52 protein-coding genes, 1 tRNA gene and 1 pseudogene are annotated in these 54,681 nt (G+C 63.0%); 29 read left to right on the plus strand and 25 right to left on the minus strand.

Going from position 1 to position 54,681, the window contains the following annotated elements:
* Positions 1-74: 74 nt before the first annotated feature.
* Entirely contained in the window at positions 75-1,835 is a 1,761-nt protein-coding gene (locus ACQR1W_RS01570) for a phosphatase PAP2 family protein (protein WP_434849173.1), read from the minus strand.
* A 367-nt stretch (positions 1,836-2,202) separates the two neighbouring features.
* Here ACQR1W_RS01570 and ACQR1W_RS01575 point away from each other — a divergent pair, with 367 nt between their 5' ends.
* Positions 2,203-2,457: a PilZ domain-containing protein gene (locus ACQR1W_RS01575; RefSeq protein ID WP_434849702.1), complete on the plus strand. Its 255-nt coding sequence runs from the start codon at positions 2,203-2,205 to the stop codon at positions 2,455-2,457.
* 50 nt (positions 2,458-2,507) lie between these two features.
* Positions 2,508-2,771: a porin gene (locus ACQR1W_RS01580; RefSeq protein WP_434849174.1), complete on the plus strand. Its 264-nt coding sequence runs from the start codon at positions 2,508-2,510 to the stop codon at positions 2,769-2,771.
* Positions 2,772-2,797: 26 nt separating this feature from the next.
* Here ACQR1W_RS01580 and ACQR1W_RS01585 read toward each other — a convergent pair whose 3' ends face one another.
* Positions 2,798-3,439, minus strand: a complete 642-nt coding sequence (locus ACQR1W_RS01585) for a glutathione S-transferase family protein (protein WP_434849175.1) — start codon at positions 3,437-3,439, stop codon at positions 2,798-2,800.
* A gap of 283 nt (positions 3,440-3,722) precedes the next feature.
* On the minus strand, positions 3,723-4,175 hold the full coding sequence (locus tag ACQR1W_RS01590) for a VOC family protein (RefSeq protein WP_008968352.1): 453 nt from the start codon (positions 4,173-4,175) through the stop codon (positions 3,723-3,725).
* A gap of 689 nt (positions 4,176-4,864) precedes the next feature.
* Here ACQR1W_RS01590 and ACQR1W_RS01595 point away from each other — a divergent pair.
* Together ACQR1W_RS01595 and ACQR1W_RS01600 are read left to right on the plus strand one after the other, a co-directional pair.
* Complete coding sequence (locus ACQR1W_RS01595; RefSeq protein WP_008968350.1) at positions 4,865-5,167, plus strand: HU family DNA-binding protein; 303 nt, start codon at positions 4,865-4,867, stop codon at positions 5,165-5,167.
* A gap of 1,008 nt (positions 5,168-6,175) precedes the next feature.
* On the plus strand, positions 6,176-6,469 hold the full coding sequence (locus ACQR1W_RS01600; RefSeq protein WP_434849176.1) for a hypothetical protein: 294 nt from the start codon (positions 6,176-6,178) through the stop codon (positions 6,467-6,469).
* Positions 6,470-6,531: 62 nt separating this feature from the next.
* Here ACQR1W_RS01600 and ACQR1W_RS01605 read toward each other — a convergent pair whose 3' ends face one another.
* Positions 6,532-6,693, minus strand: coding sequence for a hypothetical protein (locus tag ACQR1W_RS01605; RefSeq protein ID WP_175361094.1), 162 nt, complete (start codon positions 6,691-6,693; stop codon positions 6,532-6,534).
* Positions 6,694-7,073: 380 nt separating this feature from the next.
* On the opposite strand from ACQR1W_RS01605, the gene ACQR1W_RS01610 reads away from it, so the two are divergent.
* From ACQR1W_RS01610 to ACQR1W_RS01620, 3 genes are all read left to right on the plus strand, one after another.
* Positions 7,074-7,835 carry an SIR2 family NAD-dependent protein deacylase gene (locus tag ACQR1W_RS01610; protein WP_434849177.1) on the plus strand — a complete coding sequence of 254 codons (762 nt, stop codon included), beginning with the start codon at positions 7,074-7,076 and terminating at the stop codon, positions 7,833-7,835.
* A gap of 200 nt (positions 7,836-8,035) precedes the next feature.
* Positions 8,036-8,689, plus strand: a complete 654-nt coding sequence (locus tag ACQR1W_RS01615) for a cold-shock protein (protein ID WP_008968347.1) — start codon at positions 8,036-8,038, stop codon at positions 8,687-8,689.
* A 154-nt stretch (positions 8,690-8,843) separates the two neighbouring features.
* Positions 8,844-8,920, plus strand: a tRNA-Pro gene (locus ACQR1W_RS01620).
* Positions 8,921-9,345: 425 nt separating this feature from the next.
* Here ACQR1W_RS01620 and ACQR1W_RS01625 read toward each other — a convergent pair.
* The 3 genes from ACQR1W_RS01625 to ACQR1W_RS01635 form a co-directional block, all read right to left on the minus strand.
* Entirely contained in the window at positions 9,346-9,750 is a 405-nt protein-coding gene (locus tag ACQR1W_RS01625; protein WP_434849178.1) for a translational machinery protein, read from the minus strand.
* 118 nt (positions 9,751-9,868) lie between these two features.
* Entirely contained in the window at positions 9,869-11,389 is a 1,521-nt protein-coding gene (locus ACQR1W_RS01630; RefSeq protein ID WP_434849179.1) for a SagB/ThcOx family dehydrogenase, read from the minus strand.
* A gap of 7 nt (positions 11,390-11,396) precedes the next feature.
* On the minus strand, positions 11,397-13,667 hold the full coding sequence (locus ACQR1W_RS01635; RefSeq protein ID WP_434849180.1) for a TOMM precursor leader peptide-binding protein: 2,271 nt from the start codon (positions 13,665-13,667) through the stop codon (positions 11,397-11,399).
* A gap of 392 nt (positions 13,668-14,059) precedes the next feature.
* On the opposite strand from ACQR1W_RS01635, the gene ACQR1W_RS01640 reads away from it, so the two are divergent.
* Positions 14,060-14,557 carry a hypothetical protein gene (locus ACQR1W_RS01640; protein WP_434849181.1) on the plus strand — a complete coding sequence of 166 codons (498 nt, stop codon included), beginning with the start codon at positions 14,060-14,062 and terminating at the stop codon, positions 14,555-14,557.
* Positions 14,554-15,456 carry a VOC family protein gene (locus ACQR1W_RS01645; protein ID WP_434849182.1) on the plus strand — a complete coding sequence of 301 codons (903 nt, stop codon included), beginning with the start codon at positions 14,554-14,556 and terminating at the stop codon, positions 15,454-15,456. Before ACQR1W_RS01640 ends, ACQR1W_RS01645 begins: the two co-directional genes overlap by 4 nt.
* A gap of 15 nt (positions 15,457-15,471) precedes the next feature.
* Here ACQR1W_RS01645 and ACQR1W_RS01650 read toward each other — a convergent pair whose 3' ends face one another.
* Positions 15,472-16,617 carry an OpgC domain-containing protein gene (locus tag ACQR1W_RS01650; protein ID WP_434849183.1) on the minus strand — a complete coding sequence of 382 codons (1,146 nt, stop codon included), beginning with the start codon at positions 16,615-16,617 and terminating at the stop codon, positions 15,472-15,474.
* A gap of 223 nt (positions 16,618-16,840) precedes the next feature.
* Between ACQR1W_RS01650 and ACQR1W_RS01655 the strand changes: the two genes are divergently transcribed.
* The gene (locus ACQR1W_RS01655; RefSeq protein WP_008968485.1) at positions 16,841-17,146 is read left to right on the plus strand and encodes an ETC complex I subunit; all 306 of its coding nucleotides are present in this window, start codon (positions 16,841-16,843) and stop codon (positions 17,144-17,146) included.
* 59 nt (positions 17,147-17,205) lie between these two features.
* Here ACQR1W_RS01655 and ACQR1W_RS01660 read toward each other — a convergent pair whose 3' ends face one another.
* Both ACQR1W_RS01660 and ACQR1W_RS01665 read right to left on the minus strand, forming a co-directional pair.
* Positions 17,206-17,691 carry an Lrp/AsnC family transcriptional regulator gene (locus ACQR1W_RS01660; protein WP_434849184.1) on the minus strand — a complete coding sequence of 162 codons (486 nt, stop codon included), beginning with the start codon at positions 17,689-17,691 and terminating at the stop codon, positions 17,206-17,208.
* Positions 17,692-17,698: 7 nt separating this feature from the next.
* Entirely contained in the window at positions 17,699-18,343 is a 645-nt protein-coding gene (locus ACQR1W_RS01665) for a TetR/AcrR family transcriptional regulator (protein ID WP_434849185.1), read from the minus strand.
* A 352-nt stretch (positions 18,344-18,695) separates the two neighbouring features.
* Between ACQR1W_RS01665 and ACQR1W_RS01670 the strand changes: the two genes are divergently transcribed.
* Genes ACQR1W_RS01670 through ACQR1W_RS01680 form a run of 3 tightly spaced genes read left to right on the plus strand, consistent with a single transcriptional unit; the run spans position 18,696 to position 23,241 of the window.
* The gene (locus ACQR1W_RS01670) at positions 18,696-20,303 is read left to right on the plus strand and encodes a carboxyl transferase domain-containing protein (RefSeq protein WP_434849186.1); all 1,608 of its coding nucleotides are present in this window, start codon (positions 18,696-18,698) and stop codon (positions 20,301-20,303) included.
* Positions 20,304-20,305: 2 nt separating this feature from the next.
* Positions 20,306-22,312, plus strand: coding sequence for an acetyl/propionyl/methylcrotonyl-CoA carboxylase subunit alpha (locus tag ACQR1W_RS01675; protein WP_434849187.1), 2,007 nt, complete (start codon positions 20,306-20,308; stop codon positions 22,310-22,312).
* Positions 22,313-22,326: 14 nt separating this feature from the next.
* Positions 22,327-23,241, plus strand: coding sequence for a hydroxymethylglutaryl-CoA lyase (locus tag ACQR1W_RS01680; protein ID WP_434849188.1), 915 nt, complete (start codon positions 22,327-22,329; stop codon positions 23,239-23,241).
* A 46-nt stretch (positions 23,242-23,287) separates the two neighbouring features.
* Here the strand turns inward: ACQR1W_RS01680 and ACQR1W_RS01685 are convergent, their stop codons facing one another.
* Genes ACQR1W_RS01685 through ACQR1W_RS01695 form a run of 3 tightly spaced genes read right to left on the minus strand, consistent with a single transcriptional unit; the run spans position 23,288 to position 26,210 of the window.
* On the minus strand, positions 23,288-24,646 hold the full coding sequence (locus ACQR1W_RS01685; protein ID WP_434849189.1) for a TRAP transporter large permease: 1,359 nt from the start codon (positions 24,644-24,646) through the stop codon (positions 23,288-23,290).
* Entirely contained in the window at positions 24,643-25,191 is a 549-nt protein-coding gene (locus ACQR1W_RS01690) for a TRAP transporter small permease (RefSeq protein ID WP_434849190.1), read from the minus strand. Before ACQR1W_RS01690 ends, ACQR1W_RS01685 begins: the two co-directional genes overlap by 4 nt.
* Positions 25,188-26,210, minus strand: coding sequence for a TRAP transporter substrate-binding protein (locus ACQR1W_RS01695; RefSeq protein WP_434849191.1), 1,023 nt, complete (start codon positions 26,208-26,210; stop codon positions 25,188-25,190). Before ACQR1W_RS01695 ends, ACQR1W_RS01690 begins: the two co-directional genes overlap by 4 nt.
* Positions 26,211-26,563: 353 nt before the next feature.
* Here ACQR1W_RS01695 and ACQR1W_RS01700 point away from each other — a divergent pair, with 353 nt between their 5' ends.
* The gene (locus tag ACQR1W_RS01700) at positions 26,564-26,797 is read left to right on the plus strand and encodes a pentapeptide MXKDX repeat protein (RefSeq protein WP_434849192.1); all 234 of its coding nucleotides are present in this window, start codon (positions 26,564-26,566) and stop codon (positions 26,795-26,797) included.
* Between the two features lie 268 nt (positions 26,798-27,065).
* Here the strand turns inward: ACQR1W_RS01700 and ACQR1W_RS01705 are convergent, their stop codons facing one another.
* Entirely contained in the window at positions 27,066-27,419 is a 354-nt protein-coding gene (locus ACQR1W_RS01705; RefSeq protein ID WP_008970236.1) for a DUF6481 family protein, read from the minus strand.
* Between the two features lie 309 nt (positions 27,420-27,728).
* Here ACQR1W_RS01705 and ACQR1W_RS01710 point away from each other — a divergent pair, with 309 nt between their 5' ends.
* The 3 genes from ACQR1W_RS01710 (at position 27,729) to ACQR1W_RS01720 (ending at position 29,187) form a co-directional block, all read left to right on the plus strand.
* On the plus strand, positions 27,729-27,959 hold the full coding sequence (locus ACQR1W_RS01710; RefSeq protein ID WP_434849193.1) for a hypothetical protein: 231 nt from the start codon (positions 27,729-27,731) through the stop codon (positions 27,957-27,959).
* A complete protein-coding gene (locus ACQR1W_RS01715) occupies positions 27,937-28,161 on the plus strand; it encodes a DUF2273 domain-containing protein (protein ID WP_008970238.1) in 225 nt (74 codons plus the stop codon). Before ACQR1W_RS01710 ends, ACQR1W_RS01715 begins: the two co-directional genes overlap by 23 nt.
* A gap of 252 nt (positions 28,162-28,413) precedes the next feature.
* Positions 28,414-29,187: a hypothetical protein gene (locus ACQR1W_RS01720; RefSeq protein ID WP_434849194.1), complete on the plus strand. Its 774-nt coding sequence runs from the start codon at positions 28,414-28,416 to the stop codon at positions 29,185-29,187.
* 489 nt (positions 29,188-29,676) lie between these two features.
* Here the strand turns inward: ACQR1W_RS01720 and ACQR1W_RS01725 are convergent, their stop codons facing one another.
* Entirely contained in the window at positions 29,677-29,973 is a 297-nt protein-coding gene (locus ACQR1W_RS01725) for a hypothetical protein (protein ID WP_008971212.1), read from the minus strand.
* Between the two features lie 229 nt (positions 29,974-30,202).
* On the opposite strand from ACQR1W_RS01725, the gene ACQR1W_RS01730 reads away from it, so the two are divergent.
* Positions 30,203-30,763, plus strand: a complete 561-nt coding sequence (locus ACQR1W_RS01730; protein ID WP_434849195.1) for a type 1 glutamine amidotransferase domain-containing protein — start codon at positions 30,203-30,205, stop codon at positions 30,761-30,763.
* Positions 30,764-31,184: 421 nt separating this feature from the next.
* The gene (locus ACQR1W_RS01735; protein ID WP_434849196.1) at positions 31,185-33,476 is read left to right on the plus strand and encodes an FdhF/YdeP family oxidoreductase; all 2,292 of its coding nucleotides are present in this window, start codon (positions 31,185-31,187) and stop codon (positions 33,474-33,476) included.
* Here ACQR1W_RS01735 and ACQR1W_RS01740 read toward each other — a convergent pair.
* The 3 genes and pseudogenes from ACQR1W_RS01740 to ACQR1W_RS01750 all read right to left on the minus strand — a co-directional run bounded on the left by ACQR1W_RS01740 (position 33,473) and on the right by ACQR1W_RS01750 (position 42,326).
* The gene (locus ACQR1W_RS01740; protein ID WP_434849703.1) at positions 33,473-34,966 is read right to left on the minus strand and encodes an HWE histidine kinase domain-containing protein; all 1,494 of its coding nucleotides are present in this window, start codon (positions 34,964-34,966) and stop codon (positions 33,473-33,475) included. The genes ACQR1W_RS01735 and ACQR1W_RS01740 overlap by 4 nt on opposite strands.
* A 13-nt stretch (positions 34,967-34,979) precedes the next feature.
* Positions 34,980-41,180, minus strand: a pseudogene (locus ACQR1W_RS01745) (HAMP domain-containing protein); the annotation flags it as partial.
* A gap of 657 nt (positions 41,181-41,837) precedes the next feature.
* Positions 41,838-42,326 (minus strand): DUF4142 domain-containing protein, encoded by a 489-nt coding sequence (locus tag ACQR1W_RS01750; RefSeq protein ID WP_434849197.1) that lies wholly within the window; start codon positions 42,324-42,326, stop codon positions 41,838-41,840.
* Between the two features lie 139 nt (positions 42,327-42,465).
* On the opposite strand from ACQR1W_RS01750, the gene ACQR1W_RS01755 reads away from it, so the two are divergent.
* Both ACQR1W_RS01755 and ACQR1W_RS01760 read left to right on the plus strand, forming a co-directional pair.
* Entirely contained in the window at positions 42,466-42,660 is a 195-nt protein-coding gene (locus ACQR1W_RS01755; protein WP_434849198.1) for a hypothetical protein, read from the plus strand.
* A 50-nt stretch (positions 42,661-42,710) separates the two neighbouring features.
* Positions 42,711-42,842, plus strand: a complete 132-nt coding sequence (locus tag ACQR1W_RS01760) for a hypothetical protein (protein ID WP_277996477.1) — start codon at positions 42,711-42,713, stop codon at positions 42,840-42,842.
* A 16-nt stretch (positions 42,843-42,858) separates the two neighbouring features.
* Here ACQR1W_RS01760 and ACQR1W_RS01765 read toward each other — a convergent pair whose 3' ends face one another.
* Positions 42,859-43,872: an SDR family oxidoreductase gene (locus tag ACQR1W_RS01765; RefSeq protein WP_434849199.1), complete on the minus strand. Its 1,014-nt coding sequence runs from the start codon at positions 43,870-43,872 to the stop codon at positions 42,859-42,861.
* A gap of 201 nt (positions 43,873-44,073) precedes the next feature.
* Here ACQR1W_RS01765 and ACQR1W_RS01770 point away from each other — a divergent pair, with 201 nt between their 5' ends.
* From ACQR1W_RS01770 to ACQR1W_RS01785, 4 genes are all read left to right on the plus strand, one after another.
* A complete protein-coding gene (locus ACQR1W_RS01770) occupies positions 44,074-44,262 on the plus strand; it encodes a hypothetical protein (RefSeq protein WP_434849200.1) in 189 nt (62 codons plus the stop codon).
* A 117-nt stretch (positions 44,263-44,379) separates the two neighbouring features.
* Positions 44,380-44,742, plus strand: coding sequence for a PRC-barrel domain-containing protein (locus ACQR1W_RS01775; RefSeq protein ID WP_434849704.1), 363 nt, complete (start codon positions 44,380-44,382; stop codon positions 44,740-44,742).
* A gap of 176 nt (positions 44,743-44,918) precedes the next feature.
* Positions 44,919-46,100, plus strand: coding sequence for an HlyD family secretion protein (locus tag ACQR1W_RS01780; protein ID WP_434849201.1), 1,182 nt, complete (start codon positions 44,919-44,921; stop codon positions 46,098-46,100).
* Positions 46,097-47,704, plus strand: coding sequence for a DHA2 family efflux MFS transporter permease subunit (locus ACQR1W_RS01785; RefSeq protein ID WP_434849202.1), 1,608 nt, complete (start codon positions 46,097-46,099; stop codon positions 47,702-47,704). The genes ACQR1W_RS01780 and ACQR1W_RS01785 overlap by 4 nt, the downstream gene beginning before the upstream one ends.
* Positions 47,705-47,720: 16 nt before the next feature.
* On the opposite strand, the gene ACQR1W_RS01790 is transcribed toward ACQR1W_RS01785, so the two are convergent.
* The 3 genes from ACQR1W_RS01790 to ACQR1W_RS01800 form a co-directional block, all read right to left on the minus strand.
* Positions 47,721-47,984, minus strand: coding sequence for a hypothetical protein (locus ACQR1W_RS01790; protein WP_434849203.1), 264 nt, complete (start codon positions 47,982-47,984; stop codon positions 47,721-47,723).
* 217 nt (positions 47,985-48,201) lie between these two features.
* Positions 48,202-48,354 carry a hypothetical protein gene (locus tag ACQR1W_RS01795; RefSeq protein ID WP_434849204.1) on the minus strand — a complete coding sequence of 51 codons (153 nt, stop codon included), beginning with the start codon at positions 48,352-48,354 and terminating at the stop codon, positions 48,202-48,204.
* Between the two features lie 636 nt (positions 48,355-48,990).
* Complete coding sequence (locus ACQR1W_RS01800) at positions 48,991-49,179, minus strand: hypothetical protein (protein WP_434849205.1); 189 nt, start codon at positions 49,177-49,179, stop codon at positions 48,991-48,993.
* 864 nt (positions 49,180-50,043) lie between these two features.
* On the opposite strand from ACQR1W_RS01800, the gene ACQR1W_RS01805 reads away from it, so the two are divergent.
* On the plus strand, positions 50,044-50,541 hold the full coding sequence (locus tag ACQR1W_RS01805) for a DoxX family protein (protein ID WP_434849206.1): 498 nt from the start codon (positions 50,044-50,046) through the stop codon (positions 50,539-50,541).
* A gap of 177 nt (positions 50,542-50,718) precedes the next feature.
* Here the strand turns inward: ACQR1W_RS01805 and ACQR1W_RS01810 are convergent, their stop codons facing one another.
* Positions 50,719-51,096 (minus strand): hypothetical protein, encoded by a 378-nt coding sequence (locus tag ACQR1W_RS01810; protein WP_434849207.1) that lies wholly within the window; start codon positions 51,094-51,096, stop codon positions 50,719-50,721.
* A gap of 246 nt (positions 51,097-51,342) precedes the next feature.
* Here ACQR1W_RS01810 and ACQR1W_RS01815 point away from each other — a divergent pair, with 246 nt between their 5' ends.
* The 3 genes from ACQR1W_RS01815 (at position 51,343) to ACQR1W_RS01825 (ending at position 52,806) form a co-directional block, all read left to right on the plus strand.
* Entirely contained in the window at positions 51,343-51,813 is a 471-nt protein-coding gene (locus ACQR1W_RS01815) for a hypothetical protein (RefSeq protein WP_434849208.1), read from the plus strand.
* Between the two features lie 338 nt (positions 51,814-52,151).
* Entirely contained in the window at positions 52,152-52,502 is a 351-nt protein-coding gene (locus ACQR1W_RS01820) for a VOC family protein (RefSeq protein WP_434849209.1), read from the plus strand.
* A gap of 145 nt (positions 52,503-52,647) precedes the next feature.
* Positions 52,648-52,806, plus strand: coding sequence for a hypothetical protein (locus ACQR1W_RS01825; RefSeq protein ID WP_008973403.1), 159 nt, complete (start codon positions 52,648-52,650; stop codon positions 52,804-52,806).
* Positions 52,807-53,479: 673 nt separating this feature from the next.
* On the opposite strand, the gene ACQR1W_RS01830 is transcribed toward ACQR1W_RS01825, so the two are convergent.
* The gene (locus ACQR1W_RS01830; protein WP_434849210.1) at positions 53,480-53,908 is read right to left on the minus strand and encodes a VOC family protein; all 429 of its coding nucleotides are present in this window, start codon (positions 53,906-53,908) and stop codon (positions 53,480-53,482) included.
* 314 nt (positions 53,909-54,222) lie between these two features.
* Positions 54,223-54,516 (minus strand): helix-turn-helix domain-containing protein, encoded by a 294-nt coding sequence (locus ACQR1W_RS01835; RefSeq protein ID WP_434849211.1) that lies wholly within the window; start codon positions 54,514-54,516, stop codon positions 54,223-54,225.
* Between the last annotated feature and the right edge of the window lie 165 nt (positions 54,517-54,681).

Consider the following 54,681-nt stretch of genomic DNA (forward strand, 5'->3'; position numbering starts at 1 on the left):
CGTGCGCAAATGATGGGATAGGTCGACGGCAATAAGCAGGGGCGCACGCGTCTCCCGCGCGCCCCCGCTCGTGGTCACTGCGGCATCGTCTCGAATGACGGCAGGGTCGCGGCTTTGACGGCGCGGAAGAACGAGTCGTAGCCGTGGACGGCGGCATAGAGATTGAGGCGGCCCCAGCCGTCCCAGGTGTTACCATCGAGCAGCGCGTAGCCCGCCGGCAGCGCGGTGTCGCGCAGGAGCTCGGTGCGCTGCTGCTCCGTCATATAGGGAAAACGCGTGAGCAGCAGCACCTGGGCCTGCACCGGCACGACCTTGGGCGTTCGCATATGGCTCGCGAGCGCAAGCCCGTAGGTCATGCGGTAGGTGTAGCCCCGGGCGTCGTCGGGATCGAGATTGTAGTCGAACATTTTCCAGGCCCGATCGCGCTCGTGATCGGCTCTGGACTCAGTCTTGTCGAGGCACTTCTCGACGCTGCTGGTGCCGCAAGACTGCGCCAGATATTTCTGGGTCTGGGTGTAGGCCTGATAGACCGCGTAGGCAGCGGCATTGGCAGGATTGGTCCAATCGACCCGGTTGCCGTTTGCATCGTAGAGCGCGTTGTAGATGTTGGTCGCGATGATCGCGGTCGCCTCGATGCGGCCGCCGATCACGTCGAGCGGCGAGTGCATGCCGGCGAGGATGCGGTTGTTGCCGAGATCGGCCGCGCGCACCAACAGGCTCTCATATTGCTGTGGTACCAGGAAAGCGAGGCCGAGCGCCTGGTTATAGGCGAGGTTGGTGTGGCCGCTGATATAGGCGCCGTCGCCATAGGGATTGGTGCCGTTGGCGATCTGCCAGAGCAGAGTGGGAACGTTCACATCGGCCGAGAGCCGGAACGGCCGCGGCGCCGTGCCGACGCCAGGGGCATAATCGCCGGCATTGAACGTGGTCGGCGTGAGATTGCCGGAAGCGTCATAGGAGCCGACGTTGGGCACTGTAATCGGCTTGCCGCTATTGGCGCTCACCATGGCCTGGGTAACGGTGAAGCCGCGCACCCAGTTGACGGTGGTGCCGTAGGCGCGCGGAACGGCGAAATTGCTGAAATAGGTCGGCACGACGAATTGCGCGGTGTCGGCGGTGGTGAGGCCGGCCTTGTTGCTCGCCGCATTGTAGTTGCCGTAGCGCGCATCGAGCGGGCTGATCACACCTGACGTGATGGAGCTCGGATTGGTCACCGGAACGGTCGAGCCCATGTAGCGCTCGAACGTGCGCTTCGGCGGTTCGGTCGAGGCGTTGTTGCGGATGGTGTTGTTGAGGAAGTTCGCAGCCGCCGCCAGCGGTGTCGCGCTGCCGTCACCGAAAGTCGCAAAGCCGATGGTGGCACCGTTGAGGTAGTTGATACCTTGCGCGGTCGGCGCGTAATCCTGCAGCGAGGTGATCACGTAAGAGGTTGGGGTCAGCTTTGCCGGCGCCGTGCCGGTCGTGGACGAGCCGATCCCCGTCATGAAATAGGAGGTGAGAGCGCCGAGCCCGTTGAGCACACTGTAGGGCTGCGCCGTGCGGTCATCGTGGATGGCGGCAAGGGTCTGCGCCGGGGTTCGATTCCGCGTCATCCTGATCACGGTCTCGATGTTCTGATCCATGACGCCCGGGCCATGGGCGAGTCGGGGATCGTACTGCGTCAGATTGGCGTAGGAATCGAGCAGGTTCACGATCGTCGAGCCGACCGACGCGGTCGAGCTGTTGGTGAAATTGACCGGCGGCGTGGTTGGAATGCTGCCGGCCTGCGCGGCGAACGGGATGAGCACAGCACCGAGCGCTGCATATTTCCAAAACTTCAACGACGCGGACGACATTCAAAAACCTCAGGATCTTCGATTGCTGAGCCAAGCCGGCTCATTTTGTTGCGCGCAGCCTTGCGCTGATCTGAGATGCGAAGGCCGTCCGGACCTTCCTATCCGTCGATTTTAACCGTTTGGTAACGAACCGCTTCTTGGCAGGGGAAACGCGCCCCTGTCGTCGGAATGCACATGCGGATTGCATTGAAGGGCGCTGTGAAGGGCCAGGTGCGTGAATCTTCTATTGGCTGCTTTCCGCGCCAAGGCTGCAGCCGGCTCAAGGCTGGCTTAACGACCTTTCCTGAGTGATATCAACTCGATCTTAGGAGCTCCTGCGATAGGGATCGCGCGAAGGAGATCGATGCGAATGCCTGCTCCCAAGAGAATGCCTGCTCCCAAGAAACGTGAAGCGCGGAAATCGATGAAGCAGCCGGCGTGGGTCACGCTGGATGGCGGCTTCGCCGTGCGCCACTGCCTCGTGCAGAACATCTCGAGCGCCGGCGCCAAGATTACGCTCGATGACGCGGTTGCGTTGCCTGCCACGATCCGGCTGGCATTCGCGCGCGATGCGCGCACCGGTCGGCTTTGCCAGGTGGTGTGGCGGCGCGGAACCTCGGCCGGGGTCAAGTTCATCGGCTGAGCGTCAGGAGTGGCTGGCGAATAGCCGCCGATGCGACTAAGACGTCGCGCATGTCTAAGCTGTTCTTCCTCGGCGCGGTGCTCTGCCTGTCATGGGCGACGGCGGCACTTGCGCAGTCGCCCGGGCCATCTCTGCTCAGGCCCGACAATCCGACAGCGAACACGACCATTGCAAAGCCGGCTCCACGCACCCGCACGACGGCCAATCCGTGTGCCGCCTATGGCCCAAGCTTCGCGCGTGTTCCGGGAACCGATACCTGCGTGAAGGTCGGAGGTGCCGTGAGCGTCGAGGCGGGGAGTTCACTCCGCCGCTGATGATCGCGACTGCGGCGTGACGCACTCTACGAAAGTGGCGGTGCGACGTAGCGGATGAAGGCCGGCCTGCCGGCGAGGGTCTGGTACCAGCGCGCCAGGTGCGGCAGGTCGGGCTTCTCGACGCCCTCGACGCCAAACCAGCGCCGCGCGAAGGTGCCGAGCGCGATATCGGCAAGCGTGAAGGTCTCGGCCTCGATGTAGTGCCGGTTCGCGAGATGCGCATCGAGGATCCGCCATAGCGCTCCGGCTTCGTCTGCGCATGTCTGCAAGGCGACCATGTCGCGCGCTTCGGGTGGCGTGCGGATCAAACCCCAGAACAGGGGCCGCTCGATCGGCTGCACCGTCGAGAGCGTCCAGTCGAGCCAGCGCTCGACGCCGGCGCGCTGCCGCGGCTCCTTGGGGTAGATCGGCGTCTCAGAGCCATAGGCCAGGCAAAGGTAGCGCATGATCGCATTTGATTCCCACAATACGAAATCGCCGTCGACCAAGGTGGGAATCCGCCCGTTCGGGTTCATCGCGAGATAGTTGGTCTCACCGTTGCGGCCGAACTGCATGCCGGCATCAATGCGGTCATAACCCACGCCGAGCTCGGCTGCGCACCACAGCACCTTCTGCACGTTCACCGAATTAGGGCGGCCCCAGATCGTCAGCCGGTTTGCGTTTGACACGTGGCTCTCCTGCTCCAGCGTTGTTCGCGCGTTGAATAGCCGTTGCGTGCTGCACATGCAAAAAGCCCCGCCGGCGGGGCGGGGCTTTTCGCGGCACGTATCGATATCGGGATCAGTGGCCGAAGAAGAGCCACAACAGAATGATCACCGGAATCGGCACGCCCAACAGCCACAACAGAAGTCCTCGGCCCATGTCCGCCTCCTCGCATTCCTCTCCATTCAATCGGAGGGACAACGCAGTGGCGGCGGTGATGTTCCGGCTTCAAGGAGGTTCTCGGGCGAACTACCAGTGGCCGGTGTTCGGCATCGACAGCCACGGCTCCTGCGGCGGCTTCGGCTCGCCCTTCTGCAACAGCTCGATTGAATGCAGGTCCGGCGAGCGGACGAACGCCATGTTACCGTCGCGGGGCGGACGGTTGATGGTGATACCGAGCTTCATCAGCTGCTGGCAGGTGGCGTAGATGTCGTCGACCTCGTAGGCGAGGTGGCCGAAGAAGCGGTCCTCGCCATAGGTCTCTTCATCCCAATTGTAAGTGAGCTCGACCAGCGGCGCACCGCGCGTCGGCGGCAGGCTCTTCAGCAGATGTTCATCTTCCGGCGCGCACAGGAAGACCAGCGTGAAGCGGCCCTTGTCGTTCTCGATCCGCCGGACCTCCTTCAGCCCGAGCGCATCGGAATAGAATTTGAGCGCGACATCGAGATTGCGCACGCGCAGCATGGTGTGGAGATAGCGCATTGTTCTTGTCTCCTTGGACGAAAGCTGGTGCTCGACGGGGACTGTCGGCCGCGCCGTCCATAGCAGCAAAAGGTAATGTCAGGCAGTGGGTCCGACTGAGCTTTAAATGGGCTCGCGCGGATTTGTTCATCTGTCCCGCGTCAGATCTGGCCGTGATGCCGGACGTTCGCGTGCAGCTGCAACACGGCCGGACGAATCTCCTTACGGGCTAGAAGTACCGGCTGGAAGCCGCCGTCGCGAGCTTGGACGGGGCCGGATCTCGCGCCGCCGCGGCACGCGTCCATGTGTCGCAAAGGCCTATTTTGGCAGTGATTCGCGCATCAGCCGTGGTGCCGGCAGCGTCCGTTCCAGGTCATTTCGCCGCAATTGCGTGAGGAAAGTGTCGCTGAAATCACGCGCAACAGCCGAAAATGCCTTAAAACATAGGGAAAAATGAAACTCGGGGTGCCATATGTGAGCATCCATCCTTGACTTCTGCGCGCGCCGTTGGAATTTTGGCGACGCTGTGGGTGCTTCGGGGCCCTTAAAAACCAGGAGATTCCCGAAAGAACGCGGGGTCATACCACCAGACGACTGAAAGTCCCGGCTGCGCAATGCAGCCAGAAAGCCCCGACCGATCCGCGCTGAAATGCGTGCGAGAGCCGCGCAGTCGTCTAAATCTTTCGTCGGTACCACTCAAAGGAGATACGATGGCTACCCAACTTTCCAAGTCGCAGTTGATCGAGAAGATTGCGACCACGACTGAGCTGTCCAAGCGCGACGTCAAGAACGTCATGGAGACGCTCACCGATGTCGGCCACAAGGAGCTGAAGAAGACCGGAGTGTTCCTGGTCCCCGGCTTTGCGAAGTTCGTGGTGATCAAGAAGCCCGCCACGAAGGCGCGGAAGGGCACCAATCCCTTCACCGGCGAGGAGATGATGTTCAAGGCCAAGCCGGCGCGCAAGATCGTGCGGGCGCGCCCCGTCAAGGCTGCCAAGGACGCGGTGGCCTGAGATCGACGGTTCGGCGCCAACATTCGCATTCCATTGGCGAATGTTGGCGTCACGGGCCGCCAGCGATCTTGCTGATGCGAGCGGAGCTTCTGATTTGGCCTTCGCATCTCGATCTTCCGGCAGGAAGGTCGCAAACGCCAAATCCGCTCCGTGAGAGGCCTCCTGAAAAGGGGGCCTTTTACTTTTGCCGGGTCTTAGTGAACGCGCGCCGGCTTGCTGCTGTGTTCGGACGGATCGGGGAAATTAGAATGGATCAATGTCGCGATCCGTCACGGCGCATCGAGCACGCCAAGCGGCGCTGCAGGTGGCGAAAACGACAGCAGCGCCACAACGGCGGAATATGCTCGCCGCGTGACGCTGCCTCGAAGACTGGGCCCTGAAATCCCCAGCATCCGTAAGTCCCCATGCCCGGCAAAAGGTTCAAAGGAATTTCGCCAAGCGGGAGAGCGGGAGCACCCGCGACCTTCGTGCCATGTTGGCTGACGTGGCTTCCAAAGGAGCCGAGTCGCGCCGGAACATCGGGGGAGATCGAGGTTCGGCCTGGCCCGGATTGGGGATAAGCTATGGTATTTTGCGCAGCAAGCTCCGGGTCGGACGGGAGATTCGGGTCATCGGGCGGCTGTGGATTTGCTGCGGACAAGTCGGTGGACAGCCTGGGGAGCGAAGCACGGTGAACAACCGCGCGGTCAGCGCGCTCAGACGGGTTGCACGCGGCGCGTCGAAGGTCCGCCGATCATCCTTCGTCCCGGCGAACTTCCTCTGAGGCGCCATCGGCGCGCTGCGGCCAATGCCGGGAGGCGATCACGACGAAGCCTCCATAGCCGATGATATTCAACACCAGTTCCAACCATGACGGCATCTGCTGCACCTCGCCGTCAACTAGAACGATTGAACAGCCGACTCGTTCCGTGGTGGTGGATCACGTCGTTCCCGCAACATCGTGTTGTTCCCGCAACCAAAACCAGGCCGTTCGCGTTGATCGCGCGTGTTCAACTGGAGGACATGTGCATGAGAAAAACACTGGCAGCAAAAACAGTGGCAGTCTTGGCGACCGTCGGCGCCGTGGCCGCGACCCCGCTTGCCACATCGGCACCGGCTGAAGCCCATGGCATCGGGCCGGGCTTGGCATTCGGTCTTGCGGCCGGCGCGCTGACAGCCGGCGCGATCGCAGCATCGCATCCATACTATTATGGGCCGGACTATGGCTACTACTATGGTCCGCGCTACGCTTATGGCCCCGGTCCATACGCCTATTACGGCGGCCCCTACTACTACCGCCATCACTATTGGCGCCGCTGGTGACGGCAAGGCCCGGAAGCGCAGCTTCCGGGCCTTCTGCATTTCGGGCTGGCTGCGGCCCCGCGCTATTCTGCGCGCTCGTTCTTTCCGGCTTTCGCCCAGGTCACGGTCGCATATTGCTCACGCTCACGGGCGAATCGCTCCTGCGTCGCCTTGAACCTGGCGACCCGCGCCGTGATCTCCTCGCGCTCCCGCACAAGGCGCTCGTGCTTTTCATTTTTTGTCATGGGTCATCTCCAAATCCGCGAATCGCATGCGCGGATGAGCGGTCGTGATTGGGGCACGAGTGCGGACACGGTCCGCGCACTGAAATGTTGCTCACTGATTTCGCCCACCGGGATGGGCGCGGGTGCGAGCGGCGGAAATGCACAGATTTCACACCGAGCTCGCCACCGGATTTCGGCTTCGAGAACTGGCCGCGCCGTTGATGATGGAAAGGGCAGGGTCGATTCTTGTGAGGCTCGTCACTTCTCGCGAGCAATGACGGCTCAGGGCCCCGTCCCCGAAGCTGCATGACAGGGCTCCGCAGACGGCGGTCGGCAGGAAGGCTGCAACGCGTGGGGCCGTGCTATGATTGTTATGGCCTTTGTCGTTTGGAATGCCGTCCATGATTGCAACGGATCTCCAGAGCGGTGTCGCCGTACTCGGCGATATGATCGCGGCTGCCAGCGTTATCGTGCCCTTTACCGGGGCGGGAATCTCGACGGAATGTGGCATTCCAGACTTCCGCTCGCCGGGCGGGCTATGGACCCACAACCGGCCGATTCCGTTCGATGAGTTCGTGATGAGCCAGGATGCCCGTGACGAGGCCTGGCGGCGCCGCTTCGCCATGGAGGCGGTGTTCGCGCACGCCAAGCCAGGGCGCGGCCACCGCGCGCTTGCCTCGCTCTACCGCGCCGGCAAGATTCCCGCGGTCATCACCCAGAACATCGACAATCTGCACCAGGCCTCCGGCTTCGCAGCCGATCACGTTGTCGAGCTGCACGGCAATACAACCTATGCGCGATGCATCGGATGTCGGCAAGAATATGACCTGGCCTGGGTCAAACAGCATTTCGAGGCCGGAAAGGCCGCGCCGGATTGTCCAGCCTGTGGCGATCCGGTGAAGACGGCGACCGTCTCGTTCGGCGAAGCGATGCCGGAGGAGGCGATGCAGCGCGCCACCGAGCTTGCGCAGCATTGCGATCTGTTGCTCGCGATCGGCTCCTCGCTCGTGGTGTGGCCCGCTGCCGGCTTTCCGTTAATGGCCAAGAACGCAGGTGCGAAGCTTGTGATCATCAATCGGGAACCTACCGAACAAGACGACGTTGCCGATCTCGTCATTCGTCACGACATCGGAGAAACCCTGTCACCCTTCGTCCGCAACTGAACCGAAACTGATTCGCGCCTGCGCAAGGCTGTTCATAGGTTCTAACCACTCCGATTTTTATCTATGCGCGAGGCAAGGGAATGTTATCTTTTGATTCGAGAGATTCGCGTGAATCATCGTGAGTAGTGGTGATAAGCGCGCGTCATGGGGGGCGCCGTTGCAGGGGTGGCGGCTCACAATCATATGTGAGGTCCGGGGTTATGGGGTCGGACGGATTTGAGTCCAAGAAGCTCGGGGTACCGGTGCCTGGTGGATCAGCACCAAGCCGGCTCGGGGGAGAGTTTCCAGGCGGTACCACACGCGATTCGGCGATTGATGCGTTGTCAGGTCTCGGCGAGAATCTTGTCGAAATTAGCGGCGTGATCAAATGGTTCGACGCGTCGAAGGGATACGGGTTCATCGTTCCCGACAATGGATGGCCGGACGTGCTGTTGCACGTCACGGTGCTAAGGCGCGACGGCTATCAGACGGCGTATGAGGGAGCTCGGCTGGTCTGTGAGTGTGTGCAGCGCGCCAAGGGCTACCAGGCCTTCCGCATCGTCTCGATGGACGAGTCGACCGCGATCCATCCAGCGCAAATGCTGCCACCGCGGACGCATGTCACGGTCACGCCGACCAGCGGGCTGGAGCGTGCGCAGGTGAAATGGTTCAACCGGTTGCGCGGTTTCGGCTTCGTCACGTGCGGCGAAGGTACCCCGGACATCTTCGTTCATATGGAAACGCTGCGCCGCTTCGGGATGACCGAGTTGCGTCCCGGTCAGTATGTGCTCGTCCGCTATGGGCCCGGCTCCAAGGGGATGATGGCGGCGGAGATCCATCCGGAGACGGGATCGCCCGCGCTGTCCTCCCACTGATCCTGCCTGAATGGTGCGAGATGACGCAGTTGTGAACTGCGCGTTCCGTCTCCTTCAGGTTGAGCCGCAGCCGGCGGCCCCTGCCGAACCCGCCGGTCCGTATCGCCTTGCTGCGGACGCCGGGAGCGTGTAGGACGTCGGGCCATCAAGGCATCGGGGTATAGCGCAGCCTGGTAGCGCGGCAGTTTTGGGTACTGCAGGTCGTTGGTTCGAATCCAGCTGCCCCGACCACCCCCATTTGAAATCACCGCGCGCGGACGCAGGCACCGAGATGATCTGGTCGCCGCGGCTACTGCGCTGTCTCGGAACTTTAACACTCGCGCTTGGCGGCGATGACCATCATCTGCACGCAATGCGCGCATGATCCTCACGCGCGATGGCGCTTCCGGTCGTGGGCAGTTGCGATCCGCAAATGGTGCGGGGCTGTCTGAAATAAAAATTCGGATGCTCCCGGAGCGGCAAACTCGAGAGCATCCGAAGTGGAGCGGCTGAATCCGGGGAAGGAACATCCGCCGTGGTTACCTTCGCTTGAATCGAAATCCGGCGTCTTTGCGCTAGATCAACCGCGTTACGCGCGATCGTCGCACCTGACGCCAAGCATCGGACATCAAGCAAAAGGGCGGCAGCAGAACATGCTGCGGAAAGGGTGACAGCTGTCAGCCAGCAGTGCCGGTCGCAACGCGCGGCGGCAGCATTTTGAAGTGCTGCTTGGCGTAGGCAATGATCTGACGGTCGCTCGGATGATCGGCCGGCTCGACCGCGACGACGCGCTTGCCGATCGCCGGATGCTTGTCCTGTAGATAGTGGGCAAGCTCGGTCTTCGCCCCGGCCGGTCCGATGATGAGGATCTCGCCGGCGTCGCTGAGCGCGCTCGCGACCTCCTCGAGGAAATGCTCGTCGGTCGCCGCGTGCCCGCTGCCGATCGCATTGGCCTTGTGGTGCAGATGGCGCGTCGGCAGCTGCGGATGCAGCGTCATCTCATCGGCACCGGTGAGGCCGATATGGAACACCTTGGCCTCGGCGTGATCGAGCCACACAACGGCATGAAAATGGGTCGGCATGGATCTGGTCCTGTCAGCAGGGCCGTATCCGGATCGCGCGAGCAGACGCGCAGCGGAGCACGGCGGTATGTTGATGGCAGACTCTTAGCCGGGGCTGTCCGGCCGCGATTGACCCAGGTCAACTGCGCGGCTCCGCCGCGGACCCCTCATCGGCCTGGTCGATGGGCCGGCCCAGCGTGAACTGGCCGACCGGGCCCTCGACGTGGAACGGAATGCCGGTCGCCTTTTCGAACAGGTCGATATTGCAGGTGCCGACGGCGCAGGCGCCGAGCCCCAAATCGGCGGCCATCAGATAGAAGGTCTGCAGCAATCCGCCGACGTCCTTCAGGGTTAGCGCGTAGGCGATCGCGCTGTATTTCCAGGCCAGGCGCGCAAAGCGCGAGGCGACCGTGATCAGTATCTGCGGACGGCCGGCGGCATCCATCGCATACTGGGCGGAATCCAGCATGTCGGCGACGAGCGCGGGCTGGGCTGGAACCAACGAGAGCGCATGGGCGTCGGCATCGTAATGGTAGAAGCCGGAAGCCAGGCCGTCGCAACGGGCCACCGCCAGGTACAGTTCGAGTTCGTAGGCGCTGCCCGCGGACGGGTAGGGCCGTCGCGTGTAGTCGAGGACCGGACTATCGGCTTCGTCGTCGAGGCTGCTCTCCCAGCGCGACAACACCCGGGCGGTGCCATCCAGAAACAGCGAGAGTTCTGGCAGCGTGATCGGCCTGACCTCGTCGTGGTCGCGTACCGAATGCCGCGCACGAAACAGCTTTGCGGCTTGTGAGACCGTTTCGGCCGGCTCCGGGAGCACGCGCTGAAGATCGATGCGTTGGCCAGGCCAGGGTGGCCGGATCGCAGGCGGCGGTTCGATCCAGCCGACATAGGGATAGACACCGCCGAGCGGATTGGCCTGACGGCCCTCGGCGCTGCGGGCATGAAACAGAAGGTCGTGGAAGTCCCACATGACGAGCGCCGGGTCGCCCTCGCTCGGACGGCGGCCGTTATCATCGGGACGCTCCAGCCGGAACAGGATGCCACACGCCAGCAGCAGAGCGAGCAGGTCCGTGCCGGGAAAACCGGAGATCGCCCGCAGCTTGCTGACCTTCTGCGGTGCCGCCAGCACCGTCAGCATCGCCGCCACGGCCGGGTCACCGATCCGAAACAGCGCGCTGGCGCGGGGGGATTCCAGCACCATCTCGCCGGCGCGCCGGCGCAGATAGGCGAAACGCGACAGCACGATGGTGTCGCTGTTACCAAGCTTCGCCAGCTGTGGCTGATAGTCCGGCATCTGCGGCTCGATCACCGCGACCTCATGGGCACCGGCCTTGCGCGTCAGCGCGTATTCGACCAGGCCTTGACGCGCGAGCTGTTGCACCAGGCATGCGATCTCATGATCGGCCGGCTTGCTGCCTGCCAGAGCAGAGAGCTTGATACCATCCCGCAAGCTCAGCGCGCGCTTGGCGGCGGCCTGGCTGAAGCTACCGAAATCGAGCGGATAGTCGTTGACGACGGCCGTCAGGCGGCTGCCGGCTGCAGCCTCAAGCGCAACATGCGGGCTGAGACGCACCGAGAGCACGAGCGATGCAGGTCGTTGAGCCGGCGCTTTCGCGGTTCTTTTCGCAGCGGTCGCCTTTTTCGTGCGCTTGGCCATGATGCCATCAGGTGTGCGGCAGGAACGGTGTCAGCTCGTGCTCCGGGATCGGCGCCTCGCGCAGGCCGAGCTTGACCGGCACCTCATACAGCCGGCCGGGGGCAAAGCGCCGGTAGAAGTGCCGCAGGCCGGGCACGATGACGCGGACCACGGAGACGCCGACATCGGGCCGGGTCTGGTCGAGCACCAGGAAGTCATATCCAGCACGCCTTGCGATCTCCACGCAGGCATCGACCTGCTCGCGCGTGGTGCTGCGCGGGATCGGAAGCCCAAGCTCCGGACGCGGGATCGGCTTGTCGGCCGGCAGCAGGAACGGGTGGTCGTCGAGCTTGAGCGGGGTCACGCCGTCGAGGCTCGGCTTCTCGCCGGAGCCGCCGCCCATCAGTCCGATCGCGAGGAACTGGCTCAGCTCGGTCATGGCACGCAACAGGGCGATGCGTGGATCGAAATGCGCGCCGGAGCCGAACTCGATGTTCTCGTGGCCGTCCTGCATCCAATGCATGATGGCAACGAAGGTCGGCACGCCGAGATCGCTGGTGATGTCGAGCACCCACAGCTTGCGCCCGGCCTCAGTAAACTGGTGACGGAGATCGCTGACGTAGGAGTCCTCGAAATGGTCGAGGTCAACGGCCGCGCGCTGCGAGCGGTTGTACCACCAGATCGCGTAGGAATCGCGCTCGACCAGTTCGAGGAAACCCTGCACGATGGCTTCCTCCAGCGTGTTGCCGGCCGCACAGCCGTTGGAGTCGGCATGGAACGAACGCGGCCCGCTGTAGAAGAAGTAGAGCTGGCTGGTCGGAACGTACCTGAACTTGTTGTCGCGCAGTGACCACACCGGCGACCACTCGATCTTCGCGGTCGGATCGAAGGGCTCCGGCGCCGGCTGGGTGTCGTCGTGATGCGTGTGGTCATCGCGATGCTCATATTGGGCATCGCTGAACAGCAGGATGTCGTTGGGCTTGAGCGCATCCCCGTCCGCGAAATCCGTGAAGCGCTTGGTGGCGCGGATCTCGTCACCCTGGAAGATGCCGGAATAGCGCTCGATCGCCTCCATCAACGCGCTGGCTTCACCCTGTTCGGCGGTCGAGCCCTTTCCGAAGCTACCGCCCTCAAGACCCGATCTCAGCTGGCCGACGCTCTGGGCCGGCGCGGAGAAATTATGCTGCGCAAAGAAATTGGTGTTCATCGGCAGGTCGGCATCGATCCGCTCCAGCCGCTTGACCACGCCGGTCAGCGGACTGACATGCCGCCTGAACCGCGCCACGGTGGCGCGCGCGGTCACGGTGCGATAGCCGCCTGAGGTGATCAACAGTTTGGCGCCGGGGCCGAGCGTGATCGGCTCGGGCGCGCGGCGTGGATTGACCAGCTTCTTGTCGCCGCAGGTCGGGCATTGCGGGCGCTGGGCGACGTAATGCCTGGCGATGTTGGCGCCGGTCAGGTCGTAGCTCAGAATGTGATCGCGCAGGTCGGTGCGGAATCCGGTCGCGATCGCCTTGGCGATCTCGACGGCCGCGAACTGGATTGCATTCTGGCCGAGCGGGTTGCGGGCCAGGGGCGACGTGGCTACTGCGCGGGCGCCGCCGCGGTCAAGAAAGCCTTTGACCTCACGGTTGCGGATCATGCGGTCGAACAGGCACGTCCAGCAGGCTGTGTGGCCGGGATTGAACACGGGCCCGACCAGCGGCGCCACTCCGGACGGCTGTACCAGCAGCCACGGCATCTTGTCGGCCACGCGCGTCTGGTTGAGCGCGATGAGTTGCCCTTCCAGATAATCGTTGACCAGCGTGACGGTGAGGTCGGGCGAGCGATTGACCACGCGGACCCCAAGCTTGCCGAGCGCCGCAGTCAGCTCGGCCGCGCCCTTCACGTCGATCGCTTCGATCCGCACCTTGTGGTTGGCGAGATTGCGCGCGGCCTCCTCGGGCGGCAAGCCGATGCTCGCCCAATAGCCGGCCGACACGTCGTGATTGGCGGCTGCGCCATTGACCACATAGCGACGCTCGAGCAGGCGGTTGATCGCCTCTTCGACCTTGGCTGCGGGAAAGGTTTTCCCGAGCTTGGCGATCAGGTCGCCTGGATTTTTTCCGCCCTGGCCGATCGCAGATGCGAGTGCACAATAGAGCTCGCCGTGGAGGAAGAATTTTCGGTCCTCGGAATAGATGCAGACCACATCCGGCGGCATCACATAGGCGGTGAAGTTCGGAGCGAATTGCAGCGTGGTCTTGCGTGAGGCCGAACCGGTCCGAGAGCGCGCCGTTTTTGTCGGGCGTGTAGTCATGGCTTGCGTCCCTGCGAGTGTGTGCCGGCGATGCCGCGCGACCGGGGACAGCCTGTTTCGGTAACAGGAATGTGCTGGCGCTGGAGTGACATAGCGGGGAAGGTTGGGGAGGGCATGTCAGCTGAGAAGATCTGGCCCGAACGGGGAGCTCGGCTGACGATGCGGTCAAGACACAAATCAGCCGGGTCGACCTCGTCGGACCCGGCCATGAGACAATCTCCTCGATCAGCAGATCGATGGGCTGAGCCGCTCAGCAGAGGCGGCAGGCGCCCCACGAGATGCAGCAACCGCCGCAGCCTCCGCAACCGCCACACCGGCAGCCACGGCAACCGCGACACCCGCAGCCGCGGCAACCACGGCAGCCGCCGCAGCCACGCCACGCGGTCTGCACCGTGTTGCCCGCATTCTCCTTGTCGAACAGGTGGAATGTCGAGAGCGAGACGTCAGCGATTTCCTCTTCGCTGAGCGTGATCGGATGCGTCGCGGACAGGTCAACCGTCTTTGGAGCGTCAGCAGCCGGCATCGTCGCGGCCGAGGCGCCGATCATTGAGAAACCCAATCCGGCCGCACCCAGCGCGGGCACGGCGGCCTTTACCGCACGCTTCCGTTTAGAAGCTGGCTTCGTCTGTGACATTAAAGTCCTCCATTCCCAGAAGGTTTGTGCCGATCCGCCCCGCTTGATAGTACGCTGCACCTTCGAGTCATGCAAGGCAGGAGAAGAATTTGCTTGTTGTAACGTTTTGCTTTCATTCATCTTTGTGAACGTGAGCGACGTCGTGCCGAAGCGGAATCGTCACAATCATCATGGCTCGATATTGTTCCTTGATCGCGGCGCATTCGTGTTTCGGTGCGGCGTTGCAGCAAGCGTGCGTGAGAGGCTGAGCTCATGACCAACAATCATGGACATTTTGTGTGGTACGAGCTGCTGACCACCGACATGGCCTCGGCGGAGCGCTTTTATCGCGAGGTGCTCGGATGGGGCGCGCGTGATGCATCGACAGAGCAGTTTCCCTATCGGCTGTTGACGAGCGCCGAAGCGCCCGTGTGCGGGCTGATGGCCTTGCCGGCGGTGGCGTTGCAGAGTGGTGCGATGCCGCGATGGGTCGGCTATGTCGCTGTCGACGATGTGGACGGTGCCGCGGAGCGCCTCGGCGCCATGGGAGGTCGGGTCTATGTCCCGCCGACGGACACCAACATTGGCCGGATTGCCGTGGTCGCGGATCCGCAGACGGCGACGCTGGCGCTGGTCGAAGGGCTGAAGCTCGCGCCGCAGCCGGCGACGGGCGACCTGGTTGGGCGGGTCGGCTGGCACGAGCTCCTGGCAGGCGACGGGCCAGCCGCCTTCAGCTTCTATCGTAGATGGCTGGGTTGGCGGCAGGCCGCAGATGACGTCGGGGTGATCGAGGGCTACCAGTTGTTCTCCGCGGGCGCAGAGACCATCGGGGGCATCTTCACCAAACTGGCTCGCGCGCCGTTCCCGTTCTGGCTCTATTATTTCAATGTTGACGATATCACGGCTGCGCTGCAGCGCGTGTCGGCACTTGGCGGCCGGGTGGTTCAGGGACCGCTGGATCTGCCGGATGGCATCTGGGTTGCCCGTTGCATCGATCCGCAGGGCGCAATGTTCGCTGTGCAGGGTAAGCGCGTCGGCCGTGCGGCCGGGGAGCCGGCTGACGTCGAGGTCGGCTGGTCGGCGGAGTGGGGCGGCTTTGCCTCGCGTGGCCGGATCGTCACTAGGCCGGCGTCTGGATCGTCTCCGCAACGAGAATCGCGGAAGCCCCGACGCTAGCGCGGCGCGGATCGCTCAGGTCGGTTTTGGCGCCGGCTTGGGCAACGGCTTGTCCTGGCGCTTCGACCAGGAAATGTAATAGGCGACCGTGGTCATGATGGCGATGCCGGCAACGCTGACCAGGATCTGGGCGAGCAACGAGCCCGAGCTCATCATCAGCGTGAAGTGTGCGACGAAGGAAAGGAAAACGCCGACGCAGAACACGGCGAGCGATTGCTGACCGCAGACCACCAAGGGATCGAAGACCTTCCACTCCAGTCCCGCCCAGCTCTTCGGCACGAAGCGGATCACCAGGATCACGATCACCACGAAATGCAGGAAGCGATAGGGGGCGAGGTTGGTCTTGTCGTTCGGATTGAACGCGCTGTACAGCCAATCCGGAAACAGCGCCCCGAAATCGGGAAAGCGGCCGGCCATGGTCATGATCAAGGCGAACAGCAGATAGGCCAGGCAGAAATACAAGGTGAACGGTGCCATGATGATCGACATCGACCGCCGGGCGCCGCCGAGCGCACACCACGAGCCGAACACGAACAGCACCTGCCAGCAATAAGGATTGAAATACCAGGTGCCCTGCGGATAGGCGGCGAAATTCCAGCCGAAATTGCGCGCCGCCAGCCAGAGCACGATGGAGGCGGCCATCGTCAGATCGGGTTGGCGCAGCATCAGCCACAGAACCGGCGGGAAGAACCCCATCAGCACGATGTAGAGCGGCAGCACGTCCAGATTGACCGGCTTGAACTTCAGGATCAGGCCTTGCCCAAGCGTATCGGTGGCATGATCCACCAGGCCTGCGACGTTGAATTCGCTGATGATGTCGGAATCGCCAAAGCGGCTCGCGAGATAGCTGATGGCCGCGATGTAGATCACGAACAGGACGATGTGGGCGACATAAAGCTGCCAGACCCGCTTGAACAGGCGGGTGGCGCCGACGATGAAGCCGCGCTCGATCATCATTCGTGCGTAGACGAAAGAAGCGGTGTAGCCGGAAATGAACACGAACAGGTCGGCGGCGTCGCTAAACCCGTAATTTCGTGTGGTGATCCAGTTCACCACATTGTCGGGAATGTGATCGAGAAAAATCGCCCAGTTGGCGATCCCGCGAAACAGGTCGAGCCGGAGGTCGCGTCCCTTCTCGGGCAATGTGGCCTTGATGTCCATGGGTCGGCTTCAACGCGCTTGTTTCGATGACGATTATCCGGAAGCAGGAGAGCCCCGCGGCAATCCTCCCAGATTGTCACGGGGCGGCAGAATGACTATACGGACCAGGAAAACGTGCATCCAGGGTAGGAATCACCGATCACATTCCTGAAAGGTGCCTCTAACCCATCCCGAAAATTTCCGCCACGCGCTTTCCTATCGCTCTGAGGGGCCCCGATCATCCATGACCGCACGAATTTTTAAGCCGGCCAAGAACGCGATGCAATCCGGTAAGGCCAAGACCCGGGAATGGCAGCTCGATTACGAGCCGGAGCAGCCGCGCGCGATCGAGCCTTTGATGGGCTGGACCTCCTCGTCGGACATGAAGCAGCAGCTGACCTTGCGCTTCCAAACCAAGGAAGAAGCGGTGGCCTATTGCGAGCGCAAGGGCATCCCGTACGAGGTGATCGAGCCGAAGGAGCCGGTGAAGCGGCAGATCGCCTATGCCGACAACTTTTCGTTCCGCCGCGGCGAGCCGTGGACGCATTAAATTGGACCCATTGAACTGGGCGCATTGAGTTTGACGCCTTGAGGCGGCGCCGCTGCGTGCTATTTCGATAGGGGCGGCGGCTCGACCGGCAGGGGAGCGTCTTTCGCGACGCCGAGCACCGGGAAGCTTCGGATCGCGCGGATGCCGGGCAGGGCGGCAAATTGCCGAAGCTGCCGGCTCATGCCTTCTACGCTGGACGAGACGCATTTGAGCAGAAAGTCGGCTTCGCCCGACAGGCGCCAGCATTGCTGGACCAGGGGAAGCGCCGCGATCGCGGCTTCGAACGTCTCGATCGCGCTCTGCTGCTGGCTCGCGAGCTGGATCGCGACGAAACTGACGACCTCGTAGCCCAGCGCCTTCTCGTCGAGGTTGGCGCGGATCGTCTTGATGACCCCGCTGCTCCTCAGCGCGCGCACCCGCCGCAGGCAGTTGGAATGGGAGATGCCGATCCGGTCGGCAAGGTCGTTGTTGCGCAGCCGGCCATCGGTCTGGAGTTCCGCCAGGATCCTGCGGTCGATCTCGTCCAGGGTCACGTCCTGTGCCATGCGATCCTCAGCCGGCGCGTCGCGCGCTGCTGCGCTTGCCGTCCAGGCCAAGCTGTGCGGCTTGCGGCATCACGCCGGACAGGACGAGCTTCTCGTGGGCTGCGATGATCGCCTCCCGGGTCAGCCGCCCGCCCGGGCGATACCAGTTGCAGAGGCCGGTCAGGAGGGCAAGGATCGCGAAGGTCGCGACCTGGATATCGACGACCTCAAAGACACCCTCGGCGACCCCGTCGGCAAGAATGTCGGCGAGCCGCTGCTCATAGGTGCTGCGCAGTGCCACGATCGCGGCGTAGTTCTTAGGTTCCAGGCTGCGCAGCTCGGAATTGGCAATGAAGACCTCGCGCTTCCTGGTCATGTGATAGGTGAGGTGGAAGGTCACGAAGGCCCGTAGCCGCTCGGCCGGTCCCTGCCTGTCCCGCAGCGCCTGTTCGAGCGCGCGGAGCAATGTGTTCATGTGATCCTGCACCAGATCGAACAGCAGCTCCTGCTTGGTGCTGATATGGTTGTAGAGCGAGCCCGGCTGGATGCCGACCTCGGCCGCAAGCTGGCGCAGGCTCATCGCCGCATAGCCGTGTTCGAAGATCAGGCGCAAACCCGCTTTCCGGATCGCCTCCATTGTGGTCGGACCGTGTGAGCCGATCGTGCGTGCCATCTCGCGCCTGTCCCATCGCACTTGCCCGAAGGCAAATCGCCCGCCGAAACGCGCATGCTGAAAATGAAGTGGAAACGGGCGGTCGTTCGTATCATGCTGGCATAAAAACGTTGGTATTTCAATAATCTGAAGCAATCATGTGGTGAAGAAAACTACCGCTTGAGTGCTTGATAAAAAAACGTATGATCGTTTAATTACAGGGGAGAGTCATGCCGGGCGAGCCAAGCCATGCGGGTGGGGACAGCCTGCACGCAAAGATGGTAGACCCGGTCGTCACGCGGCCGGGCCCAGATTCCGGTGCGCTGGACCCGAGTTTCAACGGCCTCCCCACCTTGCAACCCAGGCGCCGGTGATGACGCTTCATTCGACGATTGATCCGGCATCCTCGGATTTTGCGCGCAACGCGGAGGCGATGCGTGCGCTGGTCGCCGATCTCCGCGCCAAGCTCGGCCAGGTGGCCGAGGGCGGCGGCGAGGCCTCGCGCAGCCGGCATCTGGGGCGCGGCAAGATGCTGGCGCGGCAGCGCGTCGATCTGCTGCTCGACCCCGGCACGGCCTTCCTGGAGCTCTCGCCGCTCGCGGCCTACGGCCTCTATGGCGGCGATGTGCATTCAGCAAGCATCGTCACCGGGGTCGGGCGGATCGCAGGTCGCGAATGCGTCGTGGTCGCCAACGACGCCACCATCAAGGGCGGCACCTATTACCCGATGACGGTGAAGAAGCATCTGCGCGCGCAGGACATCGCGCGGCAGAACAATCTGCCTTGCGTGTACATGGTGGATTCCGGCGGCGCTTTCCTGCCGCTGCAGGACGAGATCTTCCCCGATGAGAGGCACTTCGGCCGCATCTTCTACAATCAGGCGCAGATGTCGGCGCAAGGAATCCCGCAGATCGCGATCGTGATGGGCTCCTGCACCGCAGGGGGAGCCTATGTGCCGGCGATGTCGGACGAGAGCATCATCGTCCGCAATCAGGGCACGATCTTCCTCGGCGGCCCGCCGCTGGTAAAGGCCGCGACCGGCGAGGTGGTGAGCGCGGAAGAGCTCGGCGGCGCCGACGTGCATTCGCGCCAGTCCGGCGTGACTGACCATTATGCGCAGAACGACGCCCACGCGATCGGGATCGCGCGGCGGATCGTTTCGACCTTCAAGCCGCCGGGCCCGCGCGCTTCGCTCAACATGCGCGAGGTGCGGGAGCCGATGTTCGCGCCGGAAGAGATCTATGGCATCGTTCCGGTCGACGGCCGCAAGCCGTTCGACGTGCGTGACATCATCGCACGCGTCGTCGACGGCTCCGAGTTCGACGAGTTCAAGAAGCTCTACGGCCAGACCCTGGTCTGCGGCTTCGCTCATATCTGGGGCTACCCGGTCGGCATCATCGCCAACAATGGCATCCTGTTCAGCGAGAGCTCGCTGAAAGGCGCGCATTTCATCGAGCTGTGCTGCCAACGCGGTATTCCGCTGGTGTTCCTGCAGAACATCACCGGCTTCATGGTCGGCAAGAAATACGAAGCCGGCGGCATCGCTCGCGACGGCGCCAAGCTGGTGACGGCGGTCGCGACTGCGTCGGTGCCGAAATTCACGGTCGTGATCGGAGGCTCCTACGGCGCCGGCAATTACGGCATGTGCGGCCGCGCCTATGCGCCGCGTTTCCTGTGGATGTGGCCGAACGCGCGGATCTCCGTCATGGGCGGCGAGCAGGCAGCCATGGTGCTGAGCCAAGTGCGCCGCGACAACATCGAGGCCAAGGGTGAAAGCTGGCCTGTCGAGGAAGAAGAGAAGTTTCGCGCTCCCATCCGCGCGCAATATGAGAGCCAGGGCAATCCCTATTACGCGACGGCGCGGCTGTGGGACGATGGTGTGATCGACCCTGCCGACACCCGGCTGGTGCTCGGGCTTGGGCTTTCCGCCGCGGCGAATGCGCCGATCGAGCCGACCAAGTTCGGCCTGTTCAGGATGTAGTGATGGCCCATCCCGGATTGTATCGACGTTTTCGCAAGCTCCTGGTCGCCAATCGCGGTGAGATCGCGGTCCGCGTCATCAAAACTGCGCGCGCGATGGGCCTGAAGACCGTTGCGGTCTATTCCGAAGCCGATCGTAACGCCATGCATGTCGCCATGGCCGATGAGGCTGTGCTGCTCGGACCGGCGCGGGCCCGCGACAGCTATCTCAACATTGCGCGGCTGATCGAAGCAGCTCAGCTGACCGGCGCCGAGGCTGTGCATCCCGGCTATGGCTTTTTGTCGGAGAGCGCGGAGTTCGCGCAGGCCTGCCTCGATGCTGGCCTCGTCTTCGTTGGGCCGACGCCGGCCATGATCACGGCGATGGGCTCCAAATCGGGCTCGAAATTCCTGATGGAGCAGGCCGGCGTGCCGCTGGTGCCCGGCTATCACGGCGAAGCCCAGGACGAGACGACGCTCGCGAGCGAAGCGGCGCGGATCGGCTTTCCCGTGCTGGTCAAGGCATCCGCCGGCGGCGGCGGGCGCGGCATGCGCGTGGTCCATTCGGCGGGCGATCTTGCGGCCGCGATCACCAGCGCCAAGCGCGAGGCCAAGGCGGCGTTCGGCGATGATCGCGTGCTGGTCGAGAAGTTCGTCGAGAACCCGCGCCACATCGAGGTCCAGATCGTCGGCGACAGCCACGGCAATCTGGTGTCGCTGTTCGAGCGCGAATGCACTCTGCAGCGCCGGCACCAGAAGGTGGTCGAGGAGGCGCCGTCACCGACACTCGACGCCACGCAGCGCGAGACGGTCTGCGCCGCCGCGCGACGGGCGGCTGCGGCCGTGGACTATGTGGGGGCCGGCACCATCGAGTTCGTCTCCGACGGCAAGGACGTGTTCTTCATCGAGATGAACACCCGTCTGCAGGTCGAGCATCCTGTCACAGAGCTGATCACCGGCGTTGATCTCGTCGCGTGGCAGCTCAAGGTCGCCTTTGGCGAGGAACTGCCGCTCAAGCAGGACCAGATCAGGCTGAATGGCCACGCCATCGAGGTGCGGGTCTATGCCGAAAATCCCGCCAAGAACTTCATGCCGTCGGTCGGCACGATCAAAACCTGGCGTTTGCCCGCCGAAACCGCCGGATTGCGCGTCGATGCCGGCTATCGCGAAGGCGATTCCGTCTCGCCCTACTACGATGCGATGCTCGCCAAGGTGATCGCCTGGGCGCCGACGCGGCAGGCCGCGATCGATCGGCTGAATGGCGGTCTTGAGGAGACGGATGTCCGCGGCATCGTCACCAACATCCCGTTCCTGTCGGCGCTCGTGACGCATCCGAGCGTGCGCGCCAACGCGGTCGACACCGGCTTCATCGAGCGTGAATTGCAGGCACTGACGCCGCCGGCCGCAGTCGCCGGCGATCTGGAGCTTTGCGCGGCTGTTGCCGCCATCCTCGCCGAGGAGCAGCGCAACGCGGCACAGGACGGGTCCTCGCCATGGGGCAGCTCCGGCTGGATGCCGGTCGGTCGCCGCCAGCGCGTCTTCGCTTTCCGGGAGCGGCAAGGCGGCGTTGAGCACAAGGTGACTCTCGCTTACGGACGCGGCCCATCTGCGCTCTCCATCGGCGAGCGGGAATTCTCGTTTGCCTCGCGTCCGACTGGGAACGGTGGGCTTGATCTTGTGCTCGACGGCTTGAAGTCCCATGTGGTGGCCGTTCTCGAAGGCCACGAGCTCTACTTGCGTACCCGCAATGGGCGGTTCGACCTGCATTGGATCGATCCTTTCGGCGGTGATGCCGAGGAGCAGACCGGCGAGGACAAGATCGTTGCGCCGCTGCCGGGTACCGTTGTGGCCCTACTGGCCGAGGAGGGCACAACCCTGGAAAGGGGCGCCGCGATCCTGACCTTGGAAGTCATGAAGATGGAGCAGACCTTGCGCGCGCCTTTCGCCGGCGTGCTGAAAGCCATCAAGTGTAAGGTCGGCGACATCGTCCAGGAAGGTGCCGAGCTCGCGGAAGTCGAGCCGTCGTCCTAATCAGGGAGGCCGCCATGAGCGACCGCGTCCGTATCATCGAGATGGGCCCGCGCGACGGGCTGCAGAATGAAAAGACGCCGCTCAGCATTGCCGACCGCATCGCGTTCGTGCGGGCACTGGTGGGGGCAGGGCTCAGCACGGTCGAAGTGGGCGCCTTCGTGTCGCCGAAAGCGATCCCGCAGATGGTCGGCTCCGACGAGGTGATGCGGGGCGTCTCCCAGCTTGGCGGCGAATTCCACGTGCTGGTACCGAATGTGAAAGGCTATGAGGCGGCACGTGCGGCGGGGGCAAAGGTCATTTCGGTGTTCGCGGCCGCATCGGAAAGCTTCTCACGCGCCAATATCAACTGCTCGATTGCGGAATCTCTCGAGCGCTTCAAGCCCGTGATCGCCCATGCCAAGACCGACGGCATCAAGGTGCGAGGCTACGTCTCCTGTGTGCTCGGCTGCCCTTATGAGGGCGCGATCAAGCCGCAGGCGGTCGTCGATGTTGCCAAAGCCCTGTGGGATCTCGGCTGCTACGAGATCTCGCTCGGCGACACCATCGGTGTCGGCACACCGCGCCAGGCGCGCGAGATGTTGCGCGCGGTCGGCGGCGACGTGCCGCTTGCGCACCTCGCCATGCATTTCCACGACACCTATGGCCAGGCCTTGGCCAATCTCTATGCCGGGATGGAGGAGGGCGCCCGCGTGATCGACGCCGCCGCCGGTGGACTCGGTGGCTGCCCGTTCGCGCCGGGCGCGACCGGCAATGTCGCGACCGAGGACGTCGTCTACATGCTCGAAGGCATGGGCATCAGGACCGGGGTCGACATGGAAAAACTGTTGGCGACAACCAACGAGATCAGCCGCCTGATCGGCCGGCCACCGGTGAGCCGGGTGGCCGCCGCGCTGAATGCGAAGAACAAGCGAATGGCGAGTAGCGAATAGAGGGTGCATTTCCCCTCATCGCTACTCCCTCGTCGCCATTCACGCTTTATCGGCTGAGGTCCGGCCCCATCACGAAGTCCGGCAGCACTGTCGAGATCTGCGGTACGAAGCAGAGCAGCAGCACCGCCCCCATCATCAGGAGCACGAAGGGCAGCGTGCCCCAGATCACCTCGCTCAAGGGAATGTCTGGGGCGACATTCCTGATCACGAAGATGTTCAGGCCCACCGGCGGATGGATCAGGCCCATCTCCATCACGATCGTCATCACCACGCCGAACCAGATGATGTCGAAATTCGCCGCCCGCAGCGGCGGCAGGATGATCGGCGCGGTCATCAGGATGATCGACACCGGCGGCAGGAAAAAGCCGAGGACGACCACCATCAGCAGGATCGCTGCCAAGAGACCCCAGCGCGGCAGATGCATCGCGACGATCGATTCGGCTGCCGATTGCGAGATGTGCAGATAGCTCATCACGTAGGAATAGAGCAGCGACATGCCGATGATCAGCATCAGCATGGTCGATTCCCGCAGCGTCGCCTTCATGATCGGGGCGAGGTCGGTCGGCCGCCAGACGCTGTAGATCAGCGCGATCAGCACCAGCGCCAGGATGCCGCCCAGGCCCGCCGTCTCCGACGGCGTGGCGAAGCCGCCATAGAGCGCGACCATCACGCCGGTCAGCAACAGCACGAACGGGATCACGCGCGGCAACACCGAAAAGCGCTGGGCGAGGGTGTAGTCGTCCTTCGCTAGGATCGGCGACCAGGTGCCCGCTTTCTCGTAAGCGAGCTTGGCGTTGGCGTATTCGTGCCGGAAGCGGATCACGGCATAGCCGCCGAACAGCAGCACCAGCAGGAGGCCCGGGCCGATACCGGCCAGGAACAGCCGTCCGAGCGATTTCTCGGCGGCGATCGCGAACAGGATCATCGTGATCGAAGGCGGCAGCAGGATTCCGAGCGTGCCGCCGGCGGCAATGATGCCGGCGGCAAAGCCGCCCGAATAGCCGCGCTTGCGCATCTCGGGAATGCCGGCCGAGCCGATGGCCGAGCAGGTGGCCGGCGATGATCCCGCCATGGCCGCGAACAGGGCGCAGGCGAAGACGTTGGCGACCCCGAGCCCGCCCGGCACGCGATGCAGCCATGCATGCAGCGCCGAGTAGAGATCCTGGCCGGCCCGCGAGCGACCGATCGCCGCGCCCTTCAGGATGAAGAGCGGGATCGACAGCAGCGTGATCGAGGCCATCTCCTCATAGACGTTTTGCGTCACCGTATCCAAGGATGCGGTCGGCATGTAGATCGCCATGAAAACGACCGCGACGGCACCGAGCGCAAAGGCGATCGGCATGCCGGAGAACATCGCCACCAGCGTCGCGACGGCGTAGGACAGCCCAATTCCGAAGACGCTCATCGGTGCGCTCCGGTCAACGGCTTTACGATCTGCAATAGGAGCTGCAGGCAGAGCAGGCTCATTCCGGCGGCCATCAGACAATAGGGAATAGCAAGGGGTGGAGACCACATCGAGTTGGAGACCTGACCGTCCTCCCAGGCCTCGTAGGTCAGGGTCCAGGACTTCCAGGTGAAGAACACGCAGAACAGAAAGCTCGCGACGTCGACGAGCCAAAGACGGATGCGATTCGCCAGCGGCGACAACAGCCCGACGAAAGCTTCGATGCTGACGTGACCGCGATGCTCCTGCACATAGGCCGCAGTCATGAAAGTGGCGCCGACCAGCAGGAAGACGGCGGCTTCGTCCTGCCAATAATTGGCCGCCTGGAACAGGGCGCGGCCGATCACGCTGTAGCTTAAGATGACGCAGGCTGCGACCAGGGCGATCGCAGCGAACACGACAATGACGCGATTGAGCAACGCAAGGCCCCCTTCGAGTCCCGCCAGCGGGCCGCCAGCGGGAATCCCATGGGTTACCTCGCGATCCAGTGACGGACCGTGCGTCATGCTGCGACGTCGGATGCGAGCTTCAACAGTTTGCCGGCGGTCGCGGTCCGCGCGCCATAGTCCTTCCAGGCGGTATCGCGGGCAATGTCGCGCCACTTGTTGACAGTGTCGAGATCGAGCTCCACCACCTTGGCCCCGGCCTTCTCGTAGACCTTGGCGACCTCGATGTCGTCGTCCTGCGCGCCCTTGCGTCCAAACGTCTCAAGCTCGGCGCCGACAGCGAGGATGATATCCTGGTGGTTTTTCGGCAGCTTGTCGAAGATCGCCTTCGACATCATCAGCGGCTCGAGCATGAACCAATAGGATGCCTTCGCACCTGAGGTCAGGAATTTCGAGACTTCCTCCAGGCGGAACGAGATCAGGCTGGTCGACGAGGTGATGCCGGCGTCGCAGGCACCGGTCTGCATCGCCGTGTAGATTTCGTTGGAGGGGACGGACAGCACCGAGGCGCCGGCGGTCTGCAGCACCATGTCCATCTCGCGCGAGCCGCCGCGGACCTTCAGGCCCTTGGCGTCCTCAGGAGCAACCAGCGCGCGCGTGCGGCTGGCCACGCCGCCGGCCTGCCAAATCCAGCTCAGCAGGATGATGCCCTTGTCAGCGAGGAAATCGTTCACCGCCTTGCCCACCGGCGAGGTTTTCCAACGCGCACCCTGATCGTAGGTTGTGACCAGGCCGGGCATCAGGGCGATGTTGGTCTCCGGGACCTCACCGCCTGCATAGGGCATCGGATAAAGGCTGATGTCGAGCGCGCCCTTACGCATCGCGGAGAACTGCGCGACCGTCTTGACCAGCGAGGAGTTCGGGTAGATTTCGGCCACCAGGTCGCCGCCGGAACGCTTGGTGACTTCGGCGGCAAACATCCGGCACAGCCGGTCGCGGAAATCTCCTGCTTCGATGGTGCCGCCGGGAAATTGGTGAGAGATCTTCAAGGTCGTTGCCGCGTGCGCGGTGCCAACTCCCAAGCGCAGAATGGCTGGCGCAGCGAGCGCGGATGCAAGGACGTGGCGGCGTGAGAGCATGGTCTTCCCCTGGACAACTTCTGGTTGGTGGTCCGGCCGAAGCCGGATGATGAGGGACTTTACCCGGTTCTGCCGGAAATACCTCTCGTCAAATGACGAAGATCATTTGAGCTGGAACTGCAAGAGGCGAGATTGCTGCGGTGCACGCCAGCGACTCCATCCCGGCGCGCGGCCCGTACTAACATGCTCTTCACCGGCAGAATTGTGTCGTTATTCAGGAATTCCCAACGCTGCGGTCAAAAGTCGCTGATAGAAAAATTTCGGAACTACGTAACAAGGTCAGGTGCGCCGACGTCGATACCACGAGCGACATTCCGTCGCTCGCGAAATCAATCGTCAAGGAAGGATCAACCATGGCCACCCCGACCCGCATCGTGCTTGGAATTTGCGCAGCCGCTCTGTCGCTCAACATCGCGCTCGCACCGGTCGCCTTTGCCGAGGACAAGATGGGCAAGGACGACGCGATGAAGAAGGACACAATGCACGATGGCATGAAGAAGGACACCATGTCGAAGGACGGCATGACGAAGGGCGATGCCATGTCCAAGGACAGCATGAAAAAAGACGACGGCATGAAGAAGAACTAAGGCGGCCATGCCTGCGGTGAGCCTGGGCGTAGCCAGGCTCACCCTGCGGCGATGCTCATGCCGCGGATCTGACCTTTAAGTCACCGTTGTCGGAACATGCGGGAGCCGCGCCTTGCGGACGCAGGTCCCTGCGCGGCTGCCTATCGCCTGAGCATTGCAGGCCGAAGCGCGTCATCCTTGAGCCATTTCACGGCGCGGGATAACTGATCTCGTCAGACAAGCCTCGATCTCACCGACGTGCCGTCGATGCTCGGGCTCCGCTGCGCCGCTATTTCTTCTTGCCGCGTGCTTTGCGCGCAGCATAGCGGGCATCGCGCTTCGCCTTCTGTTCGGCTTCGAGCGCAGCCAGGCGGGCCTCAGCTTCTTCGGCCTCGCGGGCGAGCCGCTCAGCCTCTGCGGCCTTCGCTTCCTCTTCCTGTCGCTTCTGCTCGGCCTTGGCGGCTTCGCGCTCCAAACGAGCCTGCTCGCGCCGGGCGGCAACAGCCTCGCGCTCGAGGCGCCGCTTCACGACTTCGGGATCGTCCGGGCTCGGCTGCGCGCGGAATTTCTCTAAAATGCTCTTGCGCGCGTCTTTTGCAGCCTTCTGCCGATCGGCAAATCCGGGTTCCTTAAATCCTCTCATCGAACGTGGTCACTTCGCGTAGCTGTTAGGGTTGATTGCTTGGGTTTGATTGTTTGAGGTTGATGGTCGTGTGGGGCTGTCACCGTCGAATCGCCACTCAGCGATCTCTTGATCAAGCCTAGCGGCGCGACGGGAGCCAGTGTGTACAGGATCGCACACCGGGATGACAATTGGTTTATCGTCATTGCAGCGCGGACCGCCGTGTTTATCTAAGCAGCCCCGCGGTGAGACAGATTCGCCGGGTGTGAATAAAATCACAAAAATTGGGCGCTGCGCGCAGTATCATTAGCGGGCCAAAGGAGCTCCGGCATGACCTCTCCGTCGTCGAGGCGCATCAGACTAGCCCTTGCCGTCGCTATCGCGGTTGTCGCTGCCGGTGCAAGCGTGATGGCTGCCGTGGTTGCGCATCCCAAATCGGTGGCAAGCCGGGTGATGGGAAGCGATTGGCAATGCCAGCAGTTGATGTGGCTGACCACGTGCACCTATGTTGGGCCGGTGACGCCGATCCATAAGGTCCATGTCGACTCGCGCGACGTGTGAGCTGACGTATGACCCGGAGCCTTCATTGACCGATCCGAACGCCGACAATGGCCGGCGAGGCGCAATCCTGGGACTGCTCATCGCCGCGGTGATTCTCGCCTTCGGTCTGTGGCTGGCGCATGATCTGACCGCCGCAAGCAAGCTGCAGGATTGCCTGATGTCCGGCCGAACCAACTGTAACGTGATCGAGCCCGCCCGCTGAGGCGATGTGCGGAGCCCGCTTTGCCAATCGTGGCCGAGATAGGGCGGATTGTTACGGCGGGCTGCGAAGCAAATCATGGACATAGCGCAGGAAGTTGAGATCCTGCTAAGGGATTCGCCGCAAAATCGTCGTGATCTTGCCGATCTGTCGGCATGCGAACCGGCAATGCTTCGTTTCAGCCCTTGAGAGAGATCGCTGGCTCAAGGCATTGGCCCGGTGAACTTATCGGATAGGCGAGCGAGGAAGGCGAGAATGAGGGCATTCAACCGGAAGAGACTGTTGCTGCCTGTCGTGTCGCTTGTGGCGGCATTTTCGCTGTCCGCGCAGGCGCAGGAGCAAAATGGCCCGGGAGGTCGTCCCGGACTGCAGGGCAGGCCCGTGCCAAGCGCGCGCCCGACTGCCCCGGGCCCCGCTGCAGGGCATGCCACCGGGCCCGGGCAGGTACATGCCGTCGGGCCTGGGCAGGTGGCCCGTCCGACCGGGCCAGTTGCTGGCCGCGGCCCCGACGCCCGCTACGCGCGCGGCGCCATCGTGGCGCGCGACTTCGGCGGACATGCCTATCGCGGCCGCGTCGGCTGGGAAGGCGGACGCTGGCGCCACGAAATCCATGATGGCCGTGACGGCTGGTGGTGGGATGTCGGCGGGGTCTGGTACTACTACCCGGAGCGCTTGGACGGCCCGCCCACCTATATCTCCGAGGACTATGCCGACGATGTCGTCTATGCGCCGGCGGGGGCCTACGCGCCGCCTCCGCCGCCCGTCGCCTACGAACCGGCACCGCCTCCGCCGCCGGCAGATCCCGGCGCCAGCGCCCTCGGTGGCGCGATCGTGGGTGGCGTGCTCGGCGGCCTGCTGACGGGACGAGCGAGCGGGGCTGCAGCCGGCGCTGTGGTTGGTGGAGCGACCGGCGCGCTTGTCGGGGCGACGGCAGCGTCGCGTCCCGGCTATTATCTGTCCCAGGGCAATTGCTACTATCGCTATCCTTCCGGTGAGTACGTCGCGGTCGATCCGCGCTCCTGCTACTGACGAAAAGCGGTACCAATTATTAACCTAGTTGAAAGCCGGGGTGCGTCGCACCTCGGCTTTTTGCTGGCCGCGCTGCGATTCCGCGGCGCTCGGAATGTCCGACGACATCACTTTGGTCAGCCGACGACATCGCGTTGAAACAAACGCCGCGCAGCATCCTAGCCCATTCGGTCGAGCGCACATGCGTGGTGCAGGGTGCGCCAGTGAATTGGAAGACGGCCATGCTTGCAGAAAAATTCATTTTGCTGCTGGAAACGCTGCGAAGCCAGAGCGCCTGGGATCAGAGCCCGCGCGTCGTTAGCACATCGCCCCACATCTCAGTCCAGCTGCCGCGGACGGCCCCGGACTCCAAATCGAGCCGTGCCGGTTGAGTAGCTCCGTTTAGGGAGCAGCGCGGACGAATAAAAGAAAGCCCCGGTCTGGACCGGGGCCTCGACAGCAGGGCCGTTCGACGGCTAGTTCCGGGCGGCGGATTGCTATTGCCGGTCACTACGACGACGGCTCCTTCGTTTTCGTCGGAGGCGAAGGAAATCTAGGATCCGGGGAGCCGTTCCTCTCGGTCGGCTCCTCCGGCTCGCCATTGGCGAAAACGATATCCGGGTGAGGGAGAGCGAGCTCATCCGGCGTTGCCTCGCAGGGCTTGATCTCAAAATCATTGTCCAGGATCTTTTCGCCATGCGTGCCAAGCGTGACGAGATCGGCGCGCTCGGCAGCCTCCCAGACCTCTCGTTCGGTACGAAACGGGCGGGTCAGTCTTTCATCATTCTCGAACAGAGCGTAGGGCACCGCACACTCCGGATCCTGACATCGCGGCGTTTGACGCGATCTTGAGCATCTCCGCCGCGCACGGAAAATCCGCGCCAGTCGTCAACGACACTGGACCGGGGGTGTTCCCCTCGATGAACGGGGTGCTCGATGAATTGTGACAAGGTTGGAGAGCGCCTAGCGCCCTCAGCGGGGAACGATGCAATCGGCATCTCATTGACCGGCATTCCAACTCATCAGGGAGTAGGCAATGGATTTGTCGGGAAAGAGGATCGCGATCCTGGCCACCAACGGGTTCGAGCAGTCCGAACTGGAAGTGCCTCGCGAGCGTTTGAAGCAGGCTGGCGCAACCGTGGACATTGTTTCGCTGGCTGCGGGCGAGATCAAGGGCTGGGACAAGAAGGACTGGGGCCGTCCGGTCAAGGTGGACAAGACCCTGGATGAGGCCTCGGCGTCAGACTACGACGCCATCGTGCTGCCAGGCGGGCAGATCAATCCGGACCTGCTGCGCGTCGAGCCAAAGGCATTGAAATTCATCAAGGACATTTTCGATGCCAAGAAGGTCGTCGCCGCAGTGTGCCACGCGCCCTGGCTCCTCATCGAAACCGGGATCGCCAAGGGCCGCAAGATGACGTCCTACAAGTCGATCAAGACCGATGTGGCGAACGCCGGCGCCTCCTGGGTGGAGGCGGAGGTGGTGGTCGACCAAGGCGTGATCACCTCGCGCTACCCAGGCGATCTCGAGGCGTTCAGCGCAAAGATCATCGAGGAGGTCAAGGAAGGCCGGCACGTCCAGCGCAGCGCGGCTTGAGCCGCCCCAAGTTCGATCCGTCAGTTCAAGGCCGCGCGTTGCGCGCGGCCGCTTGGGGCGGGCGCGAGCCTGACGACGGGCCGACCTTTCGAAGATTGAACGTGCGAACGACCCCAGCGCTCGAGGGGTCGAACGCTGAGGCCGCATTCCACACGGAGTGCTCCCGACGTGATGGGGGAACGCCGCCAGGAGCCGAGAAAAGACGCGCGGCAATTCACATTGTTCCTAATGATGGTTGATCGCACCACGTTCAGTCAGACGTGGATTCGATCTGGAAAATTGGCTCCGGCGCGATCGGATCGAGCTCTCCGACAGACAAGCCCATTCAACAGATTTAGACCGACCGCACGGTTCCGTACGGGCCCGGAACTTCCGCTGATCTCACCTGTTGCCGGATTTTACAGCGCCCGGAGGTGCCGCCATGAGAGAGAAGGCCAAGGTCGGAAAGTATGACGCACCGGCGGGCGGCTGGGGCTCGCTGCATGCGGTGGCGAGCATCCTGACCCAGGAAGAGGTTGCGCTGCTCGGCAGCGAGATCCTGCTGAAGCAGAACAAGCCGGACGGTTTCATGTGCGTGAGTTGCTCCTGGGCCAAGCCGGCAAAACCGCGTCCGTTCGAGTTCTGCGAAAACGGCGCCAAGGCGACAGCCTGGGAAATCACGCGCAAGACCATCGGACCGGAGTTCTTCGCCCGGCACACGCTGACCGAATTGCGCGGATGGTCCGATCATCAGCTGGAAGAGCAGGGGCGTCTGACCCATCCGATGCGCTACGATGCCGCATCGGACACCTACGTGCCGGTGTCCTGGGAGCAGACATTTCGCGATATCGGCGCCGAGCTGAAGCGGCTCGATCCACGCTCGGTCGTGATGTACACGTCAGGCCGGGCCTCGCTCGAGACCAGCTACATGTATCAGCTGTTCGGGCGCATGTATGGCACCAACAATTTCCCCGACAGCTCCAACATGTGCCACGAATCGACCTCCGTGGCTCTGCCGGAGGTGATCGGCGTTCCCGTCGGGACGGTGCTGCTGCCGGACTACGACCAGGCCGATTGCATCCTGTTCTTCGGCCAGAACACGACGACCAATTCGCCCCGCATGCTGCATCCTCTGGAGGAGGCGGCGAAGCGGGGCGTGCCGATCATCACCTTCAATCCGCTGCGCGAGCGCGGGCTCGAGCGGTTCACCAATCCGCAGAATCCGATCGAGATGCTGGTGACGGGCGGCACGCGGATCAGCACGCAATATCATCAGCTGCGTGTCGGCGGCGACGGCGCAGCTCTGCTCGGTCTCTGCAAGGCCGTGATCGAGGCCGATGACGCGGCGCTGGCAACCAAGAGCCCGCGCGTGCTGGACGTGATGTTCATCGAGCAGCACACGTCCGGATTCGGGGAGTTTGCCAACTGCTGCCGGCAGGCGTCCTGGAGCGATATCGAGCGCGCATCTGGTCTGAGACGGTCCGAGATTCTCGAAGCGGCGAAGGTCTACGCCAAATCCCACGCGGTGATTGCCAATTACGGAATGGGCATCACCCAACATCGCCATGGGGTCGAGACGGTCAAGATGATCGTCAATCTGCTGCTTCTGCGCGGCAACATCGGCAAGCCCGGTGCCGGCATCTCGCCGGTGCGTGGTCACTCCAACGTTCAGGGCCAGCGCACCGTCGGGATCTCCGAGAAAACCAAGCTGGTGCCGCTCGACAAGCTGGCGGAGCTCTATCAGTTCGAGCCGCCCCGCTGGGACGGGCTGAATACGGTCGACGCGTGCGAAGCCATCCTGAAGGGAGAGGTCAAGGGCTTCATCAGTCTCGGCGGTAATTTCCTGCGCGCGGTGCCCGAGCGTTCGCTGATGGAGCCGGCGTGGTCGAAACTTCGACTCTCGGTACAGATCGCAACCAAGCTCAACCGCACCCATCTGGTGCCGGGCGAGGTCACCTATCTGCTGCCGTGTCTCGGACGCATCGAGGTCGATGTCCAGGCCACCGGCCCGCAGGCCGTTGCGATGGAAGACTCGACGACGTGCATCCACGGTTCGCGCGGCCAGCGCAAGCCGGTCGCGCAGGGGCTGTTGTCTGAGCCTGCGATCGTAGCCGGGATTGCGAAGACAACACTGCCGCCCAATCCGCATATTGATTGGGATGCCTGGATCGGGGACTATTCGCTGGTGCGCGACGCGATCGAGCGGACCTATCCCGAGCAGTTCAAGGATTTCAACGCGCGCTTGTTTCAGCCCGGCGGTTTTCCGCGGCCGCTCGGCGCCCGCGAGCGCAAGTGGAAGACGCCGACGGGCAAGGCGACGTTCACGGTGCCCAAGGCGGCGCTCATTCCGCCGCAAGAAGGAGGCGGTGTCTATCAGCTGATGACGTTGCGCGCCGATGGCCAGTTCAACACGACCATCTACAATGAGGACGATCGATTCCGCGGTGTCACCGGCGGCCGCCACGTCGTGTTCATGAATACGGGCGACATGGCCGAGCTCGGACTGAACCAGGATGATTTCGTGACGTTGAAAACCGAGACGAATGATGGCGTCGAACGATCGCTGAGCGGTCTGCAGGTGGTCGCGTTCAACATTCCGCGCAACAGCATTGCGGCCTACTACCCCGAATGCAACGGGCTGATCCCGCTCTGGCACTATGCCGAAGGCAGCAAGGTTCCGGCGGCCAAGTCGGTCCCGGTCCGCATCACAAAGGACGCGGTGCGCGCTGCCTAGCCGACGGCGCGCTGCCGTGACGCGACCGTTGTCACGCTCGCCGGCGTGGGATGCACGGCCGCGCTGATTGCGGCGCGGCCGAGCGGCACCAGCAGCCGGCAGATCAGGCCTTCCGGCCGCCAGTCGAACACGGCCTCGCCGCCGAGCTGACTCTCGACGCTCGCCATCAGGCTGCGCGTTCCAAAGCCGCGCGAAGTCGGGGTCTGCACCAGCGGACCTCCGGTCTCGATCCAGATCAGATCGAACCGGTCATTCTCGATGCTCCAGCTGACGGACACCTGACCGCTCAGAACGGACAGGGCGCCATATTTCGCCGAATTGGTGACGAGCTCATGCAAGGCGAGCGCAAGGGTCTGCGCCGTTGCCGGCTGCAATTGCAGCTCCGCCCCCGAAAAGGAGATCTGTCCTCCAGTCGTGTACGGCGCGACTTCTTCGGCCACCAGGCGGCCAATTTCGGCGCCTTGCCAGCTCGACAACGACAGGATGGTGTGAACGCGCGCTAGCGCGCTGATGCGGCCTTCGACCGCCCGCACATAGGCTTGGACGTCCTCCGCGCGGGTTAGGCGGACGATGGACTGGGCCAAGGCCAGTGCGTTCTTGGCACGATGATCGACTTCGCGCGTCAGCAGGGTCTGGCGTTCCTCGGCGCGCTTGCGGTCGGTGATATCAACCGTAACGCCGCTCACGCGCAAAACGCGCCCCGTGGCGTCGGTGGTGGCCGCAGCCGTCGCGACGCACCAGCGCTGTTCGCCGTCAGGCCGGTTGATGCGAAACTCCGCTTCAAACGATCTGACACCCTTGTTGAAATCGGCGATGAGGTGCTGCAGTCGTGCGACGTCCTCCGGATGAAGCCGCGCCATGATGTTCGCCGAGTTGACTTCGAAGCCGCGGGGATCGACGCCGAAGATCCGGTACTGGCCGTCGTCCCACATCCAGTCGCCGTTCACGCCATCCCAATCCCACGAGCCCATCTTTCCGGCGGCAATCGCCATGCTCCGCCGCTGCTCGCTTTCGACGAGCTTGGCCGTCGATCGCTCAAGCTCGGCGGTGCGTGCGCGCACGCGGTCCTCAAGCTCGGTGTTGAGATGCTCCAATTGCCGGGTCTTGCGATAGAGCTCAGCAAACACCTTGATCTTGGCGCGCAACACTTCCGGGACCACCGGAACCGGAACATAATCGACGGCGCCCATCTCATAACCGCGCAAGCGATCGAAGTCGCTGACCTGGATCGCCGAGATGAAGATGATCGCGATCTTCTGGAACCGCGGATGTTCGCGGATCATCGCAGCGAGCTCGAAGCCGTCGAGCTCGGGCATGCACACGTCGACCAGGATGACCGCGATCTCGGTCTTTAGGAGAATTTCCAGCGCCTCGCGGCCGGAGGTCGCGACCACGAGATTTTCGCCGAGTTCCTTCAGGATGACCTCATAAGCCAACAGCTTTGCCGGCTGATCATCGACCAGAAGGATGTTGACCTTTTCATGTTCCATCATCATCAGCCGTTCAGCGATGCAGCCACATGCGGATCGCAAGGAGCAGCTGTTCGGTGTTGACAGGCTTTGCGAGATAATCCGATGCGCCGGCTTCGAGGCACTTTTCGCGGTCTCCCTTCATGGCCTTCGCCGTGAGCGCGATGATAGGGAGCCGGGCGAAGATCGGGTTTTGCCGGATGACGCCTATGGTCTGGTAACCATCCATCTGCGGCATCATGATGTCCATTAGCACGATTGCGATCGTAGGATTGGTTTCGACGAGCTCGATCGCTTCGCTCCCCGTCGTTGCGGTCAACACTTTCATGCCGCGCCGCTCCAGCACGCTCGAGAGCGCGAAAATGTTGCGGGCATCGTCGTCGACGAGCAGCACGGTCCTGCCGACGAGATCCTCGTCGGAACTGTTGAGCTTCTCGAGCATCCGTTGCTTCTCGACCGGAAGTTCCGTGATGACCCGATGCAGGAACAGTGCAGTTTCGTCTAACAGGCGTTCCGGGGACTCGACACCCTTCACAACGATGCTACGTGCCATCGTGTGAAGTTCCGCATCTTCCTCGGCGGACAACTCGCGCCCGGTGAAGACCACGACCGGCACGCCCGAGAGGGACGAGTCCGAGCGGAGCTGATCGAGCACATCGAATCCGCTCATGTCGGGCAGGCGCAGATCGAGCACCACGCAGTCGCAAGGAGATTCACGGAGCACGCTGAGCGCATCCGCGCCTGTATCGGTGGCGATGATTTCGATATCGTCGTGGTCAAGCAGCTCGCGGATGCTGAGCTGCTCGGCCGGATTGTCTTCGACGATGAGCAGGCGCTTGCGACGTGGCTTGGCATATTCCTTGATTTGCGCCAATGCCGCGCTCACGCCTTCGGTCGTGGTCGGCTTGTTGACGAAGGAGAAAGCGCCCCGCGCCAGGGCGTGCTGGCGGTCTTCGTCCAGCGTGATGATCTGCACGGGAATGTGCCGCGTCAGCGGATTGTGCTTGAGCTGGCTCAGCACCGTCCATCCCAGCATATCCGGCAGGAAGACATCGAGCGAGATCGCGGCCGGCTGATATTGCTTGGCAAGGTCGAGCGCTTCGGCGCCACGGCTGGCGACCAGGACCTTGAAGCCCTTGTCGCGCGCAAGGTCGATCAGCACGCGCGCATAATGCGGGTCATCCTCGACGATCAGCAGGATGGTGTCGCCAGGCTTGAGATTGAGCCGGTCGTCCGGCAGCTGTTCGATCACACGCTCCTGGGTCGCCGGCTGCTGCAGGGCCGGGGACTGAACATATTGCGAGGGGGGCGCAGAGCTGATGCGCGGGGCGACCGCCGGGCCAGCATATTTCAGTGGCAGATAGAGCGTGAAGGTGCTGCCTTTGCCCGGCGCGCTTCTGAGATGGATTTCGCCGCCCAGCAGGTTCGCAAGCTCGCGGCTGATCGCGAGTCCAAGGCCTGTGCCACCATATTTGCGACTGGTGCCGGCGTCGGCCTGTTGGAACGCCTCGAAGATCAGCTTCTGCTTTTCCTGTGGAATGCCGATGCCGGTATCAGTCACTTCAAACGCGATCACCGCAGGCGCGGTGTTGAGCACCGGGTGCTCTGCACTCCAGCCGCCGAGCGCCGCTGATACCTTCAGCCCGACGCCGCCTTCTGCTGTGAACTTGAAGGCGTTGGAGAGCAGATTTTTCAAGACCTGCTGCAACCGTTTGGAGTCGGTGACGATGCTCCGCGCCAGGTTCGGATCGACCTCGATGTTGAAGGACAGCTGGCGATTGTCGGCCTCGTGCCGGAACGGCCGGCCGACCGTATCGAGCAGATTGGACGTGAGGATCTCTTCGGCATCCACCGTGACCGTGCCGGACTCGATCTTGGAAAGATCGAGAATGTCGCTGATCAGGTTGAGCAGATCGGTGCCGGCGCCGTGGATGGTGCGGGCGAATTCGACCTGCTTGCCGGTCAGGTTGCCGTCCGGATTTTCGGTCAGCTGCTGACCGAGGATCAGGATGCTGTTCAGCGGCGTCCGCAGCTCGTGCGACATGTTGGCCAGGAACTCGGACTTGTACTTCGAGGTCAGTGCGAGCTCGGTCGCCTTTTCCTCCAGCGCACGCCGGGCCTGCTCGATTTCCTGGTTCTTGCGTTCCACTTCGACGTTGCGCTCGGCGAGCTGCTGCGCCTTCTGTTCGAGCTGTTCGTTGGTCTGCTGCAGCTCGCGCTGCTGGGCCTGCAGCTCAGCGGCGAGCTGCTGCGACTGCTTCAACAGACCCTCGGTCTGCATCGTCGCCTCGATCGAGTTGAGCACGATGCCGATGGAGTCGGTGAGCTGCTCCAGGAAGGTCATCTGCGACGTCGTGAACGTGCTCAAGGATGCAAGCTCGATTACCGCCTTGACCTGGTTCTCGAACAGCACCGGAAGCACCACCAGATTGCGCGGCAGCGCGCGCATCAGAGCCGAGCCGACCGGCACGGCGTCGGTCGGGATATCGGCGACCAGCCGCTGCCGCTTGTCCATGGCGCATTGACCGACCAGGCTCTCACCGAACTGCAGCACCTGCGGATGCGGAAAAATCCCGTCATCGGCATAGGCGGCAAGCAGCCGCAGCTGCGGCGTATATTCGTTCTCGACCTGATAGATGACGCCGCGATGCGCATTGACCAGCGGCGACAGTTCGGTCAGCAGCAGCCGGCCGACCGTGGTCAGGTCGCGCTGGCCCTGCAGCATGTTGGTGAATTTTGCGAGGTTCGTCTTCAGCCAATCCTGCTCGGTGTTGACGTCGGTCGTGAGCCGCAGATTGGTGATCATCGTGTTGATGTTGTCTTTGAGCTCGGCGACTTCGCCGCGCGCATCGACCTGAATCGAGCGGGTGAGGTCGCCCTTGGTCACGGCGGTGGCGACCTCAGCGATGGCGCGCACCTGCGAGGTCAGGTTCGCGGCGAGGAGGTTGACGTTGCCGGTCAGGTCCTTCCAGGTGCCGGCAGCGCCGGGCACATTGGCCTGGCCGCCGAGCCGGCCTTCCACGCCGACCTCGCGCGCCACGCTTGTGACCTGATCGGCAAAGGTCGCCAAGGTCTCGGTCATGTTGTTGATGGTTTCGGCCAGCGCCGCGACCTCGCCCTTCGACTTCACGGTCAGGTTCTGCTTGAGGTCGCCATTGGCCACCGCGGTGACCACCTTGACGATGCCGCGTACCTGCTCGGTCAGGTTGGCAGCCATGAAGTTCACGGTATCTGTCAGGTCCTTCCAGGTGCCGGCGACGCCGGGCACAGCGGCCTGGCCACCGAGCTTGCCTTCGGTACCGACCTCGCGCGCGACGCGCGTCACTTCGCCGGCGAAGGCGTTGAGCTGGTCGACCATCGTGTTGATCGTATTCTTTAGCTCGAGAATTTCGCCCTTCACGTCGACGGTGATCTTGCGCGACAGGTCGCCGCGCGCCACCGCGGTGGTGACCTCGGCGATGTTGCGAACCTGCGTGGTCAGGTTGGCGGCGAGCAGGTTGACGTTGTCGGTCAAGTCCTTCCAGGTGCCGCCGACACCGGGCACCACGGCCTGGCCGCCGAGCCGTCCCTCGGTGCCAACCTCGCGCGCCACGCGCGTCACTTCGGCGGCGAAGGAGCGAAGCTGCTCGACCATCGTGTTGAGGGTGTCCTTGAGCAACAGGATCTCGCCACGGACGTCGACGGTGATCTTCTTCGACAGGTCGCCGCTTGCGATCGCGGTCGCGACGTCGGCGATGTTGCGCACCTGAGCCGTCAGGTTCGAAGCCATGAAGTTGACGTTGTCGGTCAGGTCCTTCCAGGTGCCGGCGACGCCGGGCACCTCGGCCTGGCCGCCGAGCTTGCCTTCGGTACCGACCTCGCGTGCCACGCGCGTCACTTCGGAGGCGAACGCGTTGAGCTGGTCAACCATCGTGTTGATGGTGTTCTTCAGCTCGAGGATCTCGCCTTTGACGTCGACGGTGATCTTGCGCGACAGGTCGCCGCGCGCCACCGCGGTGGTCACCTCGGCAATGTTGCGGACCTGGGCGGTCAGATTGCCGGCCATCGAGTTGACGCTGTCGGTGAGGTCCTTCCAGGTGCCAGCGACGCCGGGCACGTTGGCCTGACCGCCGAGGCGGCCTTCAGTGCCGACCTCGCGCGCGACACGGGTGACCTCGCCCGCGAAGCGGTTGAGCTGGTCGACCATCGTGTTCAGCGTCTCCTTGAGGCTCAGGATCTCGCCGCGGACGTCGACGGTGATCTTGCGCGAGAGGTCGCCGGAGGCGATCGCGGTCGCCACCTCGGCGATGTTGCGGACCTGGGCGGTCAAATTGCCAGCCATCGAGTTGACGCTGTCGGTCAGGTCCTTCCAGGTGCCGGCGACGCCCGGCACTTCGGCCTGGCCACCGAGCTTGCCGTCAGTGCCGACCTCGCGCGCCACGCGCGTCACTTCGCCGGCGAAGGCGTTGAGCTGGTCGACCATCGTGTTCAAGGTCTCCTTCAGCTGAAGGATCTCGCCCGACACGTTCACGGTGATCTTCTTCGAGAGGTCGCCCTTGGCGACCGCGGTCGCCACCTCGGCGATGTTGCGGACCTGGCCGGTCAGGTTCGAGGCCATGGAATTGACGCTGTCGGTCAAGTCCTTCCAGGTGCCGGCAACGCCGCGCACCATGGCCTGGCCGCCCAGCTTGCCCTCGGTGCCGACCTCGCGCGCGACGCGCGTGACCTCGCCCGCGAAGGCGTTGAGCTGATCGACCATCGTATTGATGGTGTCCTTCAGCTCGAGGATTTCACCGCGTACGTCCACGGTGATCTTCTTGGAGAGGTCGCCGTTGGCGACTGCGGTCGTCACCTCGGCAATGTTGCGGACCTGGGCGGTCAGGTTACCGGCCATCGAGTTGACGCTGTCGGTCAGGTCTTTCCAGGTGCCAGCGACGCCGCGCACCAAAGCCTGGCCGCCGAGCTTGCCCTCGGTGCCGACCTCGCGCGCCACGCGCGTGACTTCGCCGGCGAAGGCGTTGAGCTGGTCGACCATCGTGTTCAGCGTCTCCTTCAACTGAAGGATCTCGCCGGACACGTTCACGGTGATCTTCTTCGAAAGGTCGCCGCTGGCGATCGCCGTGGCGACATCGGCGATGTTGCGGACCTGGGCCGTCAGGTTCGACGCCATGAAGTTGACGTTGTCGGTCAGGTCCTTCCAGGTGCCGGCGACGCCAGGCACCTGCGCCTGACCGCCGAGCTTGCCTTCGGTGCCGACCTCGCGCGCCACGCGCGTGACTTCGCCGGCGAAGGCGTTGAGCTGATCGACCATCGTATTGATGGTGTTCTTCAGCTCGAGGATTTCGCCTTTGACATCGACGGTGATCTTGCGGGAGAGGTCGCCGCGGGCCACCGCGGTCGTCACCTCGGCGATATTGCGAACCTGCGTGGTCAGGTTCGCCGCGAGCAGGTTGACGTTGTCGGTCAGGTCTTTCCAGGTGCCGCCGACGCCGGGCACCACGGCCTGACCGCCGAGCCGGCCTTCAGTGCCGACCTCGCGCGCCACGCGCGTCACTTCGGCGGCGAACGAGCGCAGCTGATCCACCATCGTATTGATGGCTTCCTTTAACTGCAGGATCTCGCCGCGCACGTCGACCGTGATCTTCTTGGAGAGGTCGCCGTTGGCGACCGCGATCGTCACCTCGGCGATGTTGCGCACCTGCCCGGTCAGGTTGTTGGCCATCGAGTTGACGCTCTCGGTCAGGTCCTTCCAGACGCCGGTGACTTCCGGCACCTGGGCCTGGCCGCCGAGCTTGCCCTCGGTGCCGACCTCGCGCGCCACGCGCGTCACTTCCGAGGTGAAGACGCTAAGCTGCTTGATCATCGTGTTGACGATGGTGGCAGACTGCAGGAACTCGCCGCCCAGCGGCCGGCCGTCGACGTCGAGCTTCACGGTCTGCAACAGGTCGCCCTGCGCGACAGCGGCTACCGCGCGGGTGACTTCGCGGGTCGGCCAGAGCAGATCGTCGATCAGAGTATTGACCGAACCTTCCATGTCGGCCCAGGACCCGGACGCCAGGCCGAATCTGACGCGCTGCCGCGTCTTGCCTTCGCGTCCCACCACCTGGCCCACGCGCTCGAGCTGCTGAGCCATCCGCTCATTGGCCGCGATGATCTCGTTGAAGGTGTCGGCAATCTTGCCCTCGATGCCGAGGTAATCGCCGCTCATCCGGACCGAGAAGTCGCCCGAGCGCATCGCTTGCAAAGCATGGAGTAGATCCTGACGTGCGTCAGCTTTGTTTGCGCCATTCGCGTTGCGTTTGGCAACCGCCGGAACTGTCGGCGAGGTTGCTTCGGAATCGAGGTCGCTCATCAAATCCCCCAACGCAAATCTGTGCCCGCAAGAATCTGCCATGCAGACCCGAGCATAGAAGCTGTCGCCACGCGCCAAATCAAGCGGGATCGGTCCAATTAGTTCGACGGAACCGGGCGACGAGCCACGCCCTAACGCAGCGGTTCCGAATAGGTTCCACGACCATCACGAAACTTTTCGACCCGGCGCAGCGGCCTTTGGGAACGGGCCGGGCGTTGGACACTTGAGCCACGAATTGGAGAATGCCTATGAGAGCGTTGCTAACGGCGGTTGCCCTGCTCCTTACGTGTGCGTCAGCCGCTCTGGCGGAGAACGGGGGACCGAGCGGACGCGGGTCGGTCACCGGAGACCCGGCTGCCAGCTCGGCCACGCCAGGCACCGCCCCGACGACGGGGGCGGCGCGAAACAACCCGAGCGGTAGCGGGACCTCCAGTTCCGGCGGGCGCGACGACAATGGCGACCAGGGCAGGGACAGCATGCCGGACAGTGACAAGAACGTCATCCCGTACGACCAACAGGGCAAGCCGAACAGCGGCAAATAAATAAGGGGCGAGCGGCTCGCTATTTCTCGGCCAGCGCGGTTCGGGTGTCCTCGAGCTCGTTGCGCAGGCGCGGCAACTGGGCCGCAACGAAGGCTTTCAGATCATCGTTGTCAGGCGATTGGAGATATCGTTCCAGCACGGAAACGGTGATCTGATATTGGGCAAGCTGTGCCGCGTAGAAGCGCCGCACAAAGGCCGGCCCCTCCGACGAGTCCACATCAGCGAGCATGTCGGCCCGTTTGACAGCCGCCGGGCTGTCGGCCTCGACGTTTGTTCCGGCCCGACGCTGCAGCTCGGTCAAGTCCTTGTCGCGCTGCACAGCCGCATCGGCGCGCAGTGCCGCGGTGTTCTGAACGTCAGAGCTCGGCAACGGCGCCGTGCGGTCGATCGCTGTTTGCTGAAACGCGTCGAATTCGTAGATCCGGGCAATCACGTCCGCGCCGGCGGGAGGTCCAGAGGCATCGGCGACATCGATCGGAACGCGATCGATACCGCCCGCCTGCGCCATCGAGCAGCTGATTACCACCAAGAGTGGGACGACAATGGATTTCATATGATTCAAATTGCGGCGCGCCGAACAGGTTCCACCAAGATTAATATCGCGTAAGGCGGTTGTGCAGCTTCGAGCTGGATCCCAGCTACCTTCAATGAGACAGTCAGATCTACTCCGAGAAAACGCCGAGAACTGCCTGCAGCTTGCGGAGCAAGCGGCGCGTGGACCCACATTCAAGCGCTATACCCGCATGGCGCAGGGCTGGGTTGCACTCGCCAACGCGCAGGACTGGCTCGATGGCGAAGTGCCGCCATGGGGCGATCCGCGCTCCGACCATCCGCGAACTTAGTCAGGAGTTCTTCAGCGCGACGAGACGTCGGGAGCGAAAGGAGGACGCCAATGACTCCCCGCTTGGTTTTTATTGTCCTGATCCTGGCCTTTGGAATGGCCTCAGCATTCGCCGCGATTACGACCATCCGGCAAGTCCGGACGGAAGCCTATGTGCTTCCGCAGCCGGTGACACGCATCTGATAGGGAAGAGGCAGCCTCACGGCTGCCCCGAACCGCCCGAGGAGCCATAGACCTGGCCATTGGCGTAGCTGGCGTCGGCAGCGGCGAGCTGCACGTAGATCGAGGCCAGTTCCACCGGCTGCCCCGGACGTCCCAACGGCGTCTGGCCGCCGAATTTCTCCAGCTTCTCCATCGTCGCACCGCCTGAGACCTGCAGCGGCGTCCAGATCGGTCCCGGCGCCACCGCATTGACGCGGATCCCTTTCGGTCCGAGCTGCTTGGCCAGCGACTTCACGTAGTTCATCGTTGCGGCTTTGGTTTGTGCGTAGTCATACAGATCGGGTGAGGGATCGTAGGCCTGTTCCGATGCGGTTCCGATGATGGCCGAACCGGGCTTGAGGTGCGGCAGCGCCGCCTTGATGATCCGGAACGGCGCGTAGATGTTGGTCTTCATGGTGGCATCGAAGTCTTCGGACGAGATGTCGAGGATGGACTGCCGCGCCTGCTGCCGCCCGGCGTTGCTGACGATGATATCCAGGCCGCCGAGCCCTTCCACCGCACGCCGCACCAGCTCCTGGCAGAACTTCTCGTCGCGGAGGTCTCCGGGAATGGCGAGGCCGTTGCGGCCCTCGGCCTTGATCAGCGCGATCACTTCCTGGGCGTCCGGCTCTTCCGTCGGGTAGTAGTTGATGGCCACGTCCGCACCCTCGCGCGCGTAAGCAATCGCGGCGGCGCGTCCCATACCGGAGTCCCCACCCGTGATCAGCGCTTTTCGCCCCGCAAGACGCCCGGAGCCCTTGTAGCTCGTTTCGCCGTGATCGGGCCGTGGCTCCATCTTGCTTGCGAGGCCCGGCCAAGGCTGCGACTGTTTTTTGAAAGGGGGCTTTGGATATCTATCGACCGGATTGATGAGATCCTGGTTGCTTGCGCTCTCTGTCGCCATCGGCTCGCGTCCTTTTGCTGTTGCAGAAACGAGGGACGCTGCGGCCAAGGTGGCGCCGCCGCCGACCATCCGTCGACGCGACATTGAAGGAGTCTGATCGTCTGCCATTCGCTTCTCCCGAGGTTGCGCCTGTCAACAACGCCGGACTGCGAACGTTTCTGACAATGTGACGTCGAGCTCGTGCGGCGGCACACGGCAGCAATGCGCAACGTGTGTGTGACGCCGTTCATCCGTGCGGAACAATCCACGGGTGGCGGCGTCGTTCTCAGACTTTTGGCAGCAACGCGCTGCCCAATGTCGGAGCACCGCATGGCACATGCAGACCAGGGTATCGTGAAAACCGGGCGAGCCGAGGAACAGCCCGTCGATAAGGACCGCGCGCAGCGCGCAACCAAGACCGACTCCTCGCAGGCGGTGTCCCGGGAGGCGACGCGTCATCCGGAGACGGACGGAAAGGATGACGATCGGGTCGGCGGCTCGCACGAGCACTCCAAATAGGAGGTCGCTAGGCTCTCATGGCCGCAGTAGCGTTCGGTGAGTGGCAATGTCGCGGGAACGCGGAGCGCGGCGCAGTCGTTAATCAGTCTCTCATTTTGGAGGAGACTTCATATGGCTATGGCAATCAACGAACGCGAATTCGGCAATCTGATCGGCAGCGACAAGGTCGAGGGCACCGCGGTCTATGGCGCCGGTGACGCAAAGATCGGCAACATCGAGCGGGTCATGATCGACAAGAAGAGCGGGCAGGTGTCTTACGCCGTGCTCGGTTTCGGCGGGTTCCTCGGTCTCGGGAATGATCATTATCCGTTGCCCTGGCAGTCGTTGAAATACGACACACGTCTCGGCGGCTATGTCACCGGTATTACCGAGAACCAGCTCCGCGGTGCGCCACACTACAGCGATGATCGGGAATGGAACTGGTCCGACATGTCGACCACCCGTGCCGTGAACGACTACTACGGCGTTCCGATCGTTTAGTTGTTGCATTGTCATCGATACGTGCGAGAGGCCGCCGATTGGCGGCCTCTTTTTGTTGATCGAGATGGAATTTAGCGACTGCAACACTCAGCGGGAACCAAGCCCATCGCAGACGATTAGATCGTGACACGCCTCAGCGCGTCGGCGTGCGCAGAACAATCCGACACAGGGCCGAGGTGCTGACCGTGGATACCCAGACGAAAACGCGAGGGTCGTCCGCCGAGAAGCCGCGGACGCTTGAGCCGCAATTTCAGCCGAAACCCGCGGAGCAGGATCGCAAGACCGAGCCGGGCGGGGAGGGGCAGGCGGACACCGGAGGCAAGCAGTCACTCTCGGAGCGGCTGCGGGCGCATCCGGTTCTGACCGCGGCCGGTATCTGTGTTCTGCTGATCGCGGCGATCGCGGGCCTTTCCTATTGGCTGAATGCGCGACACTACGAGAGCACGGATGATGCTTTCGTGGCCGCGCGCAGCTATTCGGTTGCGCCGAAAGTCGGCGGCTATGTCACCGACATTCCGGTGACCGACAACCAGCATGTCAAAGCCGGCGATGTGCTCGCGCGCATCGACGAGCGCGACTACAGAATCGCGGTCGATCAGGCGCAGGCCCAGGTTGCGGTCGGTCAAGCCAATGTCGACAATATCCAGGCCCAGATCGACAGCCAGCGCGAGCAGATCGCGCAGGCCAAGGCGCAGGTCGACCAGGCGCAGGCTCAGCTGCAGTTTGCGCAGCAGGAAGAGGCTCGCGCCCGCGATCTCGTCGAGCGGGGCGCCGGCACGGTCCAGCGCGAGCAGCAGACGCGGTCAGACCTGCAGGCGCAAGAAGCCAATACAACGCGTGCAAAGGCGGCGCTGACGGCCGCCGAGCTCGGGATCAAGACCCTGCAGGCGCAGCTCGAAAGCGCCAAGGGGTCCCTGCAGCAGGCGCAGGCCCAACTCGACCAGGCCAAGCTCAATCTGCAGTACACAACCGTGGAGGCGGGCGAGGCGGGACATGTCGTCAAGCTGAGCGCAGCCAAGGGCACGCTGGCCACGGCCGGGCAGAGCCTGATGATGTTCGTGCCCGACGAGCTCTGGGTTGTCGCCAACTACAAGGAGACCCAACTTGCCGATATGCGCCCCGGACAGCTGGTCGAGATCCGGATCGACGCCTATCCGAACCGCAAGCTGACCGGGCACGTCGCGTCGGTGCAGCCAGGCTCGGGCACGGCCTTCAGCCTGCTGCCGGCGGAGAATGCGACGGGCAACTATGTCAAGGTCGTGCAGCGCGTGCCGGTCAAGATCACGATCGATCAATGGCCGGCGGATCTGGCCGTCGGGCCGGGCATGTCGGTCGTGCCCTGGACCAAGGTGCGATGACCGACGTCGCGTCCGCCGGTGGCTGGTCGCCGGAACGATCGGCCGCCGCTGGCCACAATCCCTATCTGATCGCGTTCGTGGTCTCGATCGCCACCTTCATGGAGGTGCTGGACACCACGATCGCCAATGTGGCGCTGCGCCATATCGCCGGCGGGTTGGCTGTCGGCATCGACGAGAGCACCTACGTGATCACCAGCTATCTGGTGGCCAATGCGATCGTCCTGTCGATCTCCGGCTGGCTCGCCACGGTGATCGGCCGCAAACGCTTCTACATGATGTGTGTCGCCGTGTTCTCGCTGGCGTCGCTGCTATGCGGGTTGGCCTGGAGCCTGGAGGCGCTGGTTGTCTTCCGCATCATACAGGGCCTTGGCGGCGGTGGCATGGCCACCAGCGAGCAGGCGATTCTGGCCGACTCCTTTCCACCCAACAAGCGCGGGCAGGCGTTTGCGATTTACGGCGTCGCGGTCGTGGTGGCCCCGGTCGTCGGACCGACGCTGGGCGGCTGGATCACCGACACCTATTCCTGGCACTGGGTGTTTCTCATCAACCTGCCGATGGGCATGTTGTCACTGTTCCTTGTCGGCACGCTGGTGGGTGAACCGTCGGGCGCGGAGCAGGAACGGGCGCGACTGCTCGAGAACGGCCTGCGCGTCGATGTCGTCGGCTTTGCCCTGGTTGCGGTCGGACTCGGGTCGCTGGAATTCGTGCTCGACGAAGGACAGCGCAACGACTGGTTCGGCTCCAACATGATTGTTGGCTTCGCCTTGCTCGCCGTGTTCTGCCTGCTGGCGCTGATTCCGTGGGAGCTGAGCCGCAAGGACCCGATCGTCGACATCAGGCTGCTTGGCCGACGTCAGTTCGGCGCCTGCTTCGTGGTGATGCTCGCGACCGGCGCGGTCTTGATCGCGACCACGCAGATGTTGCCGCAATTGCTGCAGACCGAGCTGAACTATACGGCACTGCTGGCCGGCCTCGCGCTCTCGCCCGGCGGCATCGTCACCATGATGATGATGCCGATCGTGGGACGGCTCGTGAGCATCGTCCAGCCGAAATATCTGATTGTGTTCGGCGCGAGCGTCGTCGCGTCAGCGATGTGGTATCTGACCGGGCTGAACGGCGACATCACTTACGGTTATGCGGCGATATCGCGCGTGATCTTGGGCGTCGGGCTTCCGTTTCTGTTCCTTCCGGTCACCACGGCATCATATGACGGGGTGCCGCCGAACAAGACCAACCAGGCCTCGGCACTGATCAATGTCGCCCGCAACATCGGCGGTTCGATGGGGGTGGCACTGTCGCAGACCGTGCTGGCCCAGCGCCAGCAATTCCATCAAAACCGCCTTGTCGAGCATGCGGCGCCGTCAGACCTCGGTTACCAGCAGACGATCGAGGCGGTGACGCGCTACTTCCAGGCCCATGGATCCAACGCCAGCGACGCGGCAGGGCAGGCGATTGCCTGGGTCGGCCAGACCCTGCAGCATCAGATCGATCTGCTCGCCTATATCGACGTGTTCTGGATGCTGTCCGTGCTCGGCATGCTGATGATTCCGGTGGCGCTCGCCATCAGGTCGATCGATCTCGGTGCCGCACCGCGCGGGCATTGAGCCCGCGCAGAAACGCTCACGCGGCCGAGTTCTCCGCCGACGGCGAAGAGGCTGCGCCGGGGCGTCGCGACAGCCAGCTCGGAATTTCCCGGTAGCACCGACCCTTTTCATTCATCTCGGCGACGGTCCATTTGCTCGGATGCCGTTCCTTGCCGACAAAGATCCAGTCCTCCGGCGCCGGCGGCGGCTCATTCGGCCGGGTTCGGAGCCAAGCCGAGCGTGCGCCCTTCGGCAAACGTTCCGGCTTCATCTGATAGAGATCATATACTGGCGAACGCATCACGTTACCCACCCCAGACGCAGCAACATCACCAGCCGCAAGCATCAATTCGCGCGCGGCGAAATTGTGAATTGAGCGCGGCGAGTGTGTGCAAAAGCGGCAGCGAAATGTGATGTAGCGCTCCGGCCACGCCATGCCCGCGCCCCCGATGTGGCCCGCACATAGAAAAGCCCGCCGGGGTCGGCGGGCTGCAACCGCTGGATGAAAAGCTCGTTTCTTAGAAGAAGCCGTAGCTCAGGTCGAGGCCGTAGGTGGCGTGGAGCAGCGCTCCAAATACCACGGCACCGCAGAGCCTCAGAGCGGTGCGCAGCTGATCGGGAGTAAGACTGGCGTCTTGGAAGCTTGGGATGGATTTTGCGATGACTGTCATATGTGATCTCTGTACGCGGTGCGAGGACGGAGCTTCATCAAACTTAGTTAGTTTATCTCTGATAGAACCGGACCGGAGCAGATCAGTACTGATTGTTCTAGACAGGTTCTAATCATGAATTTGGAACCCAGCTTCGTGCACTTTTTGCGGCGAAGTTGCGGAAACAAAGGTACGCGTGTGAAATCTGAAGCAAAAATCAAGAGAAAAGGTTGTAGACATCTAAGAAATGCAATTAAAACTAGTTAACCATTGTGTCAAAGCGCGTGTACGCGCTGTAATTGAAACTCCTGGTCTTAAGCTGTCAGAGACTCGCCCTCGGTATAGTCGTGCCGCACAGGCGACGGTTTAGCAAAATCCGAATCTCGCTTGTGACCGCCGAGACCTGGAGCGACGTCCGATTCGGGGCACTCGTACCGCGTTTCGGACCGAGGCGTCTGATCGCCGAAGCGCCCGCCACTACTCCCGCTCGCGCTCAGGTAGATCCTGACCAGATGAAATTTGCCGCCCACCTGCTTTGCGGCACAACGGCGCCGCCCCGATCACACCGTCATGATTGCGGCCTCACACGAAGGAGAGCCAGGACACGCCGCTCATCATCGCGATGAAGCCCGTCAGCACAGCCAGATGATGCGGCCGCTAGCGCGACCTGTCCGCGCTCTTCTGCTGTTGGATGGCACGTTCGACCTCGGTCGCGAGAACGTGCAGATGATCGGCCAAACGCGCGAACAGTTCGCGCTTCTCGCGATCGGTCGCCAAGTCGCGGATCATCGCACATTCAGCGGCGTCGGCCCGGAGCTTGTCCAGGTGCGCAAGAATGTCTTTCATTTGATGTTCCCGAAGAACGCGTTCCAACGCAGGAACACGCAATTCGTTCCGGACGGGCTGAAGATCGGCTCAACTGGTTTTGGATCAATCGTCCCAGATCCACTCGCCGCAGGTGCTGCATTCAAACAGCCGAACGGTTCGGCCACGGCGCGGATCAAGCAAGGTATGGCGAAGCCGTGGCGGGGCGGTGCAGTTCGGGCACCGAGGCTCGGCGGTCGCAGTCTGGCGCTCCGGCGCGTCCTTGATCTTGGTCACGATGTCACAGCCTTGTCTGACAACGCACGTGCGCAACGAGGGTACGAGCGAAGCTGCGATCGGTTTCGAACTGATCTCCCTTCAATATGCAATCAAATTGCGGCTCGCGAGCGCCGCAAGCGAGGCGAAGTCGGCCTTGTTGTGCTCGCCGCGCAGCACGGGGCAGGGTGAGCAACCGGTCTCGCCGACCCGCGTTGTCAGGCCATGGAGAAATTCCGAGAATACGGGTTCTGGCTTGCGGTGGCCGCAGGGCTTGCGCCGTTGGTCGCCGCCGCAGCGCTGCTGCTGTGGATCCAGAGTTGAGGCGGACCATGGCGGGGCAGCGGTGCGGCGGAATCACGATTGGCATCGAGCGAAGCGATTTCTGACTCGCATCGACAGTCAGTCACGACGCCGCGAGGCGGCGAAAATCGCGATGGTGCGCTGGTAACGTGGCGAACTCTCCGCCGAAGAGCAAAAAGCTGACCGAAAGGCACGAGCAGCATCGTGCTCCGATCGGCTTACGCTCCAACAAGAAGAGAAAAGCTCATGGTGATGTCAGATGCCCCGCACAGCGCTCAAGGTCGAAACCGTCACATTGGCCGGATCGTTTCCGTCCTGCAGGACCTCATGTCGTCCGGGATTGCCCGATGGGCGCCGATCCCGCTTCGGCTGATGGTGGGCTACGGCTTCGCCGAACATGGGTTTGCGAAACTGCTGCGCGGCACTGACAACTTCACCGGCTTGTTGCACGCCCTCGGATTGCCGGCCGCGAAATTCATGGCCTTGTTGACGATCGCAACGGAGATCATCGGCGGAATCTGCATCGCTCTGGGAGCCCTGGTCCCGCTGATCAGCATTCCGATGGCGATCGTCCTGCTTGTCGCGATCTTCACGGTGCATCTGCAGTACGGCTTTTCCTCGATCAAGCTGCAGGCGATTACGGCTGACGGCGCACGATTTGGTCAGCCTGGCTACGAGACCGATCTCCTCTACCTGGCCTGTCTCGTCGGGCTGGTGCTCGGCGGCAGCGGGCCATTCGCGGTCGACACTTGGCTGTTGGGCAAGATCAATGCGCTGAAGGCATCGGCTACAGTCCAACACGACGACACGGCAGCTGAGCCCTAGTTTTCTCAAGCGTTGTGGTCGTTCAGCACTATTCCGTCGCAAGATCGCGCAAGACGCGGATAGAGAGCGGCCCGGTATGCCGGCATACCGGGCCAGTCCATCTGGCGGATTGAGAGGCGGTCCCAGGCCGCACGATCGGCCGCGCCGGGATCACGCGTCTCGTCTGGCCGATCTCGCTTACTGGCAATTCCAGGTCGTGCCTTGCGCGCAATAGGCATAGGGGCTGTCGCCGCCGTAGCGCTGATAGGGATAGTGGCCGGAGCGGTAATAGCCGTAATAGGCCGGGCCGCCGTAATAGGTAGGTCCGCCATAATAGACCGGACCGTCGACATAGGCTGGCCCGCCATAGTCGTAGGCATAGGAGTCGCTGGCCGCCGCGGCCGCAAGTCCGAAGCCAATCGCGCCGACAGCGGCCGCTGCTGCAGCCGCGCCTCCGCCATGCCAATGGCGGGGCCTTGCATCCGCATGCGTCGGCGTCAGTGCGCCGAGCGTTAGGGCCATCACTGAGGTGATCACGGCCGTTCGGCCGAGCACCGGAGCATTTCGAATGGACATTTGATTCTCCTCCGTCGCGACAGGCGTGTTGCATGTCGAATGCACGTAAACCCGCGCTTCCCAGCGAGGTTCCGCGTCCTTATGGGTATCTGCGACCCAGGCCAGGTTCGATGGCAGACGATGTCCGGAACTGCGGATAGGAGGACGCGTTTGTCCGTCGGTCGGCACGGGAACGGGCTTCGCCTTCGGAACGTCGCGAAGTCGCGCTAGCGTGCGTCGTCACTTTTCGGAAGCTGGGACCGCGCCATGAAACTGATCCTCGCCGCGACCGCGCTGCTCACCCTGGCCGGCGTCAGCGCGTCTTCGCAGGCGCAACCCGCGCGCTGGACCACCTATAAAATTCCGGAGACCGGCACGTCGGTCGACATTCCATCCTCGATCTTCAGCGAACCGTCGGGACGACCGGACGGCTATGGAGAGCGTTTTCAGACCGCCGACGGCCGCGCCAACCTTACGATCCAATCGGCGCCGAACGCCGCACACGATTCACCGGCCGCCTTTCTCGCCAAGAAGAACCCGCCCGCCCACATCCAATATAAGAGGATCACGCCGCGCTTCTTCGCGGTGTCGAGCACCAGGGGCGGCATCGTCTGGTACAACCGCTGCAATTTTGCACATGATTTCGTCCACTGCGTCCTGATCAACTATCCGGCGGCCGAAGAGCGTGCCTGGGACGATATCGTCACCCGCATCAGCCTGTCCTTGAATCAGGACTGACCGCGCGCCGGTTCGCGGTCGTCCTGGGGCGTCGCTGCGCTTATCCGGGCTCCGCGCGGGGGGAGCCAATACGGGCCATCGAGGAACTGCGGAGCTTTAGGTCCATTAACTCTCCACAGTGGCGGAGATTTGAAATGGCCAGGCATCTGTCCCGAGCCCGGCTGACGCGGAGCGTCGCCGGTCTGTTCTCAGCGATGGCGGTGTGCACAACCGCGGTCTTCATCGCAGCGCGTCATCTGGCGGGCTGAAGGCTGCTTTGCGCCTGTTGGCGAACCTGCTCGCGGGCGCTGATCGCGCCCGTGATAAGGTGACGGCTATCTCGAGGAGAGCTGTCTCCGATGGCAGTCAAACGTGTCGTCGCAAATATCAAGAGCGGGTGGCCTGAAGCGGCGAAGGCATTTTACAGCGACATCCTCGGAATGGATGTGGTGATGGATCTCAGTTGGATCGTGACTTTCGCCAGCGACGCGATGTCCCCGGCGCAGGTGAGCATCGCCTCCGAGGGAGGCTCCGGCGCCGATGTGCCGGACCTGTCGATCGAAGTGGATGATCTGGACGAGGTCCTTGAACGGGTCGCGCAGGCAGGCATTGCCATCGTGTATGGACCGGCATCGGAGCCATGGGGCGTGCGCCGCTTCTTTGTTCATGACCCGTTTGGCCGGTTGGTCAACATCCTCGCTCACGCGTGATGCGCTGACGCGAACGAAACTCATCGCCCGTCGGCCTGTCGCGATCTCGTGAAGGTTCAATTCGGCTGCCGCGTGAACTACTTCACAGCGGGCGCGACTGACGTCGTGGTAGTGAGGCGGTGTGTCCTCCCCGGAGACCAAGGCAATGGCTGCTGCAATCGTTCGAGCTTTTTCCCGCGTCTCGGAGACCATCGTCGGCGCCAGCGAGACGCTGAAAATTCTCTTAATCTTCGGCCTGGCGGGATTGGCGATATCGCTGCTCTTGGCCAGCTACGGCCTCGATCTGAGTGCAGGCTTCTTTTAACGAACGGATAAGCCGGCGAGGGTTGTTTACAGCGAGGGTGAGACAAGGCAGATAGTGCCAAGCCGGATTTCGGTGATCAGCCCGAATCTGGCCCTCAGGTCGACGGGGCGACGAGATGGCGGATGATGCGGATCCACCGACGAGCCTTGTTAGCACTTCGACGGCCAGGGCGCCTCTCGATATACGGCCCATGCAGCACATCTTGTCGCCGCTCGTAGATGGCCACGGCTAGCGCGCCAACTGCGCAGCTGACTGCGGCGAACACAGCAAGTTCGATCATGCTAATTCTCCAGCTCGCATCGGCGTGGCTGAAGAAGGCGCGATCGTCAATTTGCAGATGCCGTTAAGCTGAAGCGAAAAGCTTAATGAGGGAGCGATCATACGTACAGGGACGCGTTGTGGCTCTCAAGGCTCTGCGCTCATGCGATCAGGATCGAGCTCCGGGAATTGAGCCACGTAAGTCAGGAAATAGGATTCAAAGATGAAATTCAGGAGCGCGGACATGACCAAACTCCAGGGTTAATGAACGAACGCAGGGTGCCCCGCGCCCGTTTCAATCGGTTTTCGTCCAGGTCGGAAAATGATGTCGTCCGGCCTGGATTCGGTTTCGTCCAGGCCGCGCTGACACGGGGGGGGGCCGAGCGGCCATTTCCCGCTGGTCGGGCCCGTGGGGTCAGCCGCCTTGTATCGCCGGCTCGGCCGCCATTCCGGCGGGGTCCATCCAGATCGGCTCGAATATGTTGCCGTCCGGATCCTCGAAGGTTCGCCCATACATGAACCCGTGGTCCTGACGATCGCGGATGTCGCCTTTTCCGCCGGCCGAGACTGCCGCGTCGACGATCGCGTCCACGTCCTGGCGGCTGTCGCAGGAAATCGCAAACAGCGCGGCACTCGTCTTGTGCGCGTCCGCGATCGGCTTGTGGCTGAATGTGGCGTAGGTGGCGCGCGTCAGGAGCTGAAAGGTGATCGTATCGGACCAGACCATGCATGAAGCCCCGTCGCTGCTGAACTGAGCATTTCTGGTGCAGCCGATCGCCTCGTAAAAGCGCGTCGCAGCGGCCAGGTCGGTCACGGGAAGGTTGATGAAGATCATTTTCAGCATGTTTGCCCCTTATTTGGGATGTCTTGGCGGCCCCATCGTATTGAAGCCGCATCGCGAACGTAGGACGTTCGGACTTCCTGATCTCCGACACGATGCGAGAGAAAAATCCGTTGAAGCCGGGATCAGAGAGTGATGTCGCGGGCGAACCGCCGACCAAGCTCGGATGGAAGGATTAGGTGTGGCGATCCCGGCAGTCCCCAAACTATGTTCATAACTAGTTGAAGACGCAGAGGATATTTTGCGCGATTCGGATGATCGGAATGCCAGGATTAACCGCGGGTTGCGTATTGGTGGTGCTTCTCTAGGCAATCTTTTCAACCCGCGGGGTGTTTTGGTGAATTTCGTTTGCGCAATCCAGACGGGAGTCGCTTCAGAAAGTCATCTACATCTTGTCGTCGGACTACAACCTTTTTGCCCAGCCGATGCGCCGGCAGCAAGCCCGCATCAATTGCCTGCCGGATTGCGGTCATCCCGATCCCTGTCAAGCCGCAGGTCTCGTTGAGCGACAGTGAGAGCCTGTTAGGTGGCGGCACCGGATAGTCGCGATGCAATTTCTTGGAACGGTGTTTGATGCTGGTGGCAGGCGTCGTCTTGTCCGGCTCGGTCATGATACGCGAACCCTCTGCTACTTGTTTCAGCGCGCCCGCTGTTGATTACAGCAGCTCGCTGCGTTGCGCGTTTGCTCCCGGCTCGCTCAGTCGTCAACGACCATCGAGCGCTGTTGACACTCTTTTGTGCTGCATTGCACGGATATGCTTGACGGCACGTACGAT

Origin of the sequence: Bradyrhizobium sp. HKCCYLS1011, assembly GCF_051167795.1 — a bacterium.
GTDB lineage: Bacteria > Pseudomonadota > Alphaproteobacteria > Rhizobiales > Xanthobacteraceae > Bradyrhizobium.

Excerpts from the sequence above, each read along its gene's own strand:
- ACQR1W_RS01710 (WP_434849193.1), top strand. The coding sequence starts at position 27,729 with ATGACCTCTCCGTCGTCGAGGCGCATCAGACTAGCCCTTGCCGTCGCT.
- ACQR1W_RS01685 (WP_434849189.1), bottom strand. The coding sequence starts at position 24,646 with ATGAGCGTCTTCGGAATTGGGCTGTCCTACGCCGTCGCGACGCTGGTG.
- ACQR1W_RS01600 (WP_434849176.1), top strand. The coding sequence starts at position 6,176 with ATGAGAAAAACACTGGCAGCAAAAACAGTGGCAGTCTTGGCGACCGTC.
- ACQR1W_RS01740 (WP_434849703.1), bottom strand. The coding sequence starts at position 34,966 with ATGGAACATGAAAAGGTCAACATCCTTCTGGTCGATGATCAGCCGGCA.
- ACQR1W_RS01765 (WP_434849199.1), bottom strand. The coding sequence starts at position 43,872 with ATGGCAGACGATCAGACTCCTTCAATGTCGCGTCGACGGATGGTCGGC.
- ACQR1W_RS01795 (WP_434849204.1), bottom strand. The coding sequence starts at position 48,354 with ATGACAGTCATCGCAAAATCCATCCCAAGCTTCCAAGACGCCAGTCTT.
- ACQR1W_RS01650 (WP_434849183.1), bottom strand. The coding sequence starts at position 16,617 with ATGGACATCAAGGCCACATTGCCCGAGAAGGGACGCGACCTCCGGCTC.
- ACQR1W_RS01590 (WP_008968352.1), bottom strand. The coding sequence starts at position 4,175 with ATGCGCTATCTCCACACCATGCTGCGCGTGCGCAATCTCGATGTCGCG.
- ACQR1W_RS01575 (WP_434849702.1), top strand. The coding sequence starts at position 2,203 with ATGCCTGCTCCCAAGAAACGTGAAGCGCGGAAATCGATGAAGCAGCCG.
- ACQR1W_RS01760 (WP_277996477.1), top strand. The coding sequence starts at position 42,711 with ATGACTCCCCGCTTGGTTTTTATTGTCCTGATCCTGGCCTTTGGAATG.
- ACQR1W_RS01665 (WP_434849185.1), bottom strand. The coding sequence starts at position 18,343 with ATGGCACGCACGATCGGCTCACACGGTCCGACCACAATGGAGGCGATC.
- ACQR1W_RS01830 (WP_434849210.1), bottom strand. The coding sequence starts at position 53,908 with ATGCTGAAAATGATCTTCATCAACCTTCCCGTGACCGACCTGGCCGCT.
- ACQR1W_RS01675 (WP_434849187.1), top strand. The coding sequence starts at position 20,306 with ATGGCCCATCCCGGATTGTATCGACGTTTTCGCAAGCTCCTGGTCGCC.
- ACQR1W_RS01805 (WP_434849206.1), top strand. The coding sequence starts at position 50,044 with ATGTCGTCCGGGATTGCCCGATGGGCGCCGATCCCGCTTCGGCTGATG.
- ACQR1W_RS01790 (WP_434849203.1), bottom strand. The coding sequence starts at position 47,984 with ATGCGTTCGCCAGTATATGATCTCTATCAGATGAAGCCGGAACGTTTG.
- ACQR1W_RS01630 (WP_434849179.1), bottom strand. The coding sequence starts at position 11,389 with ATGGCCAAGCGCACGAAAAAGGCGACCGCTGCGAAAAGAACCGCGAAA.
- ACQR1W_RS01625 (WP_434849178.1), bottom strand. The coding sequence starts at position 9,750 with ATGCCGACCCATTTTCATGCCGTTGTGTGGCTCGATCACGCCGAGGCC.
- ACQR1W_RS01645 (WP_434849182.1), top strand. The coding sequence starts at position 14,554 with ATGACCAACAATCATGGACATTTTGTGTGGTACGAGCTGCTGACCACC.
- ACQR1W_RS01670 (WP_434849186.1), top strand. The coding sequence starts at position 18,696 with ATGACGCTTCATTCGACGATTGATCCGGCATCCTCGGATTTTGCGCGC.
- ACQR1W_RS01770 (WP_434849200.1), top strand. The coding sequence starts at position 44,074 with ATGGCACATGCAGACCAGGGTATCGTGAAAACCGGGCGAGCCGAGGAA.
- ACQR1W_RS01750 (WP_434849197.1), bottom strand. The coding sequence starts at position 42,326 with ATGGCGCAGGCGGGCGGTATCGATCGCGTTCCGATCGATGTCGCCGAT.
- ACQR1W_RS01595 (WP_008968350.1), top strand. The coding sequence starts at position 4,865 with ATGGCTACCCAACTTTCCAAGTCGCAGTTGATCGAGAAGATTGCGACC.
- ACQR1W_RS01720 (WP_434849194.1), top strand. The coding sequence starts at position 28,414 with ATGAGGGCATTCAACCGGAAGAGACTGTTGCTGCCTGTCGTGTCGCTT.
- ACQR1W_RS01700 (WP_434849192.1), top strand. The coding sequence starts at position 26,564 with ATGGCCACCCCGACCCGCATCGTGCTTGGAATTTGCGCAGCCGCTCTG.
- ACQR1W_RS01800 (WP_434849205.1), bottom strand. The coding sequence starts at position 49,179 with ATGAAAGACATTCTTGCGCACCTGGACAAGCTCCGGGCCGACGCCGCT.
- ACQR1W_RS01610 (WP_434849177.1), top strand. The coding sequence starts at position 7,074 with ATGATTGCAACGGATCTCCAGAGCGGTGTCGCCGTACTCGGCGATATG.
- ACQR1W_RS01825 (WP_008973403.1), top strand. The coding sequence starts at position 52,648 with ATGGCTGCTGCAATCGTTCGAGCTTTTTCCCGCGTCTCGGAGACCATC.
- ACQR1W_RS01815 (WP_434849208.1), top strand. The coding sequence starts at position 51,343 with ATGAAACTGATCCTCGCCGCGACCGCGCTGCTCACCCTGGCCGGCGTC.
- ACQR1W_RS01660 (WP_434849184.1), bottom strand. The coding sequence starts at position 17,691 with ATGGCACAGGACGTGACCCTGGACGAGATCGACCGCAGGATCCTGGCG.
- ACQR1W_RS01730 (WP_434849195.1), top strand. The coding sequence starts at position 30,203 with ATGGATTTGTCGGGAAAGAGGATCGCGATCCTGGCCACCAACGGGTTC.
- ACQR1W_RS01785 (WP_434849202.1), top strand. The coding sequence starts at position 46,097 with ATGACCGACGTCGCGTCCGCCGGTGGCTGGTCGCCGGAACGATCGGCC.
- ACQR1W_RS01695 (WP_434849191.1), bottom strand. The coding sequence starts at position 26,210 with ATGCTCTCACGCCGCCACGTCCTTGCATCCGCGCTCGCTGCGCCAGCC.
- ACQR1W_RS01810 (WP_434849207.1), bottom strand. The coding sequence starts at position 51,096 with ATGTCCATTCGAAATGCTCCGGTGCTCGGCCGAACGGCCGTGATCACC.
- ACQR1W_RS01735 (WP_434849196.1), top strand. The coding sequence starts at position 31,185 with ATGAGAGAGAAGGCCAAGGTCGGAAAGTATGACGCACCGGCGGGCGGC.
- ACQR1W_RS01705 (WP_008970236.1), bottom strand. The coding sequence starts at position 27,419 with ATGAGAGGATTTAAGGAACCCGGATTTGCCGATCGGCAGAAGGCTGCA.
- ACQR1W_RS01755 (WP_434849198.1), top strand. The coding sequence starts at position 42,466 with ATGAGACAGTCAGATCTACTCCGAGAAAACGCCGAGAACTGCCTGCAG.
- ACQR1W_RS01605 (WP_175361094.1), bottom strand. The coding sequence starts at position 6,693 with ATGACAAAAAATGAAAAGCACGAGCGCCTTGTGCGGGAGCGCGAGGAG.
- ACQR1W_RS01820 (WP_434849209.1), top strand. The coding sequence starts at position 52,152 with ATGGCAGTCAAACGTGTCGTCGCAAATATCAAGAGCGGGTGGCCTGAA.
- ACQR1W_RS01580 (WP_434849174.1), top strand. The coding sequence starts at position 2,508 with ATGTCTAAGCTGTTCTTCCTCGGCGCGGTGCTCTGCCTGTCATGGGCG.
- ACQR1W_RS01615 (WP_008968347.1), top strand. The coding sequence starts at position 8,036 with ATGGGGTCGGACGGATTTGAGTCCAAGAAGCTCGGGGTACCGGTGCCT.
- ACQR1W_RS01690 (WP_434849190.1), bottom strand. The coding sequence starts at position 25,191 with ATGACGCACGGTCCGTCACTGGATCGCGAGGTAACCCATGGGATTCCC.
- ACQR1W_RS01680 (WP_434849188.1), top strand. The coding sequence starts at position 22,327 with ATGAGCGACCGCGTCCGTATCATCGAGATGGGCCCGCGCGACGGGCTG.
- ACQR1W_RS01655 (WP_008968485.1), top strand. The coding sequence starts at position 16,841 with ATGACCGCACGAATTTTTAAGCCGGCCAAGAACGCGATGCAATCCGGT.
- ACQR1W_RS01635 (WP_434849180.1), bottom strand. The coding sequence starts at position 13,667 with ATGACTACACGCCCGACAAAAACGGCGCGCTCTCGGACCGGTTCGGCC.
- ACQR1W_RS01775 (WP_434849704.1), top strand. The coding sequence starts at position 44,380 with ATGGCAATCAACGAACGCGAATTCGGCAATCTGATCGGCAGCGACAAG.
- ACQR1W_RS01835 (WP_434849211.1), bottom strand. The coding sequence starts at position 54,516 with ATGACCGAGCCGGACAAGACGACGCCTGCCACCAGCATCAAACACCGT.
- ACQR1W_RS01570 (WP_434849173.1), bottom strand. The coding sequence starts at position 1,835 with ATGTCGTCCGCGTCGTTGAAGTTTTGGAAATATGCAGCGCTCGGTGCT.
- ACQR1W_RS01715 (WP_008970238.1), top strand. The coding sequence starts at position 27,937 with ATGTCGACTCGCGCGACGTGTGAGCTGACGTATGACCCGGAGCCTTCA.